Origin of the sequence: Ectobacillus panaciterrae DSM 19096 (assembly GCF_000430785.1) — a bacterium.
Taxonomy (GTDB): Bacteria; Bacillota; Bacilli; order Bacillales; family Bacillaceae_G; genus Ectobacillus; species Ectobacillus panaciterrae.
In genome coordinates this window covers 57672-112233 of the sequence record NZ_AUMR01000004.1, presented here as the reverse complement: position 1 = coordinate 112233, position 54562 = coordinate 57672, and the positions used below count along the sequence as shown (strand labels likewise).

Sequence of the window (54562 nt, the reverse complement as noted above, 5' to 3'; positions counted from 1 at the left end):
CGATTTTATAATGCGACAGGCTTTTTAGTCTCTGGAAGAAAAGAAAAAGACATTGAGACAGCTTATATGTCTGAAGAGTATCGTCGCACAGCTTTAGAAAGTATCGGAGCAAATCTGCCGATTCAAATATGTGAGGAACAATATGTCCACTCTCTTAGCCAAATGCTGAATGTTCCTTCAATTCAGCAGCAGCGTTTCCACTTGCTGGTCAATAAGTTGGGTAGCTCTTTTAATTCTACGGTTATATCTTTTTTTCAGTCTCTTGGCTGCCGTATTACTTGGGTATACTCCCGTGTAAATGAGGACCATATTAAATCGCTTGTTCAATCCAGCCATGCCGATATGGGAGTTATTTTTAACGAGCAAGGAAATGGATTTGAATTGTATGATTCACGGGGAAATGTTTACACGAGCATAGGGCAAGACAGCATATATATCCCAGAAGGATTACTTCATAAAGAAGCCGGTGTTTATCCTTTATCGCTTAAGCGGGGAACCAGCTATATTACTTGTTATGTGGAGCAGACAAATACTCCTGATCATGCTGCTCGATTTAGGCAAGATGCCTTATTTCGAATCGGGAAGCTTCTTGAAATTATGGCTTGGCAAAAGCTCCCCCTTTATGCGATTTTTAAAAATCATCCCCAGTTTCACTTGCTATGGGATGAAGTAATTTGTCCATGGAAGGAAAAAGGAAAAGTAATGCGGATGCTGATTGATGACGTTCCGCAGCATGAACTCGAGGTGCTTGACGGTATTAAGTTCATCCATGATAATGGGGAATGGTCTTATATTGTTTCAGACTCCAGACAACCGAAGCTTATTGTCTATTCTCAGTCTTCAAGTCCAGCAATGGCGAAGAAAAAAATCACAAATATAATAGAAAAAATTAGAGAATATCAAAAGGTCTAGAATTTTTATTTAAAAAGTGATATCATAGTAAAGTCTGATTTATGTTATTAAAGACTGGAGGGAAATCAACATGCGCGTAAACATTACTCTAGCATGCACAGAGTGCGGAGATCGTAACTATATCACTAAGAAAAACAAGCGTAACAATCCTGAGCGTATCGAGCTTAAAAAATACTGCCCAAGATTAAAGAAAGTTACATTACACCGCGAAACAAAGTAAGCAGTAGGATATTTTCCTACTGCTTCTTTTATATGCTGGGAGGAAAGAAATGAAACAAAAACTGCGTACGGAAATGCTCGCAAAGCTTTCTTCTATTTCAAAAGAGAAGCATATTGAGAAATCCCTTGTTATTGCAGCACGCTTATATGAACAGCCGGAATGGAAGAAAGCACGCACAGTCGGCATCACACTTTCTATGGCTCATGAAGTTGATACATATCCTATAATTGAGCAAGCATGGCACAGCGGTAAGCAGGTCGCAGTTCCAAAATGTGACCGGGGAACAAGAGCTATGGTATTTCGTTATATAACATCTTACGAACAGTTAGAGACAGTTTATATGAATTTAAAAGAGCCGGTTCCCGAAATAACTTTAAAGGCAATACCATCTGAAATAGACTTAATGATTGTGCCGGGACTTGCTTTTACGCAAGAAGGCGACAGGCTGGGATACGGAGGCGGTTATTACGACCGCTACTTGCCGTCATACAACGGAAGCACTGCTGCGCTTGCTTTCTCGGAGCAGCTTTTGACCGAAGTGCCGCTCGAGCCCAATGATCACAAGGTGCAAAAGATTATTACAGACCAAGCTGTCTTCATCTGCCTTTAATACATTTCAATTGTGAACTATTTTAAAATAGCCAATCCTACATCCGATTGGCTATTTTTTAATTTCAGTGTTCGTGATTAGGTGAAGAGACGAATATCTTTTATAATATAAGGTAGAGGGAAGAACGGAGGAGATGGCTTGCATAATAGACAGGATTCTTTATATTGGTCATTGTTGTATATACTGGTGTCTCTCGGCAAGTATGAACTGCGTTATTACTCAGATGAAGAACAGGAAGCATGGTTAGAGTCAAGCCAGCTGCATGAAAATATAATGATTCGGCTAAAGAGAAGCGATATGGATTGGAGCCGCACGGTTCGCAATGATTTAGAAATGATCCAGCCGCTAAAGCAGGTCGCAAAGAGCAGCTTCCGCAGGAAAGCCGTGTATAACGTGTATATTTCGCAGCGGGAGCCTGTGGATGACTGGAAAGCAATGATAGAGGACGTACAAGTGCATGCTCCGGTAGAAACGCTCTTTTTTACAGAGGGTAATGTGGGGGAGCAAGCGCACTTTTTTCAATCTGTTTTACAATTAAAGGAAAAAGAAACAGCGGCAATTTTTGCGCTCCAAGAAGAAGAGCCGAACTTGCTGCGCGATCGGTTCGCCCAAGTTATGCAGATGAAACAAAAGCAACAAGAACAAATTTTAAGCAATGCAAAGCCGATTGTGACAAAAGTGCTGATTGCCATGCAAATCATCATGTTCCTCTTATTAGAATGGTACGGGGGCAGCACAAGCGGCGAAACACTTATCCGGTTTGGGGCAAAGTATAACCCGCTCATTTTGCAAGGAGAGTGGTGGCGGTTCATTACTCCAATTTTTTTGCATATCGGTTTTCTCCACCTGCTTATGAACACAATCGCTTTATATTATATCGGCAGTCAAGTAGAGCAGATTCTTGGAAATGTACGTTTCTTGTTTGTATATATATTTGCAGGAGTTTGCAGCAGTGCTTTGAGCTTTGTTATGTCAGACAGCGTTTCGGCAGGAGCGTCCGGTGCCATTTTTGGATGCTTTGGAACCCTGTTATACATTGCTTTAACATATTCTAAAGTTTTCTCAAAAACAGTAATGCAAAGTGTTTTAACATTAATCGGAATTAACCTGCTTTTTGGGTTTATTGTACCTGGAATTGATAATGCTGGGCACATCGGCGGACTGATTGGCGGTTTTTTAGCAACAGCTGTTGTACATGTTCCGAAACAAAAAACAAAATGGTTCAAACGAGCGGGTGCGGCAAGTGTAGGCTTGTTTTTGCTCGTAGGTCTGCTATGGTACGGGTTCGGTATGTAATCCTGCACAGTGCGAGAGAAGCACTTCAACGAGCTGACTCGTACATAAAATAATTAAGGTAAATCATGCACTTCCCGATTTTGTTTCAAAATCATCAAAACAGCAGAAAATAGCAAATTGACGCTCTCCGCTGTTCTTTTTATAATGGAATATGTGAACGTTTTCTTATGATAGAACTAGAGGGTGAAAACATGACATCCATTTACGACATTCAGCAATTATTAAAGCAGTTTGGGACCATCATCTATACAGGAGACCGTATTGCGGATCTTGAACTTATGGAAGACGAACTGCGCGAGCTGCATCAATCGGGGCTTATTGAACAAAGGAAGTATCAAACGGCGCTTCTTTTGCTTCGGCAGGAAGCTCAAAGATTGAAAGATAAAGAAAAGTTGTAATTAAGGAAGGTAAGCAGTATGGAAGAAAGATGGTTAGTGGGAGTTGATCTTGGCGGTACAACGATTAAATTGGCTTTTATCAGCATGTATGGGGAAATTCTTCATAAGTGGGAAATCCCTACGAATTTGAGTGAACAAGGAAAGCATATTACGCTTGATGTCGCGAAAGCCATCAATAAAAAGCTCCATGAATTGGGAGAGGTGAAGCATAAGCTTCTCGGTATCGGCATGGGAGCGCCAGGACCTGTAGACTTGGCGACAGGCGTTGTGTACGAAGGTATTAACTTAGGGTGGAAGGACTACCCGTTGAAAGATTTATTGGAAGTAGAGACGGGGTTGCCGGTAATGATAGACAATGATGCTAATATCGCTGCATTAGGAGAAATGTGGAAGGGTGCTGGCGAAGGTGCCAAAGACTTAGTGTGTGTTACGCTCGGTACAGGCGTTGGCGGCGGCGTGATTGCAAACGGCGAAATTGTGCATGGTATAAGCGGAGCGGCTGGAGAGATCGGTCATATTACAGTTGTATCGGAAAATGGTGCACCATGTAATTGCGGCAAAACAGGCTGCCTGGAAACAGTGGCGTCTGCAACGGGGATTGCGCGCTTAGCAAAAGAAGCGCTGCAAAAGAGTACGGAGAACAGTGCTCTCCGTGAAATACTCGAGAACAATGGGACGGTTACATCTAAAGATGTGTTTGATGCGCTTCATACAGACGCAATCGCTAAACAAGTTGTAGAGCAAATGGCATCATATCTTGGTCTTGCAATTGCCAACATCTCTAATATCATGAATCCGGAGAAGGTTGTAATTGGCGGCGGTGTATCAAAAGCGGGAGACGTGTTGCTCGCGCCTGTTCAGCGCTATTTTGAACAATATGCCTTTTCGCGTGTTGCTAAAAGCACGAAGCTGGCTATCGCTACTCTTGGCAATGATGCTGGTGTAATTGGCGGCGCATGGTTAGTAAGAACAAAATTTGGGAATTATTAAGAGAGAGTGAAAAAGTCTGCATCCTGCAGGCTTTTTGTTTTGCAGATAATAAAAAGCAGAATGGAGGGCGGAGCATGCTTCAATCTGAATTTAAGAAGCTGCGGTTCGTGTTACTTGCCGTTGTGCTGCTATGGGTAAAAACATATATCGTATATAAATTCGTATTTGAAATGAAAATTGAAAATACAATACAGGAATTTATTTTATTGCTGAGTCCTCTCAGCTCTTTATTATGCTTTATCGGTCTCGCGTTGTTTACAAAAGGAAAATGGCATTTGTATTGTACAATTGTATGCAGCTTTCTGTTGTCGGCTTTGCTATGCGCTAATGTCGTCTTTTATGGATTTTTTAATGATTTCATTACTTTGCCTGTTTTATTTCAAACAAATAACATGGGGGATTTAGGATCCAGCATTTTAGAGCTCCTTACATATAAAACAGTATTACTATTTGCAGACCTTTTCTTACTGCTGATCATTGCTAAGAGGTTTCCTGCTTTCATTCCTAAAGCATCTCTTTCTGTAAAGGGAAGAATGGTGTATTTTCTTTCAGCCAGCTTGCTGTTTATAACAAATTTGGTGCTGGCGGAAACGGAACGTCCGCAGCTGCTAACACGTTCTTTTGATCGCAAAATGCTTGTTAAGAACATTGGGTTGTTCAATTATCATACTTACGATGCGATTCTCCAGTCTCGTTCTTCTGCGCAACGTGCTCTTGCGGACAGCAATAAGCTTGTAGAAGTTGAAAACTATATAACGAATAATAAAAAGAAGCCGCAGCATCGTTTGTTCAGCATCGCAAAAGGAAAAAATGTAATTGTAATTTCCATGGAGTCTGTGCAAAATTTTGTCATTAACAATACAGTAAACGGGCAGGTCATTACGCCGTTTTTGAACGATCTCATAAAACGAAGCTATTATTTTAATGAGTTTTATCATCAAACGGGACAAGGAAAAACATCTGATGCTGAGTTCATTATGGAAAATTCCTTATATCCATTAGATCGAGGAGCAGTGTTCTTTACCCATGCCGGAAATGAGTATGTTGCTGTTCCAGAAATTTTAAAGGACTACGGCTATTATTCTGCCGTGTTTCATGCAAACGCAAAAAGCTTTTGGAATCGAGACTTTATGTACCCGTCCCTTGGGTATGACCGATATTTTCATAGTGCGAGCTTTTCGATTGATGCAGCAAATTCAGTCGGATGGGGATTGAAGGACAGGGATATGTTTGAGCAATCCATTTCTTATTTGAAGTCTTTGCCCCAGCCTTTTTATGCAAAATTCATTACATTAACAAATCATTTCCCGTTCCATTTAGGGCAAGAAGAGCAGCATATCAGCGCATACACTTCCCAAAGCAGCACACTCAATCGTTATTTTCCATCGGTTCGGTATACGGATGAATCCCTTCAATATTTTTTTGAGCGCTTAAAGCAGGAAGGAATGTATGAAAATACGATATTTATTTTGTATGGAGATCACTACGGTATTTCAGAAAACCACAACAAAGCGATGGCGCAATATTTAGGAAAGGCTGATCTTACTCCGTTTGATCATGTCCAGCTGCAGCGTGTACCGCTTATTATCCATATTCCAGGCCATAAAGGAGGCGTTATATCCCGCGTATCCGGACAAATTGACGTAAAGCCTACGATTTTACGGCTGCTTGGGATTGAAAAGAGACGAGATATCCATTTTGGAGAAGATTTATTTTCACCTGCAAAAGAGCAGTTCACTATTTTGCGCGATGGGAGCTTTATTACAAAAGAATATATATATACAGGCAGCGTTTGCTATGATAAAAAAGGAATTGCAACGGATATTAACAATTGTGTTCCTTATATAGAAAGGGCGAAAACGGAGCTTCAATATTCTGACAAACTGATTTATGGAGATTTGCTGCGCTTTTTTGAAGGAAATATGCATAAAAGCAAGGAGAATAAAACACAGCTTTATGAAAAAAAGCTCTGAAATCTCAGAGCTTTTTTCATTAATGGCTAACTGGCGGATAGCCGTTGTGAAGTACTGTCATAACAGTAAACCAACCAAAAACAAGAACTGTTGCTACAGAAAGGAAAGCACCTAACATATTTTTTTCTTTCAGTGTTCTGAATGCAGCAAACACAGCTAAAAGAGTTACTAGTAAGAAGATGATAACAAGACCTATTTTCATCTAAATCCCCCTTCGTTCTCCCGCTCTTTATAACATTTTTTAAATATTCACTCTAATTGTACATGCTTCTATTCTAAATGTCGAGGTCAAAACGAAAGCGAATACATCGCTGCTTTTGCACAACAGTGAAAATGATGTATGATAAAAGGAGAGGGAAACTACATCAGAGTGGGAGTCTGTCCTGCATTGATGCTAGTGGAACGAATTCAGATCAAATAGAGGAGAGATGACAATGAAATGGACACAGCTTCCGCTGGGACCGCTGCAAACAAATGCTTATATTTTACATAATGAAAAACAGGAGTGTATCATCTTCGATCCGGGGAATGAGGGAGAGAAATTGATTAGTCATTTGCAGCAGCATGGGCTACAGCCGCTTGCCGTTTTGCTGACGCATGCTCATTTTGACCATATTGGCGCAGTTGACGATGTAAGAGAGACATACAGCATCCCTGTTTATGTTCATACAGAAGAACAGGATTGGCTGCAGGATGCGTCCTTGAACGGGTCGGCACTTTTTATGATGGGACGCAGCATCACGGCAAAACCGGCTGATGAGTTAATTGAAAAGGAAGGGACGCTTTCAATAGGTTCATTTACTTTTGAAGTATTTGAGACACCTGGGCATTCACCGGGCAGTGTTTCGTATTATTCTAAAGAAGCAGCAGCAGTATTTTCAGGCGATGTACTATTTCAAATGAGCATTGGCCGCACAGATTTGCCGGGCGGCAGCTTTAATGAACTTATCATGAGTATTGAAGAAAAATTATTTACACTTCCTGATGAAACGGCAGTCCTGTGCGGTCACGGTCCTGAAACAACAATCGGCTTTGAAAAAGCAAACAACCCATTTTTAAGCTAGAGCGGGATATACATGCTTTCAGTTTTACAAGACATCATTCTATCGGCTCCTAAACAGATGATTTCATATAGCACATATATGAGCACTGTATTGTATCATCCTGAGTGCGGCTATTACATGAAAGAGAAAGAGAAAATCGGCAGGAGCGGCGATTTTTACACGAGCAGCAATGTATCTTCTATATTTGCCCGGCAATTCGCACAGTTTTTTATTGCTCTTACGGAGGCTAGGGAAGTACCGGCAGCTGTTTGCGAAATAGGTGGAGGAACAGGACAGTTTGCCTATGACGTATTAATGGAGTGGATGCAGCAGTCTCCGGATACTTTTTCAAAGCTTACGTATTATTTAGTGGAAACGAGCCCGCATCACCGCTCCCTGCAAAAGGATAAACTGTATTCCTTTACGAATGTTAGGCAGTGTGCTGCCATTGATGAAATAGAGGATTTTGAAGGAATTGTTTTTTCCAATGAGTTGTTTGATGCATTTCCGGTTCATGTTATAGAAAAAAGAGGAAACTCATTATATGAAGTGTTTGTTGCTTTGGATAAACAGCAGTGTTTGGAAGAGAAGATATGCCCTTTAGACAATGAAGAAATTTTCAGCTATTTAAAAAAGCATAAACTGCAGTTGAAGGAAGGTCAGCGTTTTGAAATTCCATTGGCTATGGAGCATTATGTACATAAGCTTGGTGCTTGGCTACAGCGGGGGATTTGCGTCACAGTAGATTATGGATATACGAACGAGGAATGGATGAATCCTATCCATAGAGAAGGAAGTCTGCGGGGGTATTATGAGCATCAGCTTATCCGAAACCCCTTGCTGCATGCTGGTCAAATGGATCTAACAACGCATATACACTGGGATGCGCTCAAGGCTGCAGGAAGAGAGGCTGGGTTAGAAACGCTATTGCAAACAAAACAGACGTATTTCTTACTTGCAACGGGTATTTTAAATCGTTTGACGGATCATAACGATCGTAATCCATTCTCGGAGAAGAACAAACAAAATCGTGCCATTCGTTCTATGGTTGGCGGCATGAGTGACGCATTTGATGTTGTCATTCAGCAAAAGAACTTACCGTATGTTTCAATCAATAAATATATCAACACCGTTTTTCTTCCGGTCTAACTGGGTTTTTTTCATAGCTTTATGCAAGACGTATAAAGGAGAGCAGCCGGTAGAAGAATCACTCCTGGATAAATTGGCAGCAGCTGAGATGTATCGTGAAATGCTGTTTTATCGCCGTTTACAGCAATGACCGATGTGAGATGAGACACGTTGCTGCGCTTACAGCCATATATGGAAGATTACAATAAAAAGTGCGGAAGAAGTTCCGTACTTTTTATATTATATTTGAATTTATAGATATTCATAAAAGTAAGAAAGCAACATTTGAAAGTGAATGTTGCTTACCTTTTCCCCTAATTAAAATAATACTCTAATGAGTTGGATAACTTTTTCATTCTCTACGTTATAATAAATCTCCAACCCTTTTCTCTCGCTTGTTACAATCTTTGCACTCTTTAGTTTCGCCAAATGCTGTGAAATAGTAGATTGAGGCATGTTCAGGCAAGTGTACATTGTGGACACGTTGCAAGCACCCTTTTCAATCAATCCTTTCACAATACAAAGGCGAACTGGATGAGCCAACACTTTTAACAGTTCTGCATTTCCCTCATATAATTCTAGTTCGTTTTGAAATGTTTCTAACATTTGCTTTTGCACCTCCATATATGCTAATAGCACTATACATATACATAACAAAATTTTAAGATAAAGAAAATACATGTTGCGAATATTTTGTTCAAAAGTAAAGAAATTGTAAGAAAAGAGACGATAATGTAATTAAATTGGGCATATTTAGGTGATTAAATATAAAAATGCCTGAAAAGCCTTAAATTTGCTTAAAAAACGGTTTATTTCAGAAATTATCTTTATAGGACATTAATTATCTTGAGGGTAAAATGTTATTCTAATAAAGTTTTAGAGGGAAAAAACTAGGGAATGAGAGCATTTTGTATGAGAATGTTACAATTTTGTAACAAAGGATATGTTTATTGTATCATATTTATAATTCTTTATATAGTATACGATGATTATATAAAACGAATGTATCTTAAAAACACAAAAAAGAACCCAATCGGGTTCTTTTTAGAGTTTCACGTGTTCTTCCGTCAGAGTCAAAGCAAAGTCAAAATCCTGGATTAAATCGTCTGCATTTTCGAGACCTGCCGACAATCGCAGCAGCGAGGAGGAAATGCCGCGCTTTTCACGCTCGTGTTCAGGCATAGCAGCGTGAGACATTTTTGCAGGGTAAGAAAGAATTGATTCCACAGCTCCAAGACTGACAGCGAATACAGGCAATTTGACAGAAGATAAGAAAGTGCGGAGAGCCGCTTCATTCTCCAATTCAAAGGATAAAACAGCTCCGGCTTCTTGTGCTTGCCGCCGTTGAATGCTGTAGCCGGGATGTGTTTCAAGACCAGGATAATATACTTTCTTTACCTTAGGATGATGAGAAAGATAGTGAGCGACTTGTGCGGCAGTCTCAACGGAACGGTGCAAGCGGACGTGCATGGTTTTTAAACCGCGCAGCACAAGCCAAGAATCATGCGCGCCTAAAATGGCACCGAAAGCATTTTGTAAAAAGGCGAGCCGCTTTCCAAGCTCTTCGTCTTTCACCACTGCCAATCCTGCCGTTACATCGCTGTGTCCGGCAATGAATTTTGTAGCGCTGTGAAGCACTACATCCGCGCCGAATACAAACGGCTGCTGAAATAACGGAGTTAAAAATGTATTATCTACAAACGTTAAGGCATTCGAACGCTTCGCAAGCTCACATACAGCTTGAAGGTCTGTTATTTTTAAAAGCGGATTTGAAGGAGTTTCCACATAAAATACTTTTGTATTTGGCTGAACGGCTGCTTCTACTTTCGTTATGTCGGTCATATCAACAAATGTATACTGTATCCCGTAACGAGACAGCACTTCTGTAATAATACGGAATGTTCCTCCGTAAACATCCTCTGATACAAGAACATGGTCACCTTGGGAAAGGAGCAAAAAAGCGGTCGAAATGGCAGCCATGCCTGAAGAAAAAGCAAAGCCTCTTGTACCACCTTCAAGCGTAGCAATTGCTTCCTCCAGCGCTTCTCTTGTAGGATTTCCTGAGCGGCTGTAATCGTACTTCCCAAATTGATCTATATCGAACTGATGAAATGTAGAAGCGTTATGAATTGGAATGCTTACAGCTCCTGTATGAGAATCATATTTATGCTTATTATGAAGAAGAAGCGTATCTATCGAGTGAGAAGTTTTCATGCTTTTACCTCCTGACGTGCAGCTGTAAGAGCTTGCTGCAAATCTTGAACTAAATCCTCTGTATGTTCAATGCCTACTGAAAAGCGCAAAAGACGATTGCATACGCCGCGCTGCAAACGAATATCAAGCGGAATATCCGCGTGTGTTTGCGTAGCTGGGTATGTAATAAAGCTTTCCGCACCCCCAAGGCTTTCGGCAAATGTAATAAGAGAAAGGGATTGTAAAAATGGGTTTATCCACTCTTCTCTTTCCAAACGGAATGATAACATGCCGCCTTGTCCCGGATATAGCACATCTGTAACGCCGTCAACCTCCTGCAAGCATTCTGCAATAGCTTTCGCATTCGCCTCATGCTGTTTCATGCGTAAAGCCAGCGTCTTCATACCTCTCATCAATAGCCAAGAATCAAAAGGGCTCAGCACTGCACCGGAAGCGTTGTGAATATGAAAAAGAGATTCACATAGTTCTTTTCCTTTTGCCACAACAAGTCCGCTGAGTACATCGTTATGACCTCCAAGGTATTTTGTAGCGCTATGCACAACAATGTCGGCGCCTAGAAGGATTGGCTGCTGCAGTAGCGGTGTGTAAAAAGTATTATCAACGATCAGCAGCAAATTATGAGCTTTTGCGATACTTGCAACGGCTGCGATATCAGTAACCTGCATGAGCGGATTTGTCGGAGTTTCCACAAAGATTGCTTTTGTTCGCGCAGAGATAGCAGCTTTTACGCTGGAGAGATCATCTGTTTGTACGTATCTACATCGAATATTCCACTTTGTTTCAAAATCTTTTAATAAGCGATATGTGCCTCCGTATAAATCCTCTGACACAATCAGCTCATCCCCGGATTGAAAAAGAGACAGCACAAGCAAGATAGCAGCCATTCCTGAGCTGCACGCATACCCTTGATCGCCGCCTTCTAAGTCGGCAATCGCTTTTTCTAATACTTGACGGGTCGGATTTCCTGTTCTGATATAATCATATCCGCTCGACTGCCCGATTCCTTCATGCCGATAAGCTGTGGAAAAGTATACAGGCGGATTGACAGTACCAGTGGCAGTTTCGCTTCGGTTTCCGATTTGAGCCAGCCTTGTTTCTAATGTGTACATAATGAATTCCTCCTTTAAAATAAAAAAAGCCTTCTGTAAGAAGAAGGCTTTTGCATGCAAATTCGTCTTCTTCTTATCTGTCAAATTCATTTTGAATTTGCTGGAATTAGCACCTTGTTAACAAAATTGTTAATGGTTGCTGAGGCATCATAGGGCCAGTCCCTCTGCCTCTCTCGATAAGAATATTTATAAAATTGAAAGTCTTTGTTATACTGTATACCGAAATGGAAGAGAAAAGCAATTGTTTTTTGTTAATTTAGATAAATTATTTTATTCTGCGAATTATGTTGACTCTATCTAATAGAACATGCTAAATTAGATGGACAATTGGAAAAACGAATGCATATATATATTGTATGAAACTCTTATCGAGAGCGGCGGAGGGATAGGCCCTGTGAAGCCCGGCAACCTTCAAACATTTTGTTTGAAACGGTGCTAAAACCTGCAAAACGAGATGTTTTGCGTGATAAGAGGAGGAGTCGTCCGGAATCCCCCTCTTATCGAAGAGGGGGATTTATTTTATTCTGTTCTGGAGTATAGACCAGAGCGTAATCAATTTAGCTGACATCAATCGGGGATAGCCCGTACTGATAAAGTTTTATTTAATAAAAGGGGAGATTGATTTATGAGCTTATTAAAGAGGTTGCAAGAAGGAATTGTAATTGGTGATGGTGCAATGGGAACATTGCTGCATTCCTATGGGCTGCAAAGCTGCTTTGAGGAATTGAATGTAACAGATCCGGAGCGAATTATACAAATTCATAGCCAATATGTAGACGCAGGAGCGGATGCGATTCAAACTCATACGTATGGAGCGAACGAAGGTAAGCTTCGCATGTACGGGCTTGAGCATGAAGTGGAGAATATTAACCGCGCTGCCGCACGAAATGCAAAGCAAGCAGCAAATTCGTCTGCTCTTGTTCTCGGTACAATAGGGGGGATGAAGCATATAGGATCGATCACTACAACAGAAGCAGAACGGGAGTTTATGCTTCTTGAACAAGCCAGTTTTCTTCTTGAAGAAGGAGTGGACGGGCTGCTTCTGGAAACGTTCTACGATGAAGTGGAATTGCTTCACGCTCTGCGTGTGCTGCGAAAGCAGACGAAGCTCCCTATCATCGCACAGGTAGCCTTGCATGAAGCAGGACTTACACAAAGCGGCCGATACGTAGAGGATGTGCTGCAAGAACTATTGAACAGCGGCGCAGACGTGGCAGGACTTAACTGCAGGCTCGGTCCGCTTCATATGATTGAGTCAATGGAGACCGTAGCTCTCCCTAAGAGCGGTTTTTTATCTGCCTATCCGAATGCAGGGCTTCCGAAATATGCAGATGGAAGATTTGTATATGAAGGCACCGCTGATTATTTTAAAGATATGGCAAATCGTTTTATTGAGCAAGGCGTGCGCTTGCTCGGCGGCTGCTGCGGCACGACTCCTGCACATATTCGAGCGATGAAGGAAGCTCTGTCGGAGGCTGTTCCTGTGATAGAAAAGGATGTGAAGTACCGGACAACTCCAGTAACTGTATCTGCATCGCCTATTGTGCACGGATCCTCTTTAGCTGAAAAAGCGAAATCGGAAACAACGATTATTGTAGAACTCGATCCTCCGAAAACCTTGGCGACGCAGCGTTTTTTTGAAGGGGCAAAGGCATTGAAACGAGCGGGGGCGGACGCTATAACTCTTGCAGATAACTCTCTCGCGAGTCCGCGCATATCCAATATGGCTATGGGGGCCATGCTGACACGCCATAATATTCCTGTATTGACTCATTTGACGTGTCGAGATCATAATTTGATTGGGCTCCAATCGCATTTGCTTGGCTTATCCTCATTAGGAATGAACGAGGTGTTGGCACTAACAGGAGACCCTGCCCGTGTCGGGGATTTTCCGGGAGCGACTTCCGTATATGATGTTTCTTCGTTTGAACTCATCCGCATGATTAAAGAGATGAATGCGGGACGCTCGCCGTTAGGAAAAACAATCGGCACTCCTACAACTTTTTCAGTAGCAGCAGCTTTTAATCCAAATGTCCGACACATAGATGCGGCTGTAAGAAGAATGGAAAAGAAAGTTGAAGCAGGGGCGGATTATTTCTTGACGCAGCCTGTTTATGATAGAGAAGTGCTGTTAAAAACGCATGAAGCCGTTAAGCATATGAAACAGCCTGTATTTATTGGCATTATGCCGCTTGTCAGCAAGCGCAACGCAGACTTTCTTCATTACGAGGTGCCGGGCATTACGCTTCCGGAAGAAGTGCGAAACCGGATGGATGGGCATGCTACGCCTGAAGAGGCAATGAATGAAGGGATTCGGATCGCCAAAGAGCTTGTAGAGGAAGCGATGAGCTTATTCCACGGCATTTACCTGATTACACCATTTTTGAGATATGAAATGACAGAAACGCTTGTCCGTTACGTGAAGGCAAAACAGAAGCAAAGAGAGGAAGCAAATGTATGAAGTCGATTGAGCAGGCGTTAGAGGAACGTATTCTCCTATTAGACGGAGCAATGGGAACGATGATTCAGCAGGAGGATTTGACGGCTGAAGATTTCGGCGGCGAAGAATATGAAGGATGCAATGAATATTTAGTAAAAACAAGACCGGATGTCATTGTGGCTATTCATAAGGCCTATATAGAGGCAGGCGCTGATATTATTGAGACGAATACATTCGGGGCTACGAATATCGTATTAAGCGATTATAATTTAGAGCATTTGGATGAAGAATTAAATGAAAGGGCGGCGCAGCTTGCGAGGCAGGCTGTGGAGGAATCAAGAAAAGCTGTATATGTGGCAGGAGCAATGGGACCTACTACGAAAGCTATTAGTGTTACAGGGGGCGTTACGTTTGATGAGTTAATTGAGGCGTACCATAGACAAGCTCGCGGATTGCTCCGCGGAAATGTGGATGTCCTCCTTGTAGAGACGAGTCAAGATATGCGAAATGTGAAAGCCGCAACGATTGGGATTGAACGTGCATTTGAAGAGATGAATGTCAAAGTTCCTCTAATGATTTCTGGAACAATTGAGCCGATGGGTACAACACTAGCCGGTCAAACAATGGAAGCTTTCTATCTTTCCATTGAACACTTAAAACCTTTATCTGTGGGCTTGAATTGTGCTACAGGTCCGGAGTTTATGAGAGATCATATCCGTTCACTTAACGGTCTTTCGGAAAGCTATATTTCTTGTTATCCAAACGCAGGTTTGCCGGACGAAGATGGTCATTATCATGAATCCCCAGAATCGCTTGCTAATAAGGTAAAGGGATTTGCAGAAGAAGGCTGGATGAATATTGTAGGCGGCTGCTGCGGAACTACACCTGCCCATATCCGTGCAATGAAAGAGGCGCTCAGTACGGTAAAACCGCGACAAAGGAAAGCACGTCAAGGTCATGGGGTGAGTGGTTTAGAGGCGCTGCAATATGATGATTCCATGCGCCCGTTGTTTGTTGGAGAGCGCACGAATGTTATTGGTTCGCGTGCATTTAAGAGGTTAATTGCCGAGGGGAAATTTGAAGAGGCTGCGGAAATTGCGCGTGCTCAAGTAAAGAGAAACGCACATGTTATCGATGTTTGTATGGCCGATCCGGATCGAGATGAACGAGAGGATATGGAAAAATTCCTGCAAGTGGTTACGAAAATGATTAAAGCGCCGCTTGTAATTGATTCCACAGATGAAGCGGTAATGGAACGGGCGCTTACGTATTCGCAAGGAAAAGCAATCCTAAACTCTATCAATTTAGAAAACGGCGAGGAACGTTTTGAAAAAGTCGTTCCGCTTCTTCATAAATATGGAGCTGCGGTGGTTGTTGGAACGATCGATGAAGAAGGGATGGCCGTAACTGCTGAAAGAAAATTAGAAATTGCAAAAAGAAGCTATGAATTGTTAACGAAAAAGTATGGCGTTCGTCCTTCGGATATTATTTTTGATCCGCTTGTATTTCCGGTCGGTACAGGAGACGAACAGTACATTGGCTCAGCGTTCGCGACTGTTGAAGGATTACGGCTCATTAAAGAAGCGTTGCCGGAATGCTTGACGATGCTTGGGGTAAGTAATATTTCCTTTGGCTTGCCGCCTGCAGGACGGGAAGTGCTTAATTCTATCTTTTTATATCATGCAACAAAGGCAGGCCTGGATTATGCTATTGTAAATACAGAGAAATTGGAGCGATATGCATCCATACCTGATGAGGAAAAAGCATTGTCAGATCGCTTGCTGTTTGAAACAAATAAAGAAACATTAGAGGAGTTCACTGCTTTTTACCGTGTAGCGAAGAAGAAGGAAATTGTGGCGGCTGAACAATTAACTCTTGATGAGCGGTTAGCCAGCTATATCGTTGAAGGCACGAAGCAAGGTCTCGCTGAAGATTTACAAGCGGCACTCGATGAGGGACGAAAGCCGCTCGATGTTATTAATGGACCGCTTATGACAGGAATGGATGAGGTTGGCCGCTTGTTCAATAACAACGAGCTAATTGTAGCAGAAGTATTGCAAAGCGCAGAAAGCATGAAAGCAGCGGTTGCTTATCTAGAACCGTATATGGAAACGACAGAAAGTGCCAAAAAAGGTAAAGTACTGCTTGCAACTGTAAAAGGCGATGTACATGATATTGGGAAAAATCTTGTAGAAATTATTTTATCCAACAATGGTTTTGATATTATTAATCTTGGAATTAACGTTCGTTCGGATCAGCTTGTACAAAAGGTACAGGAGCATAAACCGGATATTATCGGATTATCAGGTTTGCTTGTTAAATCTGCCCAGCAAATGGTTTTAACAGCGGAAGATTTGAAAACATCGAACATTGATGTGCCAATTTTAGTGGGCGGAGCCGCGCTGACACGTAAGTTTACAGAAACACGGATTTCCCCTTCCTATAACGGACTCGTATTATATGCAAGCGATGCGATGAATGGGTTAGATCTTGCGAATCGTCTGCAGAAGCCGGAAGAGCGAAGCAAACTTTTGCAAGAAAAGAAAGAGCGAAAGATACAAGTGGTTGTGCAGGAGAAGCCGAAAGAGACAGCTCCTATTGTGCTGGAGCCGCTGCCAAAAGCAGAAGTGCTCGTTCCGGACTCTTTAAAACGGGTTGTGCTTCGTGATATTCCAGCCTCCCATGTTGCGCCGTTTTTAAATAGGCAAATGCTTCTTGGACATCACTTAGGAATTAAGGGGAGCGTTAAAAAGCTGCTGCAAGAAGGGGATAAGAGGGCGCATGAGCTGAACGATCTAATTGATGAACTGCTGCATGAGGAAGAAAGCTGGCTTCAGCCGAAAGCTGTATATCAATTTTTCCCTGCGCAAAGCGATGGCCAGCATATTTACGTATATGATCCAGAAAACCCGCGCCGTCTGCTTGAAACCTTTACCTTCCCGCGGCAGCAAAAAGCGCCGTACCGCACGCTTGGAGATTATTTGCGCCCCGTAGGAGATGCTATGGACTATGTCGCGTTCTTTTCTGTTACAGTTGGAACAGGTGTGAGAGAAGTGGCAGAGGCATGGAAAGAGAAGGGCGATTATTTGCGAAGTCATGCCATTCAGTCGCTTGCTCTTGAATTGGCGGAAGGCTTGGCGGAAAGAACACATATGCTCATTCGGGACCGTTGGGGTTTTCCAGACGCTGCAGCTATGACAATGGAAGAGCGGTTCCGTGCGAAATATCGCGGCATTCGTGTTTCCTTCGGCTATCCTGCTTGTCCTGAGCTTTCCGATCAGGAAAAATTGTTCCGTTTGCTGCGCCCGGAAGAAATCGGCATCCGATTGACGGAAGGCTACATGATGGAGCCGGAAGCGTCCGTTACGGCAATGGTATTTTCTCATCCGGATGCAAGATATTTCAGCGTAATGTAAAGTTTATGAAAGTATGCAGCAAAAATGTACTATAATGGAATAGGACATTTTTAAGAAAGGCAGAGCCGGCTCGTTCAGGTGCTGCCACTAGAGGTTCTCAGTGCAGCACCTAGCCGGCGGAGCTAGACATCAAGAAAGGCAGAGTCGGCTTGTTCAGGCGCAGAACTAGAGGTTCTCTGATCGAAAAGGCGCTTTTTGCCTTTTTGTGTCGGAGGTTCTCTAGTGGCAGCGCCTAGCCGACGGAGCTAGACATAACTCCGAAATCTTATACTTTCTTATCTTTTTTATAAAGGAGCTGCAAAAGTGAAAACTATCGTGTTTACAGGCGGAGGATCCGCCGGGCATGTGACCCCGAATTTGGCGCTTATTCCGAAGCTGCAGGAGCGGGGCTGGAATGTGCATTATATTGGATCGAAAAATGGAATTGAAAAAGATATTATTGAAGGAGAAGGCATTCCGTATTCTGGTATTTCAAGCGGAAAGCTGCGCCGATATTTTGATTTGAAAAACTTCAAAGACCCTTTTTATGTCATGAAGGGGGTAATGGAAGCGTATTTTCTAATTCGCAAGCTGAAGCCGGATGTGATTTTCTCAAAGGGAGGATTCGTTTCCGTGCCGGTCGTGATTGCGGGCTGGATGAATCGGGTGCCTGTCTTTCTTCATGAGTCGGATATTACCCCAGGTCTTGCCAACAAAATTGCACTTCGATTTGCGACGAAAATATTCGTTACATTTGAGGAAGCGAAGAAGCATCTTCCAGAAGGCAAAGCTATTTATACAGGCTCTCCGATTCGCGAGGATATTTTAAATGGAAATCGGGATAAAGGATTGCGTTTTCTTAGTTTTACAAGCACAAAGCCGGTTATCACAATCATGGGCGGGAGCTTGGGAGCGAAGCGTATTAATGAAACGGTACGTCAATCCTTGCCTCAGCTTCTTGAAAAGTTCCAGATTGTTCATCTTTGTGGAAAAGGAAATCTGGACGAAGCGCTTGAAAACGCGCAGGGCTATAAGCAATTTGAATACGTAAGCAGTGAACTGCCTGATATTATGGCGGCAACGGACATGGTCATTTCACGGGCTGGATCCAATGCCATTTTCGAATTCTTAACGCTGCAAAAGCCGATGATTCTTATTCCGCTGCCAAAGTCTGCAAGCCGCGGCGACCAAATTCTAAACGCACAGTCGTTTGAGAAAAAAGGCTACTGCCGCGTTGTATACGAAGAGCAGTTAACAGAAGAAGCATTGCTGAAGTCTGTAAATGAGGTATACGAGTACCGTCTTCGTTACAAGGAGAAAATGCGAGGCTACTCTGCCGCAGGCTGTCTGGAAGACATCATCACATATATTGAGGAAGCATAAAAGAATGACCCTGCTTGGCAGGGTCATTTATTTTTGCAAGTATCCGCTGCCAAAGTCTGCAATAATCTGCTGTCTAAATCAAAAGTATTCGAACCTTCTATGAAATTGTGTTACAATAACATAGATTTTACAGAAGGAATTTCATGCCTGTTTCCGGACAAAACAATAAGGGAATTAGGAGGTGAACCATGGGACTTAGTCTCTACGATAATGTTGTTCTGATGGTGTGTGTTTTATTGTGCATTGCAAGTGTATTGTATTATGCCATTAAAAGGTTCGTGCAAGAAAGAAAGCTGAAGCGATCAGAGATTGCAGCTGAACTTGATATTTTATCTGAGAAATTATCTGAAAAACAAGGAGAGAGACATCAATAAATGACGCTCTTCTCTTCTGGGCTAGAGAATTTCTCTATCATCCCTTTTGTAATCCCTCATTATTTCTACATGATGTGTTTCTTTTATCTTTTATAAAATCGTATCAGTCATTTCCATCTCCATTTCTATTTCTATTATATTATGAAATTAATATATTTAGAAAGTTGATAGTAAGGGAAGTGCTGAATATCTTATAATTTATATATTATTCAATTGTAATTTCGGCGTTTTCATGTGCTATGTGCAACCAAAAGGGAATATTGTATGTTTCTTCTTTCTGGTTTATCCTTGCATGAACCACTACAAAGGTTTGACCGCTACTGCACGTCGCCGGATGATCTCTACCCACTATAAAAAAACGTTTTTTTTATTCACTTGTATATATATGCATTGAGGTGTAGAGAAAATGAATAAGCCTGCCCCTTATCAGAAAGAATATGTATCGTAAATGGTAGAAGCCAGCGCAGATGCGATTGAAGGTTTATGCGCTTTTATATAGCTTCTGGCTTTGCGAATAAAGAGCGTATTCAAAAGCTTTCCGGCATACTGAAGGAAGAAGGGTAGATTCATACGTATGATTGGACGCAAAAGACGGAAGCGGATATCGAACTGGGAATGGCTCTTGCTCTCGCAAAACCCGTTTTTCTGTCTTGCTACTACATTTATTATTTTCCTGATATTATAGTATTTTTAGGAGATGTAGAGGAATTGGGTGCATTTCTTATTAAAAGTATACATACTTACTCTGATAAGGAGCGAATACAATGAACAAGGAAGCTTTATTTTTAACAATTGTGCAGCAAAGTGAATTTAAAAAAGGCGCATCTCTTGCACAATTAATGTGCTTTGAGAGTGAAGAAGCTGAAGAGCTTGTAGATGATTACGGATATGAAGCGATTTTGGCGCGTGAGCATGATGATGAGCTAGAAGATATTTTAGGAGAAGAGCTGTTTAACGAATTAGAGTATCGTGTTTTTGCAGAGGGAAGTTCAAGGGACAAGCTCATTTCATTTGTGAACGGTTTAGGGTTTCATCTTTTGGATTGGATTGTCATATTAGAAACGGAGTGCGGCATACCGAATGAAGCGTTTACCCCGGACGTTACTAAAAAGATGGAGAGGCGGCTGCCTCATTTTCCTTATCTGGATGAAGAGAAGACCATTTTTGATTTAACTGTACGAGAGACAGCGGAGCTTTTGCAGCAGGTGACGGACGGACAAGCTCATATGAAGTAACAAAAAAAGAATGTGCATTGGCACATTCTTTTTTTGTTACATTAAATTACCAGCTTTGGGACATCGGTCTTATATCGTTTTTCGAGCAAAGCATTCAATTCCTCTGCACATTGTGTACACTTCTCTAATCGCTTTGTAACTTCCATGAGCTCTACACTATTGGACGTTTCAATCGGATGGACGCGTACGCTGAATTTTTGAAATTGGTTGCTGTATGTGATGGTTACGTAGTTATTCATGATATCCGAGTTGTTATGAAACTGAAATTGCTGCAGTTTCGGGCAATATTCCGCATCTTCAAATCCAAACTTTTTCAAATGCTGAATGACTTGGGTTATTACTGTTTTCTTCATTGTCATCCCTCTTCAATTTTTTCATGGTTCTTACACACTACATTGTAATCGTAAAACGAGCAATCTTACAATGAAACCGCACTATTTTTTACAAGCTTTTTATGGAGCAGAAATAAATTAAAAGATATTGTAATAAATCTTGCAACATAGAAAAAAGAAAAATGGAAAGGGACTATTTTTCTTGTCAAATCATATATATACAGAAATGAAGCAAGAAAAAGAGGTGAAGAATTTGAATTTTGATATTATAGGACAAAAAGCATACGTCAATCATGGCCCGCATCAAAACCAAATGGGAATCGTAATGCGCAAAAGTACATCAGGGTATGAGCTGATTATTGGAAACCATACTACATTAGATGTGGAGCTGAAGGATTTAGTATTGGTAGATGTGGATTTTCGAGAATTTCACGACTGGTGTGAAAAAAACGGGATGTGAAAGAGGACGAGATGTCCTCTTTTTAATCGTTCATCCCGGAAGCTGTTTTAAAGCTGATACTGCGTGAGAATCATATGCATCACCGTAATGTTTACTCCTATTAATAAAGTATTCATGGTAATCACCTTTTTTGTAGAATATATCTTCAGATATATTATTAAACCTATAAGTTAACTAGGGTATATATCTGGACAAAGGGAATTTCATCAGAAGATATAAAAAAAAGAAAAAGCGACGGACTTTGCCGCCGCTTTTTCTTAGTGCTCGATTCCTGGAACGAGCAAGAACGTTGTATAATATGTAAATCCGATAAAGAACACAGTTAAATAAGCTCCAAAGACGTAAATATACATACGTTCTGTTAATTTCAAATAACCTAAAATAACAAAGAAGCCTGTTTGGACAAAGAATAAAAGCGCTGTTGAGTGCATATCACCCAAGTAAAACATAACCGCGAAAATTCCTGTCCAGAAGCCTAGAACGCGAAACATGCGATCCATTCATTTCCCCTCCCCTTTTGAACGCATAATCCCCTCCGTATATATTATAAAGTAATTTTCTTACTATTGTAAACATTTACAATATACTAGAAATTGTATTTTAGTGAATGTGAAGCTGATAATCGCATGATTTGCAATTTGTCAGCATATTTTCATTGCTGATTAATTCAATATCGGTAAATAATGTTTCAAAAATACCTTTCATTATTGCGCCGTGCATGCTGCAAACTACGTGCGCACGATTTTGCGCCAATTCTTTAAAAGGACAGTTATATACTTGATAAAAAAATTTTTTTTGTGTTTTATTTACTTCAAATTCAGGAGAAAGCCCGGCTGCAGCGAACGCTTCTTTTGCGATGTTTGCCTTTTCCTCAAAAGAAAGCTCATCTTCTGTCATAGCGGCATTCAGCAAATGACGCTCCAGAAGCTCTTTTCCAAACTTCTTTCCTGTTTCGTACAAGGCTTTATTTCCTGCTTCACCAAGGCTGAGAAGTGTATCAAGCGCAATTTGCGAAAGCAATTGATAGTCGCGGAACGGGAACTGCAATTGGATGACATCTTGAGATAGGCGATATAACCGGCTCGGTCTTCCGCCTTTTCCTGTTTTCTTCGTTTCAGATACAAGCATATTCACATCTTCAAGCTTCGTCAGATGAAGACGGGCAACGTTCGGATGAATATGAAATTCGTCTGCCACCTCTTGTACTGTTACATCATCGTGTTTTTTAGAAATATATTGATAAATGTAGTATCTTGTCGAATCAGATAACACGTTCGTCACTTTTAATACTTGCTTCATTGCAATCGCCGCCTTCTGTACTTTGTAAGGGATGCCAACATTATAATATGGAAAATATTATTTAATAACAAAATTTCACAAGGATTCATGAATTGTTCATATTTGCATATAGTGTCAATACTTTGTGGATGCCAATATAGCAGAATGCACTGGGAAAAACGGTATTTTGCTTCATTTTCTTCTTTTTGTATGTATGGTATATAAGAAGAGAGGAGGCGAAGACATGAATACTATTGAGCAGTTTGCAGACACCGTTATAAAAGAATCTTATGATTTAAAGGCATCTGACATTCATATTGTGCCAAGGCATCATGACGCAATGATTCAAATGAGGATTGACCGGGATTTGGTTACAAAGCACATCATCACAAGAGCTTTTTCAGAAAAATTGATTTCGCATTTTAAGTTTTTGGCATCTATGGATATAGGAGAAAAGCGAAAACCGCAAAATGGCGCATTAGAAATCCAGGCAGAATACGCGCATCTCCATCTTCGTTTATCTACCCTGCCCACTATGAACAATGAAAGTCTCGTAATCCGCATTCATTTTCAAACAATGGTTCAGCCTCTTTCACAATTAGCCCTATTTCCGAGTTCAGCTAAAGCGCTTCTTTCTTTTCTCCACCATTCACACGGTCTTATTATTTTTACAGGACCAACGGGTTCAGGCAAAACAACTACGATGTATTCCTTATTGCATGCAGCACAGCATGAGCTGAACCGCCGAATCGTTACGCTTGAAGATCCTGTTGAAAAAAGAAGCGATGGCATGCTTCAAATTCAAATTAACGAACGTGCCGGCATTACGTATGCTGCAGGTCTAAAAGCGGTGCTGCGCCATGATCCCGATATTATTCTAGTTGGAGAAATACGGGATGAAGAAACGGCGAAAGTAGCTGTGAGAGCCAGTTTGACAGGCCATTTGGTTCTGACGACACTGCATACAAATGACGCAAAAGGCGCTGTTTTGCGTCTCCTGGATTTTCATATTACTCATGCTGAAATTGAACAGTCCCTGCTTGCTGTTGCCGCCCAGCGTTTAGTGGAAATTAAATGCCCTTTCTGCCAAGGAAAATGTTCTTCTCTTTGCAAGAAAATGCGTAAAGTAAGGCGTTTGAGCGTATACGAGCTGTTGTATGGCGGGGATTTAAAACAGGTCATTCTAGAAGCAAGAGGGAAAAAGGGCGTATACAGCTATGCTACATTGAAGCAAGTCATGAATAAAGGCTATGCTCTCGGATATATAGAGGAAGAAGATGTTCAGCGGTAAAAAAACCTCTGTATGGAAACTGAGCGAGCAAGTTGTTCTGCTTCGTCAACTAGGGAGCTTGCTGGAAAAAGGATATTCGCTTTGGCACGCGCTTGAATTCCTCCAGCTTTACTTAAGCGAAAGGAGGAAAGCACAACTAAGAGAGGCGGTAGAGGAATTAAAAAAAGGAAGCAGTCTTCATGTTGTATTCACAGGACTTTCCTTTCATTCCGATTTATTGGGATATTTGTTTTATGCAGAGCAGCATGGAGATGTAGCGTTTGCTTTAAGTCAAGGAAGTGCTATTTTAGAACGAAAAGAGAAGCACCTGCAAAAAATGAAAAAAGCTCTTCAGTACCCTATATTTCTCCTCAGCCTTCTCATCGGGATGGTATGGCTGTTTAATACTGTCCTTTTGCCCCAGTTTTCAAGTTTATATCATTCTATGCAAACTCCTTCACAGCTTTCTGATGCCATTTTGTCTATTCTGTATGCTTTGCCGTATATATGTATCATGCTTGCTGGTGTATTCGCGGCGGCGCTGGCAGGCTACTTCTTATATTTCCGAAAACTGGATTCTAATCAACAAATGAACATATGGATTCGCATTCCATTCGTACGAGGTTTTGTTCTATCTCTGAACTCGCATTATTTTTCTGTACAAATCAGCAGTTTACTGCAAGGCGGATTATCAGTGCGAGAAGTATTTATGCTCATGGAGCAACAGCCCCATCATTCTTTTTTTCGGTCAGAGGCAAAAGAAGTGAAACATTTGCTTGCCAGCGGAGAAAAGCTCGACAGCATTTTGGAGCAGCGGCCGTATTACGAAAAAGAGCTTTCTTATGTTGTTATACATGGACAAGCCAGCGGAAATTTAGGAAAAGAGCTGGCAGATTACAGCGATATGGTTGTAGAAAAAGTGGAAAATCGCATCAACAGGCTTGTTATGATCATACAGCCTATCTTATTTACATGTATTGGTGTCATCATTGTCCTGATGTATTTGGCTATGATGCTACCCATGTTTCAAATGGTGAATTCCATATAAGGGGGAATGAACATGAATGAAAAAGGATTTACCTTGCTCGAAATGCTTTTGGTACTCGTGGTGATTTCGGTTTTGCTGCTGTTAATTATTCCGAGTGTGGTTACACAAAAGCAGACCGTAAATGCAAAAGGCTGCAGTGCACTAATGAAATCTGCAGAGGCACAGGTGCAGGCTTATCAACTAAATAATGACAATAAACTGCCGACTATTGCTGATTTAGTTACGGGAAAATACATCACAACAGGCACATGTCCGGACGGAAAAGTGATGCAAGTTAAAGATGACGGAACAGTCGAAGCTAATGATCCATCAAAACCAGCGTCATAAAGAAGCGGGCTTTACCTTTTTAGAAGCGCTTTTTGTACTGAGCATCGTTTCTTTAATCAGCATTATCACGCTCAGTTTATACCCAAAGTACGAAAGCCGCAAAGCAGAAGATTTTTTGGAACAGTTTCAACGGGATCTTGTGTTCATGCAGCAATCTGCGATAAGTCACAACGTTCGTCATAGGCTGCATTGGTTTGCTGCAAACCATCGGTATGTCATTACAAAAGGAGATACAGGAGCACTTATTGTGCGCGACTATGATCCTGATGTACAAATCAGGTTTGATACGCTGGCCGCTCCTATTATTTACGGTCCAGACGGAAACATCAATAAAGGCGGAACGATGTATGTGTCCTACAAAAACAAGAAATACAAAGTTGTCTTCCAGCTTGGGAAAGGGAGGTTCTATTATATTCGCATGTGAAAAAGGATTCACCCTGCTGGAGATGATGGCATCGCTCAGTCTTTTAATGGTCCTTTGTACGCTGGTCTTTCCGCAGGTTATTTTGCTCATGAGGGAGGAAAAGAACACGCAAATTCGTCATGAGGCCCATGTGCTCTTAAAAGAGCAGATTTCATCCTACTATATGGATTCTGCTTATTCGCAAACATTTACAAGTGCTGTGGCAGGGACGGTTTATGAGGTATTGTGGACGGATGTGCAAGAACGCAATGAAAAGCGAGTATGCATGATGTGGAACGATATGAATCAGCAGCGTCAGGAGAGATGTGTACATGTTCGGGGAAAAGAATAGTGAGAGCGGCTTTACGCTCATTGAAATGCTTGTTTGTCTTTTAATCCTCTTTTTTCTCGTTATGGCAGTGCCGCATTTACAGCCGATTCTCAAGTCTTCTTCCCCGAAGAAATTCAGTGCATTTGAATGGACTTTGTATTTAGAACAAATCCAAATGGAATTTCGTGAAGCACAGCAGGTAAGTGTATATGACAGGAAGCTCGTTTTACACGATGAAAACGGAATTCTTGTTTCGCATGTGATTCAAGGAAACTATCTCGTTCGAAAAGTAAATGATAAAGGCAATGAGATTTTGCTGCAGAATGTAAAAAATATTTCGTATGAATTATTGCCCGCTAAGCTTATCGTTCATGTTGAGGATGTAAACAATGAAAGGCATATTGGGAGCGTTACAAGATTTCATTCCTTGGAGGGCGGAACGTGAGAGAGGAGAAAGGTTTTACAATGCCGGCCACGATTATATTCTCCTTTTTTCTTTTTGCTTTTCTTATATATGAAGCAAATTTGCTTATGCTGGAGAAAAAGTTTTATAAAGAAGCGGAAGAAATGCTTATTCTTGATGTTTTAATGTACCGGACCATTCAGGATGTGAAAAGCGATATACAAACAGCCGGCTCATTTTCGCATACGTATTTGTATGCGGAAGGAAGCGCAAATGTATCAGCAGCTGGTTCATCCATCATTTCAGTAGCCGTTGAATGCAAAACGAAACAAAACCGGACATACAAAGCGAATTTTCAGTATAATAAGGACAAAGAACAGATGATAAATTGGTCAGAGGAGAGATAAAGCAATGAAGGCTTTGTATGTAACAGGTTTTATGGGGTCAGGAAAAACAACCATTGGCAGAGCGCTGAGCGAACGATGGAACGTACCTGTAATTGATACGGACGAGCAGGTAGAGATGAGAACAGGAAAACGAGTTCGTGAAATTTTTGAACAGGAGGGGGAAATGGCCTTTCGCCGATACGAAACGGATATATTAAAGTCGTTGCCTGCAGAAAATATCATTATCACAACCGGCGGAGGAGTTGTTGGGAAAGAAGAGAATCGGCGCTGGATGCAGGAGCACGGAACTGTGTTATATCTATACTGTGAACCGCAGCATATTGTCCAAAGGCTGCGAGGCGATACAACACGACCGCTGTTTCAAGAAACGGAGTCCTTCTTTGCGTTGTTTCGTTCCAGACAAAGCTTGTATGAGGAAGCTCATTATACTGTAGACACAACAAATAAAGCGATTGAAGATATTATAAACGAAATTGAAGAAACGATTAAACGTAAATAAAGTGGGCATACTGCTATACTAGAGAACCTTATATTGGCGGTGAACAAACATGTCTACTAATGATTATGTGAAGTTTGTGACGCAGCAGTTTGTGACATATATGGACAGCCCAAAGCAAGATCGAAAGCAAAAACGGCAGCAGCGCCGAAGCGAAAGAGAACCCTTTTTGAGCCGCTGGTTCGGCGTTTTGCCTCTTAGCATTGCTTTACTGTATCGAAAATCGGCTGATGAGCAGGATGAGAAACGAGCGGAATAGATATACAAAAAAACACCAAGTCAATTGGTGTTTTTTTTGTATATAGGAGAAGGTATGGAAATACATATGGTAAAAAGACAAGGAGCAGAGTGATGTTAAAAAAGAAGCGTCAAATTGTAATAATGGTGCTGTTTAGTTTATGTATCGGCGTGGTGACCGGATGGATTACCTTTATGATGATATTTGCCCTGCAAATATTGAGCGTGAAGTAAATACGCTCCTCCTCATTAATTGAGAAAAGAATTCAAATTAAAATTATTATAATTTAATGTTGACTTTAAAAAAGAAGTAGATATAATAACAATTATAATCATTTTAAATAAAGAATTTATATTGTTTATATAACAGGGGGAGTTTTCATGAAACTGCGTGAACCAATGCCATCTTTAGAAGGAGCAACTCATGTGCTGAATGACACAGTAACGAGAGAAGACTTAATTGGAGATGCTCCAACTTTAATTCACTTCTGGTCTGTAAGCTGCCATTTATGTAAGGAAGCAATGCCGGAAGTAAACGAGCTGCGTGATGAATATGACGATCGTCTGAATGTAGTGGCCATTCATATGCCCCGTTCTGAAGATGATTTAGATTTGGCTGTAATTGAAAAAGTGGCAGAAAGTCACGATATTATTCAACCGGTTTTAGTGGATAATACACATTCGATTACAGATTCATTTGAAAACAAATATGTACCTGCATACTATGTATTTGATAAAGAAGGAAAGCTTCGCCACTTTCAAGCAGGCGGAAGCGGCATGGCGATGCTGCGTAAACGTCTTGAGCGTGTATTGAACGAAGCATAATAAAAAACCGATTGCTATTTGGGCAATCGGTTTTTAATTTCCATAATTTATCATTTTTAGCCAAGAAGACTCCTTCCTCAATTTGTGTAAAGGTGCATAGCACCAACAAATAGGTAGGAGATGAATTGGCTTTTTGTGTAGCAAAACACATGTTTACATGGTAAAATATCCCTGTGCAGATTGCACATTGAAAACTGAACATATGAGATTGGTACGAGAAATGCTTCGTACCGTAAAATGTTCAAGCAACATTCGTCCATGCGAACTGAAGTCGCGAAAACCAAGCAGAGTAGGTTCGTATGCCGTGTCCAACGTATAGGATACAAAATGTTGAACCGTAGGAACTACGGGGAGTTTCGTGTTCGCAGGAATCTCCCACTTCTAAACGAAGTGAAAGTGGGAGTAGTTCAAGTAATGGTTGTATTTCGAAATAATTGTTCACAAAATCGCCTTAAATAAATGTAAGCATAATCCTAATGTTGTTTTATAATGGAACTATAAATTTTATTCGGCATACATTATTGTGAAATGAATAACATATGTTGATCATATGGATAAATGTAAACGTTATCAAAAATGGGGTGAAACAATGAACAAGTTCTTTTTTAACCATCATCCAGCATCTGTAGAGGATACGAAGCTGATTGAATACGCGGAGGCGATATACGGAAAGGGCGGCCGTTCTGTACTGGAAAACTTGATGGCAAAAGCATCAATTCGTTTGCGTGACCGGTATCCTTATAAATCGGATGAGCAGATTACGCATCTTGTGAATCAAGGTTTGTATGAAATGTTCAGTAAATATGTAGAAGAGTAGCAAGAAGGTGTATACGGTGCACCTTCTTTTCTTTTTTGATGAGAACCAGATATGATGAAAAAGGAGGGGATTATCAAGCACGCATGGAGTTGATGTATAAATTTATCCCGACAACATAACCTACAAATAACTTGAATGTCGGGAGGTGGAGACATGAGTAACGGAGCAGGGGGCTCAAAAAAGAATGAACCAAATGATGCAAATCATGTAAGCGCCCGTACAAAAGCGTACCAGAAACGTATGACACAGCACCAGCAAGAAGAGCATAACGATGGACGAAAGTATAATGGGAAAGTGTAGGCTATTGACTTCGGTCAGTAGCTTTTTTTAAAGAAATGATAAAATGTAGCGTTCTTTTGCTTCATAAAATTGCAGAGGCTGCCACGCTTCCGCATGAATCCATTCGCTTAATGGGGGCAATCACGAGTGAACAAGTAATAGAAGCGATGCGCGCTGTAGAGCAGTTCAGTTTTTTGTATAAGAAAAATAAAGCTCCTTCCCAATGAAGGAGCTTCTTATAAAGTAATGCGATGTTGTGTCAGGTAAAACAATCCGCCGTTAATGAGTTTAATGACAACTTTAGGTTCATATTGCTCCTGCAGCGCTTGCTTTTCTACCTTAAAGCTGTCCGGCACTTCATCCATACCATCGTAAAACTGGTTCAACAGCTGCAAGTCGTGCTGCCAGCGCCCTCTCGCTTCGTCTGCCCATGTATGATCATCATCGGCAATCAGTGTTTTCAGCGCTTCTTCCATTCGGATCAGTCCGCTTTGCGGTTTAATAATTGGGCTTAAAGTAAAGCAAAAGTCAGGTATTTTCGGAGTCAAAGGTATGGTCTGCAGCGTTTCGTGAAAGCCGCTCACCATTGTTCCTGTAAGAAGATGAAGTCCGAGAGAATACAGCATATCTTTTTTGCGGTCGCATTGATAGGACACCTTCACATTAATGCCGAGCCATGGATGAAGGGGAGCGTTTATATTCCCGTTCGGACGTACATCTTCATACAAGCGGATGTAAGAACCAAGCTCCTGTGCTGTTCTAAAAATTTGATGGAGCCGCGGAGAGCCGTAATGAACAGCTTCTCCTTTCAAGTCCTCTGAAGCTTTATTTTGATCCGTAATAAAGGTAATGCGCATTGGATTCGGCGTCCCGCCTGTTTTTTCAAGATAGTGCCAATAAAAAGGGCGGTTCATTAATAGTTTATCCATTTCAATCGTAAGCTGCACATCTAGAAAATGATCCGTTTGTTCTAGAATGTCGCAATGATTTGCGGTGAAGAAACGATGTAAATAATCATGAATTTCATGTTGCTGCATAACGATCGACTCCTGTATCGCTGCGGCGGGCAAAGTCGATAATGGATGTTAAGTTATCCATTTTGATGCGGATTTCGCCCTCGCTCTTAGAATGGGTGAAGATTTCTTGAATATGATCTTCAATGTTTTTCATATCGATCCTGGTGAGGATTTCATCGAGTTCTCCAATAACACGTTCAAATAAATCAATTTTTTCATATAGAAGCTTGAGGATATGCTCTTCGACCGTATGCTTGGTTGCCATGTTATAAATATGCACATCGTTTTGCTGGCCGAGGCGATGGATACGGCCGATGCGTTGCTCCAGCCTCATTGGATTCCACGGCAGGTCATAGTTAATCATGTAATTACAAAATTGCAGGTTGATTCCTTCTCCGCCGGCTTCTGTTGCGATGAGCACCTGCGCGTGATTTTGAAACAGCTCCTTCATCCAGTCCTTTTTGCCTCGCTTGAAACCGCCGCGAAACGGCACAGAAGAAATGCCGTGCTGTTTCAAAAACCATTGCAGATACATTTGAGAAGCGCGATATTCTGTGAAAATCACTACTTTATCATTGATGTCTTTAATGATTTCAAGCGCTCGATTTGCTTTTGAGTTGGACGGGATGCTGTTAATATGCTCCATGAGCACACCAATATAAGGGTCTATTGCATAATCCGGATTTTCCGCTTTTCGTTTTTCAACGAATTTCTTTAATGAGAAATATACAGCTTCCCTGCTGCTGCAGGCTTCTCGCTTTAATGTCAGCGAGGAGAACGCCGAGGTAAAAGCGTTTGCAGATTTCCAATTAGAAATTGCATCATACAGCGCGCGTTCTTCGTCATTAAAGTCGACAAATTCGGTATGGACGTGCCGTTTCGGCCATTCGATTCCTGTATCATTGCGGCGATTGCGCACCATCACTTTATTGATCAGCTCCTTTAGATGCTGATCTGTTTCAAGCGTTCGGTTTTTAGAGGCGTAGTACTCCTCGAAGTTTGATTGATTGCCAAGATGCCCTGGTTTTAATAGCGATACGAGATTAAAGATTTCATCAATTCTGTTTTGAATCGGCGTTGCCGTCAGCAATAGACAGAATCTTTTTTTTAGTAGTTGGGCAAACTCGTAGTTTTTTGTTTTATTATTTTTTAGCTTATGCGCTTCATCAATAATAATAAGGTCGTATTCGAGGTTCAAAACGATGTCGCGGTGCGGTGCACGTTTTGCCGTATCAATGGACGAAACGATTACATCAGCTTGTTCCCATGAATAGCTTTTTTTCTGCGCGACCGCCGGGATATAAAATTTTGTGTTGAGCTCGTACGTCCACTGTGAAACGAGGGAAGCAGGAACGAGAATGAGCACCTTTTTGACAAGTCCGCGAATCATATATTCTTTTAAAATGAGTCCAGCTTCAATCGTTTTTCCCAATCCTACTTCATCGGCAAGAACCGCCTTTCCGTTCATATCTTCCAATACGGTGCGCGCAACCTCCAGCTGGTGAGGAAGGGGCGTTAAATGCGGCAGAAATTTTGGCGCCTGCAGCCCTTCAAAGGAAGGGATGAGGAGCTGCTTTTCAGTTTCATATGCAAGATTGTATAGTTCCCAGTTTGTCCAAGGACCATCTTCTGTCACACGCTGTAAAAAATCTTCGTGCCACGAGCGGTCTGTCGTAATGTCAACGTTCATTCGCTCTCACCCTCTGTAAATTCGGAATTATTTTTTTTGTTAGAATATTGATGAAATAGAATGAAAAATGTTAGGATAATGTTGTGTAAAGAGTATGGAATCTTTCGTATTTTATCCGGAAATGCTGATTTTTATTTACGCTTTCACAAAAAAATATAACAGGATTCCGTATATCTAACATTTTTGGCACCAAAATGTTTAGCTGTTTGCAAGTTTGTTATAGGCAGCGCAAGGAGGAGAAAAGCATGATGACGTTACACCGTACACCGCTATTCGATGTGTACGCCAAATACGGAGCGAAAACAATCGACTTTGGCGGCTGGGATTTACCTGTTCAATTCTCAAGCATTAAAGAAGAACACGAAGCCGTTCGCACGGCAGCGGGGCTTTTTGATGTCTCTCATATGGGAGAAATAGAAGTAAAGGGAACTGATAGTCTTGCCTACTTACAGCGGATGCTGACAAACGATATCGCGCTGTTAAAAGACGGAGGCGCGCAATACACGGCAATGTGCTATGAAAACGGCGGCACTGTAGACGATTTATTAGTTTATAAGAAAGCGGACAATGACTATTTGCTTGTTGTAAATGCTGCTAATATTCAAAAAGACTATGAATGGCTTGCGTCCCATACAGAAGGAGACGTAACAGTAACGAATGTTTCTGATAAAATCGCGCAGCTGGCGCTTCAAGGACCGAACGCGGAAGCGATTTTGCAAAAGCTGACAAATGAAGATCTGAAAGAAATAAAGTTTTTCAAGTTTAAAGATAATGTAGAGTTTGATGGAATGAAAGCGCTTATATCCCGTACAGGATACACGGGCGAAGACGGATTTGAAATCTACTGTAAGAGTGAAAATGCCGCTGTACTTTGGGATAAGCTTCTCGAGGCAGGAAAAGAAGACGGTTTGAAGCCATGCGGCCTTGGTGCACGCGATACGCTCCGCTTTGAAGCGACGCTCGCTCTGTACGGACAAGAGCTGACAAAGGATATCACACCGATTGAAGCAGGTATCGGCTTTGCGGTAAGAACGAATAAAGAATCTGATTTCTTTGGAAAAGAAGTGCTGAAAGAACAAAAAGAAAACGGTGCGCCGCGCAAACTTGTAGGCATTGAAATGATTGAACGCGGTATACCGAGAAGTCACTATGAGGTATTTGTCGGTAAAGAAAAAATCGGAGAAGTAACGAGCGGTACACAATCACCAACGTTAAAGAAAAATATAGGCTTGGCGCTTTTGGATGTGAAATATACAGCATTAGACACGGAAGTGGAAGTGCTGATCCGCGGCAAACGTGTAAAGGCAATCATTGTTCCAACACCATTTTATAAGCGTTCTAAGTAGGAGGGGTAATCTAATGTTGCATCGTTATCTTCCAATTACAGAAGAAGACAAAAAAGAAATGCTCGGCGCCATCGGCGTTGAGACTGTTCAAGATCTTTTCAGCGATATTCCAAAAAGCGTCCAATTTAAAGGGGATTTAAAAATCAAGACTGCAAAATCCGAGCCTGAACTTATGAAGGAGCTTTCGCAGCTTGCGGCGAAAAATGCGAATCTAAAGGATTATACTTCTTTCCTTGGAGCAGGCGTGTATGATCATTACATTCCGGTTATTGTAGATCACGTCATTTCCCGCTCAGAATTTTATACGGCATATACACCGTATCAGCCGGAAATTTCACAGGGCGAATTGCAAGCCATTTTTGAATTCCAGACGATGATTTGCGAGTTAACAGGCATGGATGTTGCAAATTCCTCCATGTATGACGGCGGTACAGCTCTTGCAGAAGCAGCGATGCTTGCGGCAGGACATACGAAGCAAAAGAAAATTCTCGTATCTAAAACGGTTCATCCGGAAACGAGAGAGGTTTTAAAAACATATGCAAAAGGACAAAACCTGGAAGTGATCGAAATTGCATATAAAGACGGCGTGACAGATGCAGAAGCGCTGCAAAACGAAATGAATGAACAAGTGGCATGCGTAGTGGTGCAATATCCGAACTTCTTCGGGCAAGTAGAAAAATTGGCAGAGCTTGAAGTAATCGCCCATCAGCATAAAGGATTGTTTATCGTTTCTTCTAACCCGATTGCACTTGGAGCATTGACGCCTCCAGGCAAATTTGGAGCCGACATTGTAGTAGGAGATGCACAGCCTTTTGGAATTCCTGCACAATTCGGCGGACCGCATTGCGGCTTCTTCTCTACAACGAAAGCATTTATGCGCAAAATCCCAGGCCGCTTAGTGGGACAGACGAAGGATTCTGAAGGACGCCGTGGCTTTGTGCTTACGCTGCAAGCGCGCGAGCAGCATATCCGCCGCGACAAAGCGACATCTAACATTTGTTCCAACCAAGCGCTAAATGCATTGGCTGCTTCTGTAGCGATGACTGCCCTTGGTAAACAAGGCGTGAAGGAAATGGCAATCCAAAACATTTCCAAAGCACAGTATGCGAAAAAGCAATTTGAGCAAAATGGCTTTACCGCAGCGTTCAATGGCCCTTGCTTTAATGAATTTGTTATTGATTGCAAGCGTCCTGTAAAAGAAATAAACGCTGCTCTTGTACAAAAGCACATCATTGGCGGATATGACCTTGGCAAGGATTATGCAGAACTCTCAAATCATATGCTGCTCGCCGTAACGGAACTCCGTACAAAAGAGGAAATTGACACATTTGTGAAGGAAATGGGGAATATCCGATGATGAACCAAGATCAGTCGCTCATTTTTGAAGTCAGCAAAACGGGGCGTGTAGGATATAGTTTGCCGGTGCTTGATGTAGAAGAAGCTGTACTGGAAAGTATTTTTGACAGCGAATATATTCGCCAAGAAGCGCCAGAGCTTCCGGAAGTATCAGAATTGGACATTATGCGCCATTATACAGCGCTATCGAGACGCAACCATGGTGTAGACTCCGGCTTCTATCCGCTCGGATCTTGCACGATGAAATATAACCCGAAAATCAATGAAAATGTAGCACGCTTCCCTGGTTTTTCTTACATTCATCCGCTCCAAGACGAAAGCACTGTACAGGGAGCTATGGAGCTGATGTATGATTTACAAGAGCATTTAAAGGAAATTACAGGCATGGATGAGGTTACATTGCAGCCGGCAGCTGGTGCTCACGGCGAGTGGACAGGCCTGATGCTGATTCGTGCGTATCATGAAGCTAACAATGATCTCAAGAGAACAAAGGTTATCGTTCCCGATTCTGCGCACGGTACAAACCCGGCATCTGCCACAGTAGCCGGATTTGAAACGATTACTGTAAAATCTGATGAAACAGGGCTTGTAGATTTAGAGGATTTAAAACGCGTAGTCGGCGAAGATACAGCGGCGCTTATGCTTACAAATCCGAACACGCTTGGTTTATTTGAGGAACATATTTTAGAAATGGCGCAAGTCGTTCATGAAGCAGGCGGCAAGCTGTATTATGACGGAGCGAACTTGAACGCTGTATTAAGCAAAGCGCGTCCCGGAGATATGGGATTTGACGTTGTTCATTTAAATCTTCATAAAACATTTACTGGTCCGCATGGCGGCGGCGGCCCGGGGTCTGGTCCTGTCGGTGTGAAGGCAGATTTAATTCCGTTCCTGCCAAAGCCGATATTGGAGAAAACAGAAGAAGGATACCGCTTTAACTGCGACCGTCCGCAGGCAATCGGGCGCGTAAAGCCTTACTACGGAAACTTTGGCATTAATGTTCGCGCGTACACATACATCCGCTCTATGGGTCCGGACGGATTGAAGAGAGTAACAGAAGATGCAGTGCTAAATGCAAACTATATGATGAGAAGATTGGCTCCTTATTATGATCTTCCGTTTGATAAGCATTGCAAGCATGAATTCGTATTGTCAGGAAGACGTCAGAAGAAGCTTGGCGTACGTACGCTTGATATCGCAAAGCGCCTATTGGACTTCGGTTATCACCCGCCTACAATTTACTTCCCGTTAAACGTGGAAGAATGTATCATGATTGAACCGACAGAAACAGAATCCAAAGAAACGCTCGATGCATTTATTGACGTAATGATTCAAATCGCAAAAGAGGCGGAAGAAAATCCGGAAATCGTACAGGAAGCTCCGCATTCAACAGTAATTAAACGCTTAGATGAAACAACTGCAGCACGCAAGCCGATTTTAAGATACGAGAAGTAAGGTTCAACTAACATCAGCGAGCTGCGTGCGTTCCCTTCTTTGGAATACAAGAGGAATTACGGACGCTTAGAGCGGGAAGAAGAAAGTCGCCTTCATGAGAAAAGGGCGGCTTTTCTTTTGTTACATTTCGTTTACGTTTTTGTAAAAAAATACCATAAATCCAAGCTGGACGCAGAATAAAGGGTTTTAAGTCAGTTTGATAAATTCGATAAATTTTGTTAGAATTTTAATGAAATTAAAAGCTTTTATATACATAAAAAAGAAATACGCTTCTGTAGCCTTTATTATTCATGTGAACAAATGAACAAAAAGGAGAGGAAGGAGTAATGTATAAACGATATAGGATGATTTATTACTTAGAAAATGGGAGCGCCATTCAAGATATTAAGGAGTTTTACTATCGCGATAGGGAAAAAATGCTTGAGCGTGTTGTAGAGTCTGTTATGAACAAAAAGAATATTACAGCTATCGACAGTGCAGGTTCTATTATTTCTATCGGTTGTAATGACATTGTTAAGGTAGAGGTAAGCCACATAAATTAGTCTGTATATAACGAAAAACTTGAGGCATAGAGCAAGTTTCGTTACAATAAATATTTAAATGTTGAGTGCAAAAAAGAAAGGGGAGCAAGATGAACCAAAGGATAAGCTTTTATATGTTTGTAGCAGCTTTTGCTCTTGTAGCCTTATTGACTGCCTACCTTATTGTTGATAACAATTGGTACGGTTCCGTTAATCCATTTGTACTTGTATTCATGTACATCGGATTAGCTATCGTCAGCTTTGGCATGAGAGAAGAGATGCTGAATCGTTTTGAGAAGTAATACATAAAAAGAGCTAAACTCCGGTTTAGCTCTTTTTTAATGAAATGCGTCAAGTTCAATATGCTGATACGATTTTGTGTTGTCCCCCTTATTAGAGGGATATTTATGAAGATGAACAGCTAAGCTTATGACGAACACCATGATAAGAAACAGGAAGAAGAAGCGTAAAATTTGCTTAGGAAAAGTTGTTATCATAACCTCACTCCTTTTTGTTCGTATAAGATTATCATTTGTTAAGATACATACTTTATGAATTATTGTGTTAATTTTAATCCGACAGCCCCAACTACGATAAAGCTTAAATACATGAGGCGGCGCCAATATGCAGATTCTTTAAAAATAAATATGCCGAGCAAGGAGCTTCCGCCCGTGCCGATTCCTGTCCAAATGGCATAAGCTGTACCCATAGGCAGAACTTCCATCGCTTTTGATAAAAAGAAGAAGCTCATGGCAAAGCTTGCGGCAAGCAGAAACTTCGGCAAAATTCCTTTTCGCTCACTGGCAAACTTCATGCATATTACACCGAGTACCTCGCCAACTCCTGCGATAAGAAGATATAACCATTCCATTTTAATCTACCTCCGCTTTCCTTTCTGTTTCACCTGTTACACGTTTTAACCCGACGACTCCTGCAAACAATAATGCAATAAACAACATTTTAATAAGAGAAAACGGTTCTCCTAAAAATAGAGTTTCAACCATTACAATTCCTGCCGTGCCAATCCCGGTAAATACAGCATATACGGTACCGACCGGCAGCTTTTTATAGGATTTAAACAGCAGCCAAAAGCTGAGCAGCATAGCTGCCGCTACGCCAATCCAAGCGATAGGTCCTTCAGCATGTTTAAGTCCCAGTACCCAAACAATCTCAATTAAACCGGAAAATATTACATATAGCCATTCCATTTTATATCCCCTTCCTATCGTTCGTTAGGCAAGCGATGTAAGAAAGACGTATTGCCTTGACAATACGTCAACCTTGCAGCCCACGCTGAAAAACCTTCCATGAGGATTGAAATCGTTTTTTAAAGTTTGCTGAACCCGCATACATAAGTTCAATCATCAATCCGTCAAATAAACATAAGTAAGCGTCAAGCGCTTCTTCTGCTTCAACATGAAGCACATTTGCAGCCTTTGCTTCTTGAAAGATGGGACGCAGCATAGTGCCCATTGAATCAATGTATTCATTTGCTTTTGCAACAACAGTAGCTCTTAGCTCATCGGGCGGGAAAAAAGAAGAGCGAAGCCAAAACATAGCTTCTGCGCTTTCATGGAATCTTTCACCGTAGCTTTTGAGAAGAGCATAAAGTAAAGAAAAGCATGATTCATAAGGCTGCGATATATATGCATGCAAAAATGCCAAATCCTTTTGCAGAGTTTCTTCGAGACAAATAAGGTATAACTCTTCCTTGCCTTTAAAGTGAGCATAAATTGACGGCTTCTTAATGCCGACATCTTGTGCGATATCAGCAAGGGAAGTCCCCTTATAGCCATAGCGGGCAAAGCGGGAAAGAGCAGCTGCTTTAATACGATTTGCTGTCATATTTCATCTCCTACCTATCGTTCGTTAGTTTTAACTGTAATAAAATTTACATAAAAAGTCAAGGAAGGATTGCCTTCATAAGCAGAGAAGTAGTAAAGAGGAGGGATGGTAATGATTTTAATGAAATTTCCCATACTCGAAACAAGCCGTTTTCGTTTGCGCGAAGTAACGTTTGAAGATACAGCGCATGTCTTTCATTATTTTTCTGATGAAGAGGTAGTACAATACTATGGATTAGAGCCGTTCATTCGAAGCGAACAAGCCAATGAATTTATTACGCAAGTTCAAAACGGATTTAAAAATGGAACGACAATCCGTTGGGCAATTGCGAAGAAAGAAAACGATGAAATGCTGGGAACAATAGGCTTTCATAATTGGAGCAAGATGCATCATCGTGCAGAAATCGGTTATGAATTAAAGAAGGAAGAATGGCGGAAAGGAATTATGACGGAGGTATTGGAGACGGTGCTGCCGTTTGCGTTTGAGCAGCTGGGGTTAAATCGAATTGGCGCTACCGTACGTAAAGAAAATAGAGGATCGCGCGAGCTTCTGCACAAGTTTGGTTTTACAGAGGAGGGAAATTTGCAGGAGTATCAATATTATTTAGGGAAGTATTATGATTTGCTTATGTACGGCCTTGTGAGTAAGGAGTATCCGCAAAGGAAAGCGGTGTGGAAATATAACGGAACGCCTTATCAAATCGGAAAAACATATAAAATTGCCGCGGAACTGCAGCCTATTGAGATGAATGATGAAAAGATAGAAAAAACGCCGTTTCAAGATACATTATTGTTCTCTGGAAAAAAAGAAGAAACAGTTGCTTCTGTTAAAGTGGAAGGAAAGAACGGCATGTATACAGTCTCTGGAAGCGCCGCATCCGGCATGAAGGATGCTTATTACACAGTAGAAGACGGCCATACGGTTTTAGTAGACAAAACGCCTTTTTCTATTCAAAAGCCATGGCAGGTTCAAATTAATATTCCAAAAGAAAAGCTTCAGAAGAACGGGGTGCTTATGATGATTGTGGATATGAAGGACGCAAGCGGGCATACGGTGCAGAAGGAATATGTACTCCAACAATTTCATTAAACAGGAAGCGACGCCCGCTTCCTGTTTTTTGCTGTCAAAAGCTGTTTAATGCTGTGAGATAAAAGAGGATTTTTCTCAAAGGTGTGGTCTTGGAAAAGAGCGAATAAGTTAAGCAGAAGTTTCTGTTTCTTATAAAACAGGAAAAGGGGCGGAATGTTTATGAGGGGACGAATGCTTTTAGTTATATGCTGTACAGTCGGCCTAGCTGGAGCATGCACTTCCAAGTCTGTCATGCTCAATGAAAAACAGCTTGTGGCAAGCGTGGGTTCAAATCAAAATGTAATGTATGAGCCGGTATCCTTAGAAACAGCGAGAGGAATTCTTCCATTTTCGTTTCAAACACCGTCTTTTCTTCCTTACACACCAAAAAGCGCTACCGCGGCAACCATCCGTAAATTTGGAGATGCAAAAAAACAAAATTTGATTGTAAATGTAAAATACCTAAAGGAAACGGGGAAACAGGACGGCTATATAGAGTTAACGGTTGCGAATTTCAGCTACAATATGGATTTAATAAAGAAATATAAGCTCTTTGACGAAGATGTCTCATTAGCGAATGGTATAAAAGCTTACTTTAAGTTTGAGCAGACCAAATCGCAGCCGCTGCTATCTTTAACATGGAATGTGAAAGAGATAGATTATCAGCTATTGTATCGATGCAAAGAAGGGGCAGATACAGAAGCAGCCAAGTCTGAACTGCTGCAAGTTGCAAATCAAATGAAAAAAGCATAAGAACGTATGGAAGTTGGGTATATGTCTAGCTCCACCGGCTAGGCGCTGCCGCCTAAGAACCTCCGCCGCAAAAAAGCAAAAAGCGCTTTTTAGGGCGGAGGTTCTTAGGCTCTGCGCCTGAACGAGCCGGTTCCGCTTTTCTTTGTTATTTTGCTTTTATTTTGCCTGTCCACGTTTTAAAGCCGCCTTGCAGCTGGTAGAGCTCTTTATAGCCTTTTTTCTTCAAAAATTGACCGGCGCGGCCTGTACGCAAACCGTTTTGACAATAGAAATAAACTGGCTGATCCGGGCGGATTTCCTTATAGCGCATACGAATTTGAGATAATGGAATGTTTCTTGCGCCTAAAATATGACCGGCTTTATATTCATCCGGCTCGCGAATATCGATAAGCTGTGCTTTACGATATCCTGCACGAAACTCTTCTTCATTCAAGTTTTTGACAAGCTTGCGTTGATAAAAGTACATAACCACAGAGTACGTGATGAACGCAACGAGAATTCCAAGGAAGATAAATAAGTTAGCTGACACGATTGCATCGACCCCTTTTTCTAATCTATCATCAATATTATAATGTCCTTGTCTATTTATGCAACAACAAGGGTGAAATTTCATATCTTTTCACAATTTTTGTCGAATTTGTTAAACTAGGACATGTATACAATTGACCGAATCGATTCTAAGCGCTTGTTTCCGCTTCCTTTACAAGAAGGGAATACTACTTAGAGCGAGACAAAAATATTGGCATGAGGTGCAAAAGGATGGAAAAAGAAAAATGGTGTTATATCAATTCAGGAAAGCGCTCAGCTGCTTATAATATGGCTTTGGATGAATGTTTATTGAATTGGCAAAGCGAAAAAAGCATGCCCCCGACAATCCGCTTTTACGAGTGGGCAGTTCCCACTTTATCCATTGGTTACTTTCAGCGGGCAGAAAAGGAAATTAACATGGAGGAAGTTAAAAAGCGCGGATTTGAATTTGTGCGCCGGCCGACTGGAGGGCGCAGTGTTCTGCATGATAGTGAGCTTACATATAGCGTGATTGTGTCAGAGGATCATCCTGAGATGCCTAAAACGGTTACAGAAGCATATCGTATAATTTCTCAAGGTATCTTGGAAGGGTTTCAATCGCTTGGTCTAGAGGCTTACTTCGCTGTCCCAAAAACACAGCAGGAGCGTGATGACCTGAAAAATCCACGCTCCTCTGTTTGCTTTGACGCGCCGTCTTGGTATGAAATTGTAGTAGAAGGCCGGAAAATTGCCGGAAGTGCGCAAACACGTCAAAAAGGTGTGATTCTACAGCACGGTTCTATTCCGCTCGACATTGATTTGGACACGTTATATGATTTGTTCTTGTTCCCGAACGATCGAATGAAGGAGCGAATGAAGAGCATGTTTTCTTCCAAGGCTGTTGCCATCAATGAGCTGACAGACAGAACATTTACAATCCAGCAGTTAATCGATGCCTTTAAGGTCGGCTTTGAAAAAGGATTAAACATTGAATTGATTCCGTATGAATTAACAGAAGCACAGAAGGAAGCTGTGGAAAAGCTCGCTCAAGAAAAATATGAGAGTGTTGATTGGAACTATAAAAAATAAGAGACGGCTTCAGCCGTCTCTTATTTTTTAGCACGCCAATGCTCTCCCTTCTATTCGCAGTATGCAACCACTTGTGCATAGTAAAACACAGGGGAGCTACTATACTATGCAGACGCTCTACACCTTAAAAAGGATCGCGCGTTTTTTTATACAAGATTCAATATTTTCTCGAGATTGATTCCTTTTGTTTTAAGTACCCGCAGCTGATTCACGGCACCAATAATGTCAGCATCTAAGGAGATTTTCACACCTTGTGTCTGAAGCTCTTCTTTTAATTCTTCAATTGAGTCATCCACATCCATTCCCAGCTCATAATCCTGACATACGCCAATGGCTTTTGCCACAAGGCGGCCGTATTGTTCTTGCAGCTGAGAAGTTTGTTGAACTTTAGCGGCAGGTTTGGGAATTTCTGCAGCAGGACGAGCTTGTACTCGTTCTGTATGGATAGGGGTAATAGGAGCCGGCTTCTCTTCGGCTTTTACTTGTTTAACGGGTTTAGGTTCTTCTGCAATCAATTTCTTTACTGGAGGCTCTGGCAATTCTTCTTTCTTTGGCACGGCTGTATGTACAAGTGCCAATGTATCCTCTTCTGTCTCTGATTCCTCGTCTCCCTGTTTATCCTTGCTCCACATAACCCGTTCAATCTCTAAAGTAAGATTGTTTTTCTTCATTTCAATGAGAATGGCTTTGCCTACTTCTGCTTTCCCGGAAAAATCCACGATTTTATAAATTACGCTTTGATTCCAGTCCGCATTTCCGCTTAGAAACAATTCTTCATTCGATTTTGGATTAAGACCCTCTATTTTAATCTCTTTATTTACACCGTTATTGCTGTATACCATTATTAATGATGCTGTTACATCCTTATCTGCCAGCATCAGTTCCCGAACCATTTTTCCGGTTCGCACTTCTGTTTTCTTCTTCAATGACATTGATTTTCCCCTCTCATCGTTTTATACATCGTCCATTTATATATACTCACGAAAAAATATCATACCGAGAAGAAAAGAGGTGAGTCAACTATTTCCTTTTCTATTTTTCTTTTTTTTCAGCAGTTTATGTCTTTTTTAAAATTTGGAAATGTACAAAACATTACATAGATTTCGTATAAACGGCACGTACGGATGGCAATGATACGTCTGCTTCATGCAGTTTTTTTGCCAATAAAAATTTTGTTTCTTGCGCTGCTTTTAAATAATGGACATCATGTACAGTCCCTACAATAGAAAACTTGAATCCGAACGGCGAAGCGTCCAGCGAGGATAAGCCCCAATAGTGATACGGTTCCACAATTTCGCCGTGAGGATGACGCAAAAAGTATTCAATATGCAACTCGTTTAATTCCTCACAGAGCTCTTCCAACAACACTTTTATGCGTGTAGGGTTTTCTTGGAAGTCCACGATAACACTTTCGAAAATACGGCGATGATGGACGTTGCCGTTTATGATCTTTCTTACTTCACCGTTAGAGACGGTCATCAGTTTTCCATCCGTAAGCCGTATGCTTACAACACGAAATCCTAAATCTTCTACAGTGCCGGCCTGCTCATTGTTAATCGAAACGAAGTCTCCTTTTTTTAGCTGTCCTTCAAACAAGAAAAAAAATCCATACAAAAAATCTTTAATGGCGGATTGAGCTCCAAATCCTACGATAATACCGATTACACCGCCGGCAACAAGAATTTGTTTTAAGTCAATAAAACGATTAATTGCCACCAACAGAACAATCATGAGCGTAGCATAGCGCGATGTGTTTTTTACAACAGTTTCAATCGTTTGTTCTTTTTTCTCTTCAATAAAGCTCGTACGCTTAAAGAATTGGTGTAAAAAATAACGAATGAGAGCGAATCCGAAATACGAAATAAGAAATGCAGTTACAACGGAAAGAATGTATGTTTTTACTTCGCTCAGTTTTAAGGAAACAATGGTTTCCAGCACGTATAATTCCCCCCCTTTAGATTATCTTCCCCAATCATATAGCATTACAAAGAAAAAAGTGATTGGCAAGAGTTTTTTTACTGTATTAATTCTAGATATGTAATTAAAAACTTCGAGCCGGGAACGTCTCCATTTGAAGATCGGATTGAAGCGGCAAAGCTTGAGCAAACCATCCGTTCGTATATCAACGAGTACTTTCCAAATGCGCATATTCAATACTTTACGTAAACGGCTTCCTCCTCCCTTGTCACAGTGCTCTTTCTGTTGTATGATTTTATTGATTGCTTAGCGCCGGAAGTGACAAAGAAAACAATTGGATGGAGGAAACCAATGCCTACTCCTAGTATGGAAGATTATATAGAACAAATTTATTTATTGATTGAAGAGAAAGGATACGCACGTGTATCAGACATTGCAGAAGCACTGAATGTACATCCTTCTTCTGTGACAAAAATGGTGCAAAAGCTTGATAAAGATGAGTATTTGATTTATGAAAAATACAGAGGGCTTGTTTTAACAGCCAAAGGAAAAAAGATTGGAAAACGTCTTGTATACCGTCATGAGCTGCTGGAACAATTCATGCGCATCATCGGTGTGGATGAAAGTAAGATTTATGGCGATGTAGAAGGAATCGAGCATCATTTAAGCTGGGAAGCCATTGATCGCATTGGCGACCTTGTACAATATTTCGAAGAAGACGGCGGACGAGTAGAGCTCCTCCGAACTATCCAAAAAACAAATGAGGATCAAAATCAATAAAAAAGAAAGCTGAACTGTAGTCAGCTTTCTTTTTTTTGAATACGTAAAAGAAGTGTGTAAATTCTGATTATTTAGATATATAATAGGGATGACGCCTGTAAAGAAAGGATGAGGAGGATGATTTCAAACGAGAGCCGAAAATGTCTTGGAGGAAATCCGTTTGTACTGGAAGGGGAAAAGATTGAATTAAAGCAGGAGCATAAAGAAGAAATTTGGGCATACCGTTCACAAGATGCTTCTAAGCCAATCGTGCTGCTGCCGGAAAAAACTGTATTATCCGGAAATCCATACGCTGTATAAAAGAAAGACCACGCTAAAATGAAGCGCGGTCTTTCTTTTTGCCTTTTTTGCCTTCAATAACAGTTAGGTGGGATTGCTTTCGTTTTTTCTTGAATAAAGATGACCTGCCTTTTTTGCCTTTTGCATCCTGCAAATGTTTTTTATTGCTTAGGGGTGTAACATTCGGCTTTGCATATTTTCGTTTCGACTGTTTTGCGGCGCGATTGTAAGAAGCTCGCGTATTTGATCCGCCGGACCTTGTAAATAGCTTGTAAAGCAAATAAAATGCACCTAAAACAATTCCAATCGTTAAAATGTTTTGCAGCACTCCCGCAGGGTCTTGGACTGCAGATGTTACAAGTTGAAATACCGCCAGCCCCACGACGAGGAGGAAAAGAACCAAAGTAAACGAACGGCCGCTCACGGCACACACCTCCTAAAAGCATTTGTTTAATCTTAGTTAAAGCAGGATGAAAGGATGACAATCTATGATTGCTTTTGTTCTAAACGAAGCAGCTCATTAAAGGATGCAATTGCCACTTCTACTTGATTATCGTTCGGCTCTTTTGTGGTAAGAAGCTGCAGCCATAATCCTGGATATCCGAGAAAGCGCAAAATAGGAAGATGGCGGAGCGCATTTGTAAATTGCAGTACTTCAAATGAAATACCGAGCACAACCGGAATTAATGCAAGCCGGTTGACAAGACGAAACCATAACGGCTCTGTCGGCACTAATAAATAAATGAACATGCCTATAATGACAGTAAATAAAATAAAGCTGCTGCCGCATCGGTAATGAAGACGTGTTTGGCTTTGCACATTTTCAATTGTAAGCGGGAGATTGTTTTCATAGGCATTGATTACCTTATGCTCCGCACCGTGGTATTGAAAAACCCTTTTAATGATAGGGGCCAGCGATACGAAGTAAATATAGCTCAGAAGCAAAATGAGCTTAATGACGCTCTCTACTATAACCTGTGCTATATGAGAAGGAAACATAGGTTTGGTTAATGCTGCCAGCAAAGCTGGTGCAGCTGTGAAAATGACTTTTCCGAAAATGAAGGAGAGGACACCTACAACTGCTACACCGAGCATCATAGTCAGCTTTGATTGCTCTTCTTTTTTCTTAATTAATGCTTCGTCATCGCTTGGGTCTATACCAAAGCGTTCTGATGAAAAGTTTAAATGCTTTGCGCCATTTGCGCTTGCATATACAATAGCGGCAATGCCGCGCAGAAAAGGAATCTTTTTTAAGATGTTCAGCGCTTGATTGCTTGTTCGCGGCAATCGATAAAATTCGATTGATCGATCTTTCCTGCGAATTGCTGTAACAGTATATTCTCTGCCGCCGAACATAACTCCTTCTACAACTGCTTGACCGCCGTATATTTGTTTTGTCTCCTCTGTCATGTAAACACCAACCTGTATTCTTTTTCTACATTGTAGCGGTAAAACTTGCTTTATGACAAGCGAAACCGCAAGGCTGGCGTCTGCTTCCTTAATTCCTATATAGCCAAATTCACTCCTTTTTAAACACAGATGGACATGATTTCACGAGGCCCGGGACATACTAACAGCGGAGGTGTAAAGATTGGAAAAGAATCAAAACAAGAAACAGCCGCAAGCTTTTATGAAAAAAGCGGCGCAGATTGGCCTATTTGGCGGTTTATTTTGGGGTGCAGTTTGGTATTTTTTACATATTTTTTCCTTTTCAAATGTTGGGCCAAATTATTTTCTCATGCCATTTGCACTAGGAGATTGGAAAAAAGATGTATGGGGAAATGTGTCCGGTATTGCAGTAATGGGTATCCTATCTATTGTAATAGCAATGCTGTACGGGGCGCTCTTTAAAAAGTTTCAAGGTGTAATTCCTGGTATTATATATGGGCTTTTTTGGTGGGCTGTTTTATTTTTGGGAATTGGCTCCCTTTCTCCTGTCCTCAAAAACGCTTTGGAGTTTCAAAAAGAAACTCTTATTACAACTATTTGTATTTTTATCCTATATGGAGTATTCATCGCTTATTCCGTTTCGTTTGAAGCCAGTGAAGAAAAATTGACAGGAACGGCTAAAGAGACAAACTATTCAAATAAGTAGGGAGTATGATAGAATGTTCTACGAACATTCTTTTTTAATAAGGGGTTAGTACATATGAAAAAAATTCTTCTCATAAATGGACCGAATTTAAATCGTCTCGGCGTGCGTGAAGTAGGTGTATACGGTACAGGAACACTTCAGTCTTTAGAAGAGGAATTGTGCCGTTTTGCGCATGATTTGGGGGCTGAACTCGATTGCTTTCAATCCAACCATGAAGGCACAATCATTGATAAGCTCCATGAGGCTGATTTATACGAGGGGATTGTCCTGAATCCAGGCGCCTATACGCATTATAGCTATGCAATCCGCGATGCGATTGCAAGCATCTCTGTTCCTGTAATTGAAGTGCATATTTCTAACATTCATAAACGAGAATCGTTCCGCCATGTTTCTGTGACAGCACCGGTTACAGCGGGACAAATTGTGGGACTCGGATTTTACGGTTATAAGCTGGCACTTTTAGCGCTCACAAAAGGGGAGGCGTAAAGCATGAATAAACTTGTAAAATTAAGAGAAACATTTGAAACGGCAGGCATTGATGGATTACTTATTACGAGCGGCTACAATCGTACATATATGACAAATTTTACGGGGACTGCCGGTGTTGTGCTCATTTCCAAGGATAAGGCTGTTTTCATTACAGACTTCCGCTATGTAGAGCAAGCCCAAAAGCAAGCGGTTGGTTATGAAATCATTCAGCACACTGGTCCGATTGCAGAAGAGGTTGCATCTCAAGTAAAGGCTTTGCATATAGCCAAGCTTGGTTTTGAACAAGATGCTCTTACATACGGTGAGTTTAAAGTATATGAAGAAAAAGTGGAAACGGAATTTGTTCCGACTTCCGGCTTAGTTGAAAAGTTACGCTTGATTAAGACGGACTCTGAGATTAAGATATTAAAGGATGCTGCGCAAATTGCAGACGCGGCCTTTACACACATTCTATCGTTCATTCGCCCTGGAATTTCAGAGCTTGATGTGTCAAATGAACTGGAATTCTTCATGAGAAGACAAGGTGCTGCTTCTTCTTCGTTTGACATTATCGTGGCTTCGGGCCATCGTTCAGCATTGCCTCACGGTGTGGCGTCTGAAAAATTGATAGAAAAGGGAGATTTTGTTACATTAGATTTCGGTGCTTATTACAAGGGATATTGTTCCGATATTACTCGTACACTAGCGGTAGGAGAGCCTTCTCCTGAGCTGAAGAACATTTATGACATCGTACTCGAGGCGCAATTGCGCGGCGTGAACGGCATTAAAGCAGGAATGACAGGGCGCGAAGCAGATGCTTTAACGCGCGATTACATATCTGAAAAGGGCTATGGCCAATATTTCGGTCATTCTACCGGGCATGGAATCGGCTTGGAGATTCATGAAGGACCTGGTCTTTCCATGCGTTCTGATGTTGTGCTGGAGCCGGGAATGGTTGTAACAGTAGAGCCTGGCATCTATGTTCCGAACTTAGGTGGCGTTCGTATTGAAGATGATATCCTTGTAACGAAGGATGGCAACGAAATTTTAACGCATTCCCAAAAAGAACTCATCATTTTATAATACAGGAGGATTTTTTGCATGATTTCAGTAAACGATTTTCGTACAGGTTTAACAATTGAAACTGACGGCGGACTTTGGCAAGTTATCGAATTCCAGCACGTAAAACCAGGTAAAGGTGCTGCATTCGTTCGCTCTAAGCTTCGTAACCTTCGTACAGGATCTATCCAAGAAAAAACATTCCGCGCAGGCGAGAAAGTAGAAAAAGCGCATATCGAAAACCGCCGTATGCAGTACTTGTATGTAATGGGTGATGCGCATGTGTTCATGGATAACGAAAGCTATGAGCAACTGGAACTTCCAGCTAAGCAAATCGAGCGCGAATTAAAGTTCTTGAAAGAAAATATGGAAGTATTCATCATGACATTCCAGGGTGAAGTACTTGGCGTAGAGCTTCCAAACTCAGTTGAACTAAAGGTTGCAGAAACAGAGCCGGGCATCAAAGGTGACACTGCTTCTAACGTAACAAAGCCAGCTACAATGGAAACGGGGCTTGTTGTACAAGTGCCTATTTTTATCAACGAAGGCGAAACGCTTATTATCAACACAACAGAAGGAAAATACGTTTCTCGTGCGTAATAGCCTATAAAAAAAGCACCTGCAGTATCCGCAGGTGCTTTTTTTATCATAAATTAGGCGAGAATACCCCATTTCAAGCGTGTGAATGGTGTGTAACGGTAAGTGGGGGAGGTTCATGTGAAATACGGCAAATAAATGAACTGAAAACCTGTACAGAATTCGGCATGAAAGAGAGAGCATAACAGCTCTCTCTTTTCTTTTGCAAAAATCTATTTTCGATTCTGAAACGGACAATCAATGCATATGGTTGTACAAAACGTATTTTTGCAACAGCGGAAGAAGGTGAGACGGTGAAGCAATGGCTGGCGATTATAGAATCGTCCGTGCTGGCAATGGCGCTGCTGCGGCTTATATCCGGGAGCATTGAAGTCACGGCCGCATTATTTATGCTGCATTTCAACGATGCAAAAAAAGCTCTTCTCATTAACGGGATGCTGGCATTCGTCGGTCCGACGGTATTGATTGTAACAATGTCAATCGGGGTATTGAGCGTTGCAAATGAACTTTCTTTCTTGAAGTTGTTTTTTCTTTTTCTGGGAGTAGGGTGCATTTTAATTGCAGTCTTTAAATGATGAGGAGAAGCGTATGAAAGAAGTTATAGAAATTTTGCCAAAAGGAATACAAGCTGTACTTCATTCAGGGGATTTCGAAGAGCTAGAAGAAATCCGCATCCGCATACAGCGGCCGCTGGAGTGCATTGTGCGAGGAACACCGCAGTTCTATCAGTATACGGTTACACATGAGGACGGGGCATATTTGCTCAATAAGCTTAGTCAATTCTCGGTTTATACCATGGAAGAAGAACTGAAAAGAGGCTATGTAACTTTACGGGGAGGACACCGTGTCGGGCTGGCGGGAAAGGTTATTACCGAAAAAGGCACTGTTAAAATCATACGAGATGTAACCTCTTTCAATATTCGTATCGCAAAGCAAAAGATTGGGATTGCAGAGCCTCTGCTTCCGTATTTGTATGAGAAACGCTGGCTTAACACAATAATAATTGGTCCGCCGCAAACAGGGAAAACAACATTGCTTCGTGATTTCGCGAGAATTATGAGTACAGGGCACACGAATATTCCATCCTCAAAGGTCGGTATAGTGGACGAACGTTCCGAAATTGCGGGCTCTGTAAAAGGTGTGCCTCAATACGAGCTGGGAATGCGTGTCGACGTACTGGATGCTTGCCCAAAAGCTGAAGGGATGATGATGCTCATTCGTTCTATGAGTCCGGACATCTTGATTGTAGATGAGGTGGGGCGCGAGGAAGACGGGGAAGCCATTATGGAAGCGGTAAACGCCGGTGTGCAGCTTTTCATCACTGCGCATGGCTATGAATACAAAGACTTGCTTAAAAGGCCCTCACTGCGGCAAATCGCCGAGCTTGGTGTGTTTGAAAGGTGTATTGAGTTATCCCGATTAAAGGGACCTGGAACAGTAGCTAATATTAAAGATGGAACGGGAAGATCCATTCTGCAAAAAGCGAGAGTGAAAAGCTCATGATGAAAATGATCGGCGCGGTACTGATTGTAGCTGCTACGACATGGATCGGCTTTCAGTTTGCTAAAAAAGTAAGTGAACGTCCGAGACAGCTCCGCTTATTAAAAACAGCGCTGCAATCGCTTGAAGCGGAAATTATGTATGGACATACACCCCTAAGCGAAGCGGCAGAGCGTCTTGCGAAACAAATGCCGAAGCCGTTGTCTTGGATGTTTCAGAGCTTTCAAACTCGTCTGCAACGAGGTGATAAAACGGTTCGGGAAGCATGGAATGAGAGCCTGCAAGACATATGGAAGCTAACTGCTTTGAAGCAGACAGAGCAGGAGATTTTGCAGCAATTCGGAGAGACGCTGGGACAGCACGACCGCGACTCCCAGCAAAAGCATATCCGATTATGCATTACGCATTTAGAAAGAGAAGAAGGCGAAGCGAAGGATGCGCAGCTGCGCTATGAAAAAATGATGAAAAGCCTTGGCTTTTTAACAGGCTTACTCATAGTGATTCTACTGGTGTAGGGGGGAACGAAACATGTCCATCGACGTTGGTCTTATTTTTCAAATTGCAGGCATAGGCATTATTTTAGCCTTCATTCATACCGTATTAAAAGAGCTGAAGCGAGAGGATATTGCAAACTGGGTCATTCTCGTCGGGTTTGTCGTCATATTGTTCCATGTAGCGTTTTTAATCAATAATCTGTTTGACAAAATCAAAAGTGTATTTCTCTTTCGGTAAAGGGGGCGGTTCTCATCGAGATTCTTCAAATTGTCGGTCTTGGATTAATCGCTACCTTTTTGGCAGCTGTACTGAATCAGCAGAAATCAAGCATCACCTCTTTGTTTATTGTATTTGTCGGAAGCGTCATGTTTCTTCTTCTTATCGATCAAATTGGCGCCATCCTAGATATGATACAACGCATTGCCAATGAAGCGAACGTGAGCAATGTGTATGTGGAAACGCTGCTGAAAATTATCGGAATCGCCTATATTGCGGAGTTTGGCGCTCAGGTGACAAAGGATGCCGGGCAAGGGGCCATTGCATCCAAGATTGAACTGGCAGGAAAAATTTTAATTCTTGTAATGGCGATTCCAATTTTAACGGTAGTAATCGAAACCATTCTTGGTTTCTTGCCGAAGGGAGGGTGAATGCATGAATCGAAAAATCGGTGTTTCTCTTCTCTTTTTCTTTCTTTTCTTTTTCTCCTTGCCTCTTATGGTACAAGCATCCCCTGCGCAGCAGGAGGTTGTAGAGGGACAGCTGAATCAGCTCGGAGTGGAGGATATTAAAAAATATTGGGACGAGCTTGTCAGTAAGTACGGCGTCTACTTGCCTGAAAGTCAAAAGGGAAGCTTTCTGGAGTTTATAAAGGGAGAAAAACAATTCTCTATTAAAGAGTGCTTTGCCGGTTTCGTAAAGTATTTGTTTCACGAGCTGATTGCAAATGGAAAGCTGTTGGGGACTTTGATTATGCTGACAGTTTTCAGCGCGCTCCTGCAATCGTTGCAATCCGCTTTTGACAAAAGTAACGTAGGAAAAATTGCAGACGCAGTTGTATATATGGTCCTTATGATTTTTGCGCTGAACAGCTTTTATGTTGTTACGACATACGCAAAAGAAACGATTCAAATGATGATTGATTTTATCATGGCGCTATTGCCAATTCTGCTGGCCTTAATTGCTGCAGGGGGAGGAGTTGTATCAGTATCCTTCTTCCACCCCATCATTGTCTTTTTAATGAATACGAGCGGTTTGTTGATGAACTATGTTGTGCTTCCGCTTCTGTTTTTGGCCACAATTTTGAGTATTGTCAGTACGATGAGCGACCAGTATAAGGTAACGAAGCTTGCCAAGCTTCTCCAAAACGTCAGTGTCGGTCTCATCGGTATTTTTCTTACTGTTTTTCTCGGCGTTCTCTCTGTACAAGGAACGGCAACAGCTGTTGCTGATGGCATTGCGGTAAAAACAGCGAAGTTTGTGACGGGGAACTTTATCCCGGTTGTAGGAAGGATGTTTACAGAAGCGACTGACACAGTGCTGAGCGCTTCCGCTTTATTGAAGAATACCGTGGGAATTGCCGGCGTACTTATTTTGCTGCTCATTGTTGCATTTCCGGCGATTAAAATTTTTGTAATCGCCTTTATTTATAAATTTGCTGCTGCGATTTTACAGCCTGTAGGGGGAGGATCTATCATCCAATGCCTTGATATTATCGGAAAAAGCATCATTTACGTTTTTGCCTGCTTAGCAATCGTTTCTCTCATGTTTTTTCTAAGCATCACAATTATCATAGCGGCAGGAAATGTAACGCTTATGATGCGGTAGGAGGTGAACGGGATGCAATTTATTACTGAGTGGGTTCGAAATATTATCGTGTTTCTTCTTCTGGCAACCGTGCTGCATATGCTCCTGCCGAATTCCAAATTGCAAAAGTATGTAAAATTCATCGTAAGTCTTCTTCTCATTGTACTTATTTTAACACCGATATTTAAATTGCTGCAGACAGACATACAAGAAGCGATCTCTGGATTTGATCAGCGTAAGTATGTGGCAGATGGTAGAGTAGAAAATTTAATAGATGCAAAGAAAAAAGAAATACAAGCCTCACAGCGTGCATATATTTTAGAACAGATGGCTGTCCAAATGAAAAATCAGGTAGCAAAAGAACTGGAAAGTCAGTATGGCGTGAAGTTCGTCGATCTTCATCTTACCGTTCCGGAAGACAAGCAGGAAATTAAGTCGCAACAGGATATCCAAGGCATTGTGGTTACTCTTGCAAAGACCGAACAAAAAAAATCCGAAACGGTAGAAGCTGTGAAAAAAGTGGAGATTAACACAAGTACGCCATACGAAGCAAACATGGACACTCAAGCATCTAAAGACATACAACAATTCCTGGCACAGCAGTGGCAGCTAGAAGAAAAAAAAATAACGGTAGAGGAAGGGGGGAGGGGAAGGACGCATGAACGACAACAAAAATAACATCTTTCAGAAGTGGTTTAAAGGGAGTGAAGAGGACGAGAGAGCGAGAAAAAAACTAGCGCCAAAGCTCATATTGACCTTGCTGGCGCTTGGCATTTTACTTATGTTTTCCGGCAGTTTATTTCAAAAGAAAAAAGAAGAGGTTCCCGTCTTCAGTCAGCAAACCAAAAGTGAACCGAAAGATGTGGCTGCGTTTGCTCAAAAAAACAGCAGTTCTTCCACAATTGAGAAGAATGAGAAGCAATATGAGGGGCAGCTAAAAGATTTGCTTGAAGGTATTGTCGGCGTGAAGGACGTCACAGTCGTGGTGAATTTGGATTCTACAGATACGAAAGTTTTAGAAAAGGACCGCGTCACCCGCTCCCAAAAAACTGATGAAACAGACCGTGACGGCGGCAAGCGGATGGTGGAGGACCAATCTGTAGAAGAAAAACCTGTAATTGTTCGCGAGGGCGACAAAGAAGCTCCCGTTGTTTTGAGAATGGATAAGTCTAAGGTACGCGGCGTTGCCATTACAGCAAAGGGAGCAGACAACATAGAGGTGAAAAAAATGATAATTGAAGCAGTCACGCGTTATCTCGGCGTCCCGAGCCATCGCGTTTCTGTATTACC

Annotated in this window: 68 protein-coding genes, 1 pseudogene and 2 riboswitches (2 of these 71 only partly in view); of the genes and pseudogenes, 51 read left to right on the top strand and 18 right to left on the bottom strand. The window is 41.5% G+C overall.

Annotation, left to right across the window (positions count from 1 at the left end; genetic code table 11):
* The 7 genes from H540_RS0102155 to H540_RS0102125 form a co-directional block, all read left to right on the top strand.
* Nucleotides 1-912 carry the end of a sugar phosphate nucleotidyltransferase gene (locus H540_RS0102155; protein ID WP_028399212.1) on the top strand. 1452 nt of this gene lie to the left of the window's left edge, so only the last 912 of its 2364 coding nucleotides appear in the window; its start codon lies beyond the left edge, outside the window; its stop codon occupies nt 910-912.
* A 70-nt stretch (nt 913-982) separates the two neighbouring features.
* On the top strand, nt 983-1132 hold the full coding sequence (rpmG, locus tag H540_RS0102150) for a 50S ribosomal protein L33 (protein WP_028399211.1): 150 nt from the start codon (nt 983-985) through the stop codon (nt 1130-1132).
* 49 nt (nt 1133-1181) lie between these two features.
* Complete coding sequence (locus H540_RS0102145; protein ID WP_034670165.1) at nt 1182-1742, top strand: 5-formyltetrahydrofolate cyclo-ligase; 561 nt, start codon at nt 1182-1184, stop codon at nt 1740-1742.
* 138 nt (nt 1743-1880) lie between these two features.
* A complete protein-coding gene (locus H540_RS0102140; protein WP_028399209.1) occupies nt 1881-3038 on the top strand; it encodes a rhomboid family intramembrane serine protease in 1158 nt (385 codons plus the stop codon).
* Between the two features lie 191 nt (nt 3039-3229).
* A complete protein-coding gene (locus tag H540_RS0102135; protein ID WP_028399208.1) occupies nt 3230-3436 on the top strand; it encodes a YqgQ family protein in 207 nt (68 codons plus the stop codon).
* 18 nt (nt 3437-3454) lie between these two features.
* Nucleotides 3455-4426, top strand: a complete 972-nt coding sequence (locus H540_RS0102130) for an ROK family glucokinase (RefSeq protein WP_028399207.1) — start codon at nt 3455-3457, stop codon at nt 4424-4426.
* A 74-nt stretch (nt 4427-4500) separates the two neighbouring features.
* On the top strand, nt 4501-6399 hold the full coding sequence (locus tag H540_RS0102125) for an LTA synthase family protein (RefSeq protein WP_028399206.1): 1899 nt from the start codon (nt 4501-4503) through the stop codon (nt 6397-6399).
* Nucleotides 6400-6418: 19 nt separating this feature from the next.
* Here the strand turns inward: H540_RS0102125 and H540_RS0102120 are convergent, their stop codons facing one another.
* Nucleotides 6419-6595, bottom strand: coding sequence for a DUF2759 domain-containing protein (locus tag H540_RS0102120; protein WP_028399205.1), 177 nt, complete (start codon nt 6593-6595; stop codon nt 6419-6421).
* Between the two features lie 238 nt (nt 6596-6833).
* On the opposite strand from H540_RS0102120, the gene H540_RS0102115 reads away from it, so the two are divergent.
* Both H540_RS0102115 and H540_RS0102110 read left to right on the top strand, forming a co-directional pair.
* On the top strand, nt 6834-7463 hold the full coding sequence (locus tag H540_RS0102115) for an MBL fold metallo-hydrolase (protein ID WP_028399204.1): 630 nt from the start codon (nt 6834-6836) through the stop codon (nt 7461-7463).
* A 12-nt stretch (nt 7464-7475) separates the two neighbouring features.
* Nucleotides 7476-8591 (top strand): class I SAM-dependent methyltransferase, encoded by a 1116-nt coding sequence (locus tag H540_RS0102110; protein WP_051316957.1) that lies wholly within the window; start codon nt 7476-7478, stop codon nt 8589-8591.
* 297 nt (nt 8592-8888) lie between these two features.
* Here H540_RS0102110 and H540_RS0102105 read toward each other — a convergent pair whose 3' ends face one another.
* From H540_RS0102105 to H540_RS0102095, 3 genes are all read right to left on the bottom strand, one after another.
* Nucleotides 8889-9176, bottom strand: a complete 288-nt coding sequence (locus tag H540_RS0102105) for an ArsR/SmtB family transcription factor (protein ID WP_028399202.1) — start codon at nt 9174-9176, stop codon at nt 8889-8891.
* A 438-nt stretch (nt 9177-9614) separates the two neighbouring features.
* Nucleotides 9615-10784, bottom strand: coding sequence for a cystathionine beta-lyase (metC, locus tag H540_RS0102100; protein WP_034670162.1), 1170 nt, complete (start codon nt 10782-10784; stop codon nt 9615-9617).
* A complete protein-coding gene (locus tag H540_RS0102095) occupies nt 10781-11893 on the bottom strand; it encodes a methionine biosynthesis PLP-dependent protein (RefSeq protein ID WP_028399200.1) in 1113 nt (370 codons plus the stop codon). Before H540_RS0102095 ends, metC begins: the two co-directional genes overlap by 4 nt.
* A gap of 70 nt (nt 11894-11963) precedes the next feature.
* Nucleotides 11964-12076: riboswitch (SAM riboswitch) on the bottom strand.
* Between the two features lie 179 nt (nt 12077-12255).
* Nucleotides 12256-12366, top strand: a riboswitch (SAM riboswitch).
* 152 nt (nt 12367-12518) lie between these two features.
* Between H540_RS0102095 and H540_RS0102085 the strand changes: the two genes are divergently transcribed.
* The 5 genes from H540_RS0102085 (at nt 12519) to H540_RS0102060 (ending at nt 20720) form a co-directional block, all read left to right on the top strand.
* Nucleotides 12519-14354, top strand: coding sequence for a bifunctional homocysteine S-methyltransferase/methylenetetrahydrofolate reductase (locus tag H540_RS0102085; RefSeq protein ID WP_028399199.1), 1836 nt, complete (start codon nt 12519-12521; stop codon nt 14352-14354).
* On the top strand, nt 14351-17749 hold the full coding sequence (gene metH, locus H540_RS0102080; RefSeq protein ID WP_028399198.1) for a methionine synthase: 3399 nt from the start codon (nt 14351-14353) through the stop codon (nt 17747-17749). Before H540_RS0102085 ends, metH begins: the two co-directional genes overlap by 4 nt.
* A gap of 303 nt (nt 17750-18052) precedes the next feature.
* Nucleotides 18053-19111 carry an undecaprenyldiphospho-muramoylpentapeptide beta-N-acetylglucosaminyltransferase gene (locus H540_RS0102075; RefSeq protein WP_028399197.1) on the top strand — a complete coding sequence of 353 codons (1059 nt, stop codon included), beginning with the start codon at nt 18053-18055 and terminating at the stop codon, nt 19109-19111.
* Between the two features lie 188 nt (nt 19112-19299).
* Nucleotides 19300-19485: a DUF3966 domain-containing protein gene (locus H540_RS28785; RefSeq protein WP_051316956.1), complete on the top strand. Its 186-nt coding sequence runs from the start codon at nt 19300-19302 to the stop codon at nt 19483-19485.
* A gap of 764 nt (nt 19486-20249) precedes the next feature.
* Nucleotides 20250-20720 carry a hypothetical protein gene (locus tag H540_RS0102060; RefSeq protein ID WP_028399196.1) on the top strand — a complete coding sequence of 157 codons (471 nt, stop codon included), beginning with the start codon at nt 20250-20252 and terminating at the stop codon, nt 20718-20720.
* A 41-nt stretch (nt 20721-20761) separates the two neighbouring features.
* Here the strand turns inward: H540_RS0102060 and H540_RS0102055 are convergent, their stop codons facing one another.
* A complete protein-coding gene (locus tag H540_RS0102055) occupies nt 20762-21073 on the bottom strand; it encodes a hypothetical protein (RefSeq protein WP_028399195.1) in 312 nt (103 codons plus the stop codon).
* 232 nt (nt 21074-21305) lie between these two features.
* Between H540_RS0102055 and H540_RS0102050 the strand changes: the two genes are divergently transcribed.
* Entirely contained in the window at nt 21306-21512 is a 207-nt protein-coding gene (locus tag H540_RS0102050; protein WP_028399194.1) for a DUF3912 family protein, read from the top strand.
* A gap of 257 nt (nt 21513-21769) precedes the next feature.
* Here H540_RS0102050 and H540_RS0102045 read toward each other — a convergent pair whose 3' ends face one another.
* Entirely contained in the window at nt 21770-22012 is a 243-nt protein-coding gene (locus H540_RS0102045; RefSeq protein WP_028399193.1) for a DUF2626 domain-containing protein, read from the bottom strand.
* A gap of 100 nt (nt 22013-22112) precedes the next feature.
* Nucleotides 22113-22811, bottom strand: a complete 699-nt coding sequence (locus H540_RS0102040; protein ID WP_028399192.1) for a helix-turn-helix transcriptional regulator — start codon at nt 22809-22811, stop codon at nt 22113-22115.
* A gap of 223 nt (nt 22812-23034) precedes the next feature.
* Here H540_RS0102040 and comGA point away from each other — a divergent pair, with 223 nt between their 5' ends.
* From comGA to H540_RS32880, 13 genes are all read left to right on the top strand, one after another.
* Nucleotides 23035-24081 carry a competence type IV pilus ATPase ComGA gene (gene comGA / locus H540_RS0102035; protein ID WP_028399191.1) on the top strand — a complete coding sequence of 349 codons (1047 nt, stop codon included), beginning with the start codon at nt 23035-23037 and terminating at the stop codon, nt 24079-24081.
* Nucleotides 24068-25108: a competence type IV pilus assembly protein ComGB gene (gene comGB / locus H540_RS0102030; protein ID WP_028399190.1), complete on the top strand. Its 1041-nt coding sequence runs from the start codon at nt 24068-24070 to the stop codon at nt 25106-25108. The genes comGA and comGB overlap by 14 nt, the downstream gene beginning before the upstream one ends.
* 12 nt (nt 25109-25120) lie before the next feature.
* Nucleotides 25121-25435 (top strand): competence type IV pilus major pilin ComGC, encoded by a 315-nt coding sequence (comGC, locus tag H540_RS0102025; protein ID WP_034670160.1) that lies wholly within the window; start codon nt 25121-25123, stop codon nt 25433-25435.
* Nucleotides 25410-25859 carry a competence type IV pilus minor pilin ComGD gene (comGD, locus tag H540_RS32885; protein WP_028399188.1) on the top strand — a complete coding sequence of 150 codons (450 nt, stop codon included), beginning with the start codon at nt 25410-25412 and terminating at the stop codon, nt 25857-25859. Before comGC ends, comGD begins: the two co-directional genes overlap by 26 nt.
* On the top strand, nt 25783-26190 hold the full coding sequence (gene comGE, locus H540_RS31690) for a competence type IV pilus minor pilin ComGE (RefSeq protein ID WP_425388066.1): 408 nt from the start codon (nt 25783-25785) through the stop codon (nt 26188-26190). The genes comGD and comGE overlap by 77 nt, the downstream gene beginning before the upstream one ends.
* Nucleotides 26171-26614, top strand: coding sequence for a competence type IV pilus minor pilin ComGF (gene comGF / locus H540_RS0102010; protein WP_028399186.1), 444 nt, complete (start codon nt 26171-26173; stop codon nt 26612-26614). The genes comGE and comGF overlap by 20 nt, the downstream gene beginning before the upstream one ends.
* The gene (comGG, locus tag H540_RS0102005) at nt 26611-26979 is read left to right on the top strand and encodes a competence type IV pilus minor pilin ComGG (protein WP_028399185.1); all 369 of its coding nucleotides are present in this window, start codon (nt 26611-26613) and stop codon (nt 26977-26979) included. The genes comGF and comGG overlap by 4 nt, the downstream gene beginning before the upstream one ends.
* A 4-nt stretch (nt 26980-26983) precedes the next feature.
* On the top strand, nt 26984-27478 hold the full coding sequence (locus H540_RS0102000) for a shikimate kinase (RefSeq protein WP_028399184.1): 495 nt from the start codon (nt 26984-26986) through the stop codon (nt 27476-27478).
* Nucleotides 27479-27527: 49 nt separating this feature from the next.
* On the top strand, nt 27528-27734 hold the full coding sequence (locus tag H540_RS0101995; RefSeq protein ID WP_028399183.1) for a YqzE family protein: 207 nt from the start codon (nt 27528-27530) through the stop codon (nt 27732-27734).
* A gap of 359 nt (nt 27735-28093) precedes the next feature.
* Nucleotides 28094-28537, top strand: a complete 444-nt coding sequence (locus tag H540_RS0101985) for a TlpA family protein disulfide reductase (RefSeq protein WP_028399182.1) — start codon at nt 28094-28096, stop codon at nt 28535-28537.
* A 589-nt stretch (nt 28538-29126) separates the two neighbouring features.
* Nucleotides 29127-29354: a hypothetical protein gene (locus H540_RS0101980; protein ID WP_028399181.1), complete on the top strand. Its 228-nt coding sequence runs from the start codon at nt 29127-29129 to the stop codon at nt 29352-29354.
* Between the two features lie 153 nt (nt 29355-29507).
* Nucleotides 29508-29654 carry a hypothetical protein gene (locus H540_RS33955; RefSeq protein ID WP_028399180.1) on the top strand — a complete coding sequence of 49 codons (147 nt, stop codon included), beginning with the start codon at nt 29508-29510 and terminating at the stop codon, nt 29652-29654.
* 56 nt (nt 29655-29710) lie between these two features.
* On the top strand, nt 29711-29860 hold the full coding sequence (locus H540_RS32880; RefSeq protein ID WP_155890911.1) for a hypothetical protein: 150 nt from the start codon (nt 29711-29713) through the stop codon (nt 29858-29860).
* 9 nt (nt 29861-29869) lie between these two features.
* Here the strand turns inward: H540_RS32880 and H540_RS0101965 are convergent, their stop codons facing one another.
* Nucleotides 29870-30670, bottom strand: a complete 801-nt coding sequence (locus H540_RS0101965) for a YqhG family protein (protein WP_028399179.1) — start codon at nt 30668-30670, stop codon at nt 29870-29872.
* On the bottom strand, nt 30657-32339 hold the full coding sequence (locus H540_RS0101960) for a DEAD/DEAH box helicase (RefSeq protein WP_028399178.1): 1683 nt from the start codon (nt 32337-32339) through the stop codon (nt 30657-30659). Before H540_RS0101960 ends, H540_RS0101965 begins: the two co-directional genes overlap by 14 nt.
* 245 nt (nt 32340-32584) lie before the next feature.
* On the opposite strand from H540_RS0101960, the gene gcvT reads away from it, so the two are divergent.
* From gcvT to H540_RS0101935, 5 genes are all read left to right on the top strand, one after another.
* The gene (gcvT, locus tag H540_RS0101955; protein WP_028399177.1) at nt 32585-33685 is read left to right on the top strand and encodes a glycine cleavage system aminomethyltransferase GcvT; all 1101 of its coding nucleotides are present in this window, start codon (nt 32585-32587) and stop codon (nt 33683-33685) included.
* 13 nt (nt 33686-33698) lie between these two features.
* Nucleotides 33699-35042 carry an aminomethyl-transferring glycine dehydrogenase subunit GcvPA gene (gene gcvPA / locus H540_RS0101950; protein WP_028399176.1) on the top strand — a complete coding sequence of 448 codons (1344 nt, stop codon included), beginning with the start codon at nt 33699-33701 and terminating at the stop codon, nt 35040-35042.
* Nucleotides 35039-36496: an aminomethyl-transferring glycine dehydrogenase subunit GcvPB gene (gene gcvPB / locus H540_RS0101945; protein ID WP_028399175.1), complete on the top strand. Its 1458-nt coding sequence runs from the start codon at nt 35039-35041 to the stop codon at nt 36494-36496. Before gcvPA ends, gcvPB begins: the two co-directional genes overlap by 4 nt.
* Nucleotides 36497-36822: 326 nt before the next feature.
* Complete coding sequence (locus H540_RS0101940) at nt 36823-37038, top strand: DUF3929 family protein (protein ID WP_425388065.1); 216 nt, start codon at nt 36823-36825, stop codon at nt 37036-37038.
* An 89-nt stretch (nt 37039-37127) separates the two neighbouring features.
* Entirely contained in the window at nt 37128-37319 is a 192-nt protein-coding gene (locus H540_RS0101935; protein WP_028399173.1) for a hypothetical protein, read from the top strand.
* A 36-nt stretch (nt 37320-37355) separates the two neighbouring features.
* On the opposite strand, the gene H540_RS32875 is transcribed toward H540_RS0101935, so the two are convergent.
* The 4 genes from H540_RS32875 to H540_RS0101915 form a co-directional block, all read right to left on the bottom strand.
* A complete protein-coding gene (locus H540_RS32875; protein WP_155890910.1) occupies nt 37356-37514 on the bottom strand; it encodes a hypothetical protein in 159 nt (52 codons plus the stop codon).
* A gap of 59 nt (nt 37515-37573) precedes the next feature.
* Complete coding sequence (locus tag H540_RS0101925; RefSeq protein WP_028399172.1) at nt 37574-37888, bottom strand: DMT family transporter; 315 nt, start codon at nt 37886-37888, stop codon at nt 37574-37576.
* A 1-nt stretch (nt 37889) separates the two neighbouring features.
* A complete protein-coding gene (locus tag H540_RS0101920) occupies nt 37890-38225 on the bottom strand; it encodes a DMT family transporter (protein WP_028399171.1) in 336 nt (111 codons plus the stop codon).
* A 67-nt stretch (nt 38226-38292) separates the two neighbouring features.
* Nucleotides 38293-38862 (bottom strand): TetR/AcrR family transcriptional regulator, encoded by a 570-nt coding sequence (locus H540_RS0101915; protein ID WP_028399170.1) that lies wholly within the window; start codon nt 38860-38862, stop codon nt 38293-38295.
* A gap of 111 nt (nt 38863-38973) precedes the next feature.
* On the opposite strand from H540_RS0101915, the gene H540_RS31260 reads away from it, so the two are divergent.
* Nucleotides 38974-39951 carry a GNAT family N-acetyltransferase gene (locus H540_RS31260; protein WP_051316954.1) on the top strand — a complete coding sequence of 326 codons (978 nt, stop codon included), beginning with the start codon at nt 38974-38976 and terminating at the stop codon, nt 39949-39951.
* Between the two features lie 159 nt (nt 39952-40110).
* A complete protein-coding gene (locus H540_RS31255; RefSeq protein ID WP_051316953.1) occupies nt 40111-40683 on the top strand; it encodes a hypothetical protein in 573 nt (190 codons plus the stop codon).
* Between the two features lie 145 nt (nt 40684-40828).
* Here the strand turns inward: H540_RS31255 and H540_RS0101900 are convergent, their stop codons facing one another.
* Nucleotides 40829-41212, bottom strand: a complete 384-nt coding sequence (locus H540_RS0101900) for a rhodanese-like domain-containing protein (RefSeq protein ID WP_028399169.1) — start codon at nt 41210-41212, stop codon at nt 40829-40831.
* Nucleotides 41213-41442: 230 nt separating this feature from the next.
* Between H540_RS0101900 and H540_RS0101895 the strand changes: the two genes are divergently transcribed.
* Nucleotides 41443-42279 (top strand): lipoate--protein ligase family protein, encoded by an 837-nt coding sequence (locus H540_RS0101895; RefSeq protein WP_028399168.1) that lies wholly within the window; start codon nt 41443-41445, stop codon nt 42277-42279.
* A 146-nt stretch (nt 42280-42425) separates the two neighbouring features.
* Here the strand turns inward: H540_RS0101895 and H540_RS0101890 are convergent, their stop codons facing one another.
* Together H540_RS0101890 and H540_RS28770 are read right to left on the bottom strand one after the other, a co-directional pair.
* Complete coding sequence (locus H540_RS0101890; protein WP_028399167.1) at nt 42426-43211, bottom strand: hypothetical protein; 786 nt, start codon at nt 43209-43211, stop codon at nt 42426-42428.
* A 160-nt stretch (nt 43212-43371) separates the two neighbouring features.
* Complete coding sequence (locus H540_RS28770) at nt 43372-44217, bottom strand: mechanosensitive ion channel family protein (protein ID WP_051316952.1); 846 nt, start codon at nt 44215-44217, stop codon at nt 43372-43374.
* A 72-nt stretch (nt 44218-44289) separates the two neighbouring features.
* On the opposite strand from H540_RS28770, the pseudogene H540_RS35435 reads away from it, so the two are divergent.
* From H540_RS35435 to H540_RS0101875, 3 genes and pseudogenes are all read left to right on the top strand, one after another.
* Nucleotides 44290-44376: pseudogene (locus H540_RS35435) on the top strand (spore photoproduct lyase family protein); the annotation flags it as partial.
* A gap of 171 nt (nt 44377-44547) precedes the next feature.
* Nucleotides 44548-44976, top strand: coding sequence for a transcriptional regulator MntR (gene mntR, locus H540_RS0101880; RefSeq protein ID WP_028399166.1), 429 nt, complete (start codon nt 44548-44550; stop codon nt 44974-44976).
* A gap of 117 nt (nt 44977-45093) precedes the next feature.
* A complete protein-coding gene (locus H540_RS0101875; protein ID WP_028399165.1) occupies nt 45094-45276 on the top strand; it encodes a hypothetical protein in 183 nt (60 codons plus the stop codon).
* Nucleotides 45277-45289: 13 nt separating this feature from the next.
* Here the strand turns inward: H540_RS0101875 and H540_RS0101870 are convergent, their stop codons facing one another.
* The gene (locus H540_RS0101870; RefSeq protein ID WP_028399164.1) at nt 45290-45679 is read right to left on the bottom strand and encodes an SA1362 family protein; all 390 of its coding nucleotides are present in this window, start codon (nt 45677-45679) and stop codon (nt 45290-45292) included.
* Nucleotides 45680-45741: 62 nt separating this feature from the next.
* On the bottom strand, nt 45742-46665 hold the full coding sequence (locus H540_RS0101865) for a DUF1385 domain-containing protein (RefSeq protein WP_028399163.1): 924 nt from the start codon (nt 46663-46665) through the stop codon (nt 45742-45744).
* A 181-nt stretch (nt 46666-46846) separates the two neighbouring features.
* On the opposite strand from H540_RS0101865, the gene H540_RS0101860 reads away from it, so the two are divergent.
* The 12 genes from H540_RS0101860 to spoIIIAG form a co-directional block, all read left to right on the top strand.
* On the top strand, nt 46847-47350 hold the full coding sequence (locus H540_RS0101860; protein ID WP_281172442.1) for a YqhR family membrane protein: 504 nt from the start codon (nt 46847-46849) through the stop codon (nt 47348-47350).
* A gap of 54 nt (nt 47351-47404) precedes the next feature.
* Complete coding sequence (gene aroQ, locus H540_RS0101855; protein WP_028399161.1) at nt 47405-47836, top strand: type II 3-dehydroquinate dehydratase; 432 nt, start codon at nt 47405-47407, stop codon at nt 47834-47836.
* 3 nt (nt 47837-47839) lie between these two features.
* Complete coding sequence (gene pepQ, locus H540_RS0101850) at nt 47840-48901, top strand: Xaa-Pro dipeptidase (protein ID WP_028399160.1); 1062 nt, start codon at nt 47840-47842, stop codon at nt 48899-48901.
* Nucleotides 48902-48919: 18 nt separating this feature from the next.
* Nucleotides 48920-49477, top strand: a complete 558-nt coding sequence (gene efp, locus H540_RS0101845; protein ID WP_028399159.1) for an elongation factor P — start codon at nt 48920-48922, stop codon at nt 49475-49477.
* Nucleotides 49478-49767: 290 nt separating this feature from the next.
* Complete coding sequence (locus H540_RS0101840; RefSeq protein ID WP_028399158.1) at nt 49768-50049, top strand: YqhV family protein; 282 nt, start codon at nt 49768-49770, stop codon at nt 50047-50049.
* Nucleotides 50050-50062: 13 nt separating this feature from the next.
* Nucleotides 50063-50977 (top strand): stage III sporulation protein AA, encoded by a 915-nt coding sequence (spoIIIAA, locus tag H540_RS0101835; RefSeq protein WP_028399157.1) that lies wholly within the window; start codon nt 50063-50065, stop codon nt 50975-50977.
* Nucleotides 50974-51489 carry a stage III sporulation protein SpoIIIAB gene (gene spoIIIAB, locus H540_RS0101830; RefSeq protein ID WP_028399156.1) on the top strand — a complete coding sequence of 172 codons (516 nt, stop codon included), beginning with the start codon at nt 50974-50976 and terminating at the stop codon, nt 51487-51489. Before spoIIIAA ends, spoIIIAB begins: the two co-directional genes overlap by 4 nt.
* Before the next feature lie 13 nt (nt 51490-51502).
* Nucleotides 51503-51706, top strand: a complete 204-nt coding sequence (gene spoIIIAC / locus H540_RS0101825) for a stage III sporulation protein AC (RefSeq protein ID WP_028399155.1) — start codon at nt 51503-51505, stop codon at nt 51704-51706.
* Nucleotides 51707-51726: 20 nt separating this feature from the next.
* Entirely contained in the window at nt 51727-52116 is a 390-nt protein-coding gene (spoIIIAD, locus tag H540_RS0101820; protein ID WP_081414966.1) for a stage III sporulation protein AD, read from the top strand.
* 4 nt (nt 52117-52120) lie between these two features.
* Nucleotides 52121-53293 (top strand): stage III sporulation protein AE, encoded by a 1173-nt coding sequence (gene spoIIIAE, locus H540_RS0101815; protein ID WP_028399153.1) that lies wholly within the window; start codon nt 52121-52123, stop codon nt 53291-53293.
* A gap of 12 nt (nt 53294-53305) precedes the next feature.
* On the top strand, nt 53306-53950 hold the full coding sequence (gene spoIIIAF / locus H540_RS0101810; RefSeq protein WP_028399152.1) for a stage III sporulation protein AF: 645 nt from the start codon (nt 53306-53308) through the stop codon (nt 53948-53950).
* Nucleotides 53931-54562, top strand: the 5' portion of a protein-coding gene (spoIIIAG, locus tag H540_RS0101805) for a stage III sporulation protein AG (protein WP_034670150.1). Its footprint extends 13 nt past the window's final position; the window shows 632 of its 645 coding nt (coding positions 1-632); the start codon lies at nt 53931-53933; the stop codon falls past the right edge of the window. Before spoIIIAF ends, spoIIIAG begins: the two co-directional genes overlap by 20 nt.

What these genes read in the sequence shown, in the direction of transcription:
- rpmG (WP_028399211.1), top strand. Translation starts at nt 983, where the DNA reads ATGCGCGTAAACATTACTCTAGCATGCACAGAGTGCGGAGATCGTAAC.
- H540_RS0102145 (WP_034670165.1), top strand. Translation starts at nt 1,182, where the DNA reads ATGAAACAAAAACTGCGTACGGAAATGCTCGCAAAGCTTTCTTCTATT.
- H540_RS0102135 (WP_028399208.1), top strand. Translation starts at nt 3,230, where the DNA reads ATGACATCCATTTACGACATTCAGCAATTATTAAAGCAGTTTGGGACC.
- H540_RS0102130 (WP_028399207.1), top strand. Translation starts at nt 3,455, where the DNA reads ATGGAAGAAAGATGGTTAGTGGGAGTTGATCTTGGCGGTACAACGATT.
- H540_RS0102125 (WP_028399206.1), top strand. Translation starts at nt 4,501, where the DNA reads ATGCTTCAATCTGAATTTAAGAAGCTGCGGTTCGTGTTACTTGCCGTT.
- H540_RS0102115 (WP_028399204.1), top strand. Translation starts at nt 6,834, where the DNA reads ATGAAATGGACACAGCTTCCGCTGGGACCGCTGCAAACAAATGCTTAT.
- H540_RS0102110 (WP_051316957.1), top strand. Translation starts at nt 7,476, where the DNA reads ATGCTTTCAGTTTTACAAGACATCATTCTATCGGCTCCTAAACAGATG.
- H540_RS0102105 (WP_028399202.1), bottom strand. Translation starts at nt 9,176, where the DNA reads ATGTTAGAAACATTTCAAAACGAACTAGAATTATATGAGGGAAATGCA.
- metC (WP_034670162.1), bottom strand. Translation starts at nt 10,784, where the DNA reads ATGAAAACTTCTCACTCGATAGATACGCTTCTTCTTCATAATAAGCAT.
- H540_RS0102095 (WP_028399200.1), bottom strand. Translation starts at nt 11,893, where the DNA reads ATGTACACATTAGAAACAAGGCTGGCTCAAATCGGAAACCGAAGCGAA.
- H540_RS0102085 (WP_028399199.1), top strand. Translation starts at nt 12,519, where the DNA reads ATGAGCTTATTAAAGAGGTTGCAAGAAGGAATTGTAATTGGTGATGGT.
- metH (WP_028399198.1), top strand. Translation starts at nt 14,351, where the DNA reads ATGAAGTCGATTGAGCAGGCGTTAGAGGAACGTATTCTCCTATTAGAC.
- H540_RS28785 (WP_051316956.1), top strand. Translation starts at nt 19,300, where the DNA reads ATGGGACTTAGTCTCTACGATAATGTTGTTCTGATGGTGTGTGTTTTA.
- H540_RS0102060 (WP_028399196.1), top strand. Translation starts at nt 20,250, where the DNA reads ATGAACAAGGAAGCTTTATTTTTAACAATTGTGCAGCAAAGTGAATTT.
- H540_RS0102055 (WP_028399195.1), bottom strand. Translation starts at nt 21,073, where the DNA reads ATGAAGAAAACAGTAATAACCCAAGTCATTCAGCATTTGAAAAAGTTT.
- H540_RS0102045 (WP_028399193.1), bottom strand. Translation starts at nt 22,012, where the DNA reads ATGGATCGCATGTTTCGCGTTCTAGGCTTCTGGACAGGAATTTTCGCG.
- H540_RS0102040 (WP_028399192.1), bottom strand. Translation starts at nt 22,811, where the DNA reads ATGAAGCAAGTATTAAAAGTGACGAACGTGTTATCTGATTCGACAAGA.
- comGA (WP_028399191.1), top strand. Translation starts at nt 23,035, where the DNA reads ATGAATACTATTGAGCAGTTTGCAGACACCGTTATAAAAGAATCTTAT.
- comGB (WP_028399190.1), top strand. Translation starts at nt 24,068, where the DNA reads ATGTTCAGCGGTAAAAAAACCTCTGTATGGAAACTGAGCGAGCAAGTT.
- comGC (WP_034670160.1), top strand. Translation starts at nt 25,121, where the DNA reads ATGAATGAAAAAGGATTTACCTTGCTCGAAATGCTTTTGGTACTCGTG.
- comGD (WP_028399188.1), top strand. Translation starts at nt 25,410, where the DNA reads ATGATCCATCAAAACCAGCGTCATAAAGAAGCGGGCTTTACCTTTTTA.
- comGE (WP_425388066.1), top strand. Translation starts at nt 25,783, where the DNA reads ATGTGTCCTACAAAAACAAGAAATACAAAGTTGTCTTCCAGCTTGGGA.
- comGF (WP_028399186.1), top strand. Translation starts at nt 26,171, where the DNA reads ATGTTCGGGGAAAAGAATAGTGAGAGCGGCTTTACGCTCATTGAAATG.
- H540_RS0102000 (WP_028399184.1), top strand. Translation starts at nt 26,984, where the DNA reads ATGAAGGCTTTGTATGTAACAGGTTTTATGGGGTCAGGAAAAACAACC.
- H540_RS0101995 (WP_028399183.1), top strand. Translation starts at nt 27,528, where the DNA reads ATGTCTACTAATGATTATGTGAAGTTTGTGACGCAGCAGTTTGTGACA.
- H540_RS0101985 (WP_028399182.1), top strand. Translation starts at nt 28,094, where the DNA reads ATGAAACTGCGTGAACCAATGCCATCTTTAGAAGGAGCAACTCATGTG.
- H540_RS0101980 (WP_028399181.1), top strand. Translation starts at nt 29,127, where the DNA reads ATGAACAAGTTCTTTTTTAACCATCATCCAGCATCTGTAGAGGATACG.
- H540_RS33955 (WP_028399180.1), top strand. Translation starts at nt 29,508, where the DNA reads ATGAGTAACGGAGCAGGGGGCTCAAAAAAGAATGAACCAAATGATGCA.
- H540_RS0101965 (WP_028399179.1), bottom strand. Translation starts at nt 30,670, where the DNA reads ATGCAGCAACATGAAATTCATGATTATTTACATCGTTTCTTCACCGCA.
- H540_RS0101960 (WP_028399178.1), bottom strand. Translation starts at nt 32,339, where the DNA reads ATGAACGTTGACATTACGACAGACCGCTCGTGGCACGAAGATTTTTTA.
- gcvT (WP_028399177.1), top strand. Translation starts at nt 32,585, where the DNA reads ATGATGACGTTACACCGTACACCGCTATTCGATGTGTACGCCAAATAC.
- gcvPA (WP_028399176.1), top strand. Translation starts at nt 33,699, where the DNA reads ATGTTGCATCGTTATCTTCCAATTACAGAAGAAGACAAAAAAGAAATG.
- gcvPB (WP_028399175.1), top strand. Translation starts at nt 35,039, where the DNA reads ATGATGAACCAAGATCAGTCGCTCATTTTTGAAGTCAGCAAAACGGGG.
- H540_RS0101940 (WP_425388065.1), top strand. Translation starts at nt 36,823, where the DNA reads ATGTATAAACGATATAGGATGATTTATTACTTAGAAAATGGGAGCGCC.
- H540_RS0101935 (WP_028399173.1), top strand. Translation starts at nt 37,128, where the DNA reads ATGAACCAAAGGATAAGCTTTTATATGTTTGTAGCAGCTTTTGCTCTT.
- H540_RS32875 (WP_155890910.1), bottom strand. Translation starts at nt 37,514, where the DNA reads ATGATAACAACTTTTCCTAAGCAAATTTTACGCTTCTTCTTCCTGTTT.
- H540_RS0101925 (WP_028399172.1), bottom strand. Translation starts at nt 37,888, where the DNA reads ATGGAATGGTTATATCTTCTTATCGCAGGAGTTGGCGAGGTACTCGGT.
- H540_RS0101920 (WP_028399171.1), bottom strand. Translation starts at nt 38,225, where the DNA reads ATGGAATGGCTATATGTAATATTTTCCGGTTTAATTGAGATTGTTTGG.
- H540_RS0101915 (WP_028399170.1), bottom strand. Translation starts at nt 38,862, where the DNA reads ATGACAGCAAATCGTATTAAAGCAGCTGCTCTTTCCCGCTTTGCCCGC.
- H540_RS31260 (WP_051316954.1), top strand. Translation starts at nt 38,974, where the DNA reads ATGATTTTAATGAAATTTCCCATACTCGAAACAAGCCGTTTTCGTTTG.
- H540_RS31255 (WP_051316953.1), top strand. Translation starts at nt 40,111, where the DNA reads ATGAGGGGACGAATGCTTTTAGTTATATGCTGTACAGTCGGCCTAGCT.
- H540_RS0101895 (WP_028399168.1), top strand. Translation starts at nt 41,443, where the DNA reads ATGGAAAAAGAAAAATGGTGTTATATCAATTCAGGAAAGCGCTCAGCT.
- H540_RS0101890 (WP_028399167.1), bottom strand. Translation starts at nt 43,211, where the DNA reads ATGTCATTGAAGAAGAAAACAGAAGTGCGAACCGGAAAAATGGTTCGG.
- mntR (WP_028399166.1), top strand. Translation starts at nt 44,548, where the DNA reads ATGCCTACTCCTAGTATGGAAGATTATATAGAACAAATTTATTTATTG.
- H540_RS0101875 (WP_028399165.1), top strand. Translation starts at nt 45,094, where the DNA reads ATGATTTCAAACGAGAGCCGAAAATGTCTTGGAGGAAATCCGTTTGTA.
- H540_RS0101865 (WP_028399163.1), bottom strand. Translation starts at nt 46,665, where the DNA reads ATGACAGAGGAGACAAAACAAATATACGGCGGTCAAGCAGTTGTAGAA.
- aroQ (WP_028399161.1), top strand. Translation starts at nt 47,405, where the DNA reads ATGAAAAAAATTCTTCTCATAAATGGACCGAATTTAAATCGTCTCGGC.
- pepQ (WP_028399160.1), top strand. Translation starts at nt 47,840, where the DNA reads ATGAATAAACTTGTAAAATTAAGAGAAACATTTGAAACGGCAGGCATT.
- efp (WP_028399159.1), top strand. Translation starts at nt 48,920, where the DNA reads ATGATTTCAGTAAACGATTTTCGTACAGGTTTAACAATTGAAACTGAC.
- spoIIIAA (WP_028399157.1), top strand. Translation starts at nt 50,063, where the DNA reads ATGAAAGAAGTTATAGAAATTTTGCCAAAAGGAATACAAGCTGTACTT.
- spoIIIAB (WP_028399156.1), top strand. Translation starts at nt 50,974, where the DNA reads ATGATGAAAATGATCGGCGCGGTACTGATTGTAGCTGCTACGACATGG.
- spoIIIAC (WP_028399155.1), top strand. Translation starts at nt 51,503, where the DNA reads ATGTCCATCGACGTTGGTCTTATTTTTCAAATTGCAGGCATAGGCATT.
- spoIIIAE (WP_028399153.1), top strand. Translation starts at nt 52,121, where the DNA reads ATGAATCGAAAAATCGGTGTTTCTCTTCTCTTTTTCTTTCTTTTCTTT.
- spoIIIAF (WP_028399152.1), top strand. Translation starts at nt 53,306, where the DNA reads ATGCAATTTATTACTGAGTGGGTTCGAAATATTATCGTGTTTCTTCTT.